This window comes from Hydrosulfovibrio ferrireducens (assembly GCF_046883345.1).
GTDB lineage: Bacteria > Desulfobacterota > Desulfobulbia > Desulfobulbales > Desulfurivibrionaceae > Thiovibrio > Thiovibrio ferrireducens.
In genome coordinates, this window is the sequence record NZ_JALKCW010000021.1 from 56,447 (window position 1) to 106,689 (window position 50,243).

Annotated in this window: 48 protein-coding genes, 1 tRNA gene and 1 pseudogene (1 of these 50 cut by a window edge); 31 read left to right on the forward strand and 19 right to left on the reverse strand. The window is 57.2% G+C overall.

Annotation, left to right across the window (positions count from 1 at the left end; genetic code table 11):
* From MWR57_RS09910 to MWR57_RS09955, 10 genes are all read left to right on the forward strand, one after another.
* On the forward strand, window positions 1–288 hold the end of the coding sequence (locus MWR57_RS09910) for an AAA domain-containing protein (RefSeq protein WP_423124656.1). 4,284 nt of this gene lie to the left of the window's left edge; 288 of the gene's 4,572 nt are visible here — the last part of the coding sequence; its start codon lies beyond the left edge, outside the window; it ends in the stop codon at window positions 286–288.
* A gap of 131 nt (window positions 289–419) precedes the next feature.
* Window positions 420–1,778 (forward strand): class I adenylate-forming enzyme family protein, encoded by a 1,359-nt coding sequence (locus tag MWR57_RS09915; protein ID WP_423124657.1) that lies wholly within the window; start codon window positions 420–422, stop codon window positions 1,776–1,778.
* 154 nt (window positions 1,779–1,932) lie between these two features.
* Window positions 1,933–3,642, forward strand: coding sequence for a DegV family protein (locus MWR57_RS09920; protein ID WP_423124658.1), 1,710 nt, complete (start codon window positions 1,933–1,935; stop codon window positions 3,640–3,642).
* Window positions 3,639–4,340 (forward strand): glycosyltransferase family 2 protein, encoded by a 702-nt coding sequence (locus MWR57_RS09925; RefSeq protein WP_423124659.1) that lies wholly within the window; start codon window positions 3,639–3,641, stop codon window positions 4,338–4,340. The genes MWR57_RS09920 and MWR57_RS09925 overlap by 4 nt, the downstream gene beginning before the upstream one ends.
* Window positions 4,337–5,206, forward strand: coding sequence for a lysophospholipid acyltransferase family protein (locus tag MWR57_RS09930; RefSeq protein WP_423124660.1), 870 nt, complete (start codon window positions 4,337–4,339; stop codon window positions 5,204–5,206). The genes MWR57_RS09925 and MWR57_RS09930 overlap by 4 nt, the downstream gene beginning before the upstream one ends.
* 352 nt (window positions 5,207–5,558) lie before the next feature.
* Window positions 5,559–5,816 (forward strand): acyl carrier protein, encoded by a 258-nt coding sequence (locus tag MWR57_RS09935; RefSeq protein ID WP_423124661.1) that lies wholly within the window; start codon window positions 5,559–5,561, stop codon window positions 5,814–5,816.
* 19 nt (window positions 5,817–5,835) lie between these two features.
* Window positions 5,836–7,086, forward strand: coding sequence for a beta-ketoacyl-[acyl-carrier-protein] synthase family protein (locus MWR57_RS09940; protein ID WP_423124662.1), 1,251 nt, complete (start codon window positions 5,836–5,838; stop codon window positions 7,084–7,086).
* Between the two features lie 12 nt (window positions 7,087–7,098).
* Entirely contained in the window at window positions 7,099–7,851 is a 753-nt protein-coding gene (locus MWR57_RS09945) for a lysophospholipid acyltransferase family protein (RefSeq protein WP_423124663.1), read from the forward strand.
* A complete protein-coding gene (locus MWR57_RS09950) occupies window positions 7,848–9,338 on the forward strand; it encodes a B12-binding domain-containing radical SAM protein (protein WP_423124664.1) in 1,491 nt (496 codons plus the stop codon). Before MWR57_RS09945 ends, MWR57_RS09950 begins: the two co-directional genes overlap by 4 nt.
* A 6-nt stretch (window positions 9,339–9,344) precedes the next feature.
* The gene (locus MWR57_RS09955) at window positions 9,345–10,385 is read left to right on the forward strand and encodes a radical SAM protein (protein ID WP_423124665.1); all 1,041 of its coding nucleotides are present in this window, start codon (window positions 9,345–9,347) and stop codon (window positions 10,383–10,385) included.
* Window positions 10,386–10,410: 25 nt separating this feature from the next.
* Here the strand turns inward: MWR57_RS09955 and MWR57_RS09960 are convergent, their stop codons facing one another.
* The 11 genes from MWR57_RS09960 to MWR57_RS10010 all read right to left on the reverse strand — a co-directional run bounded on the left by MWR57_RS09960 (window position 10,411) and on the right by MWR57_RS10010 (window position 21,493).
* Window positions 10,411–11,550 (reverse strand): beta-ketoacyl-ACP synthase III, encoded by a 1,140-nt coding sequence (locus tag MWR57_RS09960; RefSeq protein WP_423124666.1) that lies wholly within the window; start codon window positions 11,548–11,550, stop codon window positions 10,411–10,413.
* A gap of 157 nt (window positions 11,551–11,707) precedes the next feature.
* Entirely contained in the window at window positions 11,708–13,003 is a 1,296-nt protein-coding gene (locus MWR57_RS09965) for a B12-binding domain-containing radical SAM protein (protein WP_423124667.1), read from the reverse strand.
* A gap of 358 nt (window positions 13,004–13,361) precedes the next feature.
* Complete coding sequence (locus MWR57_RS09970; protein WP_423124668.1) at window positions 13,362–14,828, reverse strand: phytoene desaturase family protein; 1,467 nt, start codon at window positions 14,826–14,828, stop codon at window positions 13,362–13,364.
* A gap of 432 nt (window positions 14,829–15,260) precedes the next feature.
* The gene (locus MWR57_RS09975) at window positions 15,261–15,518 is read right to left on the reverse strand and encodes a phosphopantetheine-binding protein (RefSeq protein WP_423124669.1); all 258 of its coding nucleotides are present in this window, start codon (window positions 15,516–15,518) and stop codon (window positions 15,261–15,263) included.
* Window positions 15,519–15,561: 43 nt separating this feature from the next.
* Window positions 15,562–16,854 carry an ABC transporter permease gene (locus tag MWR57_RS09980; protein WP_423124670.1) on the reverse strand — a complete coding sequence of 431 codons (1,293 nt, stop codon included), beginning with the start codon at window positions 16,852–16,854 and terminating at the stop codon, window positions 15,562–15,564.
* A 40-nt stretch (window positions 16,855–16,894) separates the two neighbouring features.
* Entirely contained in the window at window positions 16,895–17,695 is an 801-nt protein-coding gene (locus MWR57_RS09985) for an ABC transporter ATP-binding protein (protein WP_423124671.1), read from the reverse strand.
* On the reverse strand, window positions 17,674–18,681 hold the full coding sequence (gene darH, locus MWR57_RS09990; RefSeq protein ID WP_423124672.1) for a BtrH-related acyltransferase DarH: 1,008 nt from the start codon (window positions 18,679–18,681) through the stop codon (window positions 17,674–17,676). The genes MWR57_RS09985 and darH overlap by 22 nt, the downstream gene beginning before the upstream one ends.
* 15 nt (window positions 18,682–18,696) lie before the next feature.
* Window positions 18,697–19,116: a DarG family dialkylresorcinol biosynthesis protein gene (locus MWR57_RS09995; RefSeq protein ID WP_423124673.1), complete on the reverse strand. Its 420-nt coding sequence runs from the start codon at window positions 19,114–19,116 to the stop codon at window positions 18,697–18,699.
* An 8-nt stretch (window positions 19,117–19,124) separates the two neighbouring features.
* The gene (locus MWR57_RS10000) at window positions 19,125–19,688 is read right to left on the reverse strand and encodes an acyloxyacyl hydrolase (protein WP_423124674.1); all 564 of its coding nucleotides are present in this window, start codon (window positions 19,686–19,688) and stop codon (window positions 19,125–19,127) included.
* Between the two features lie 333 nt (window positions 19,689–20,021).
* Entirely contained in the window at window positions 20,022–20,255 is a 234-nt protein-coding gene (locus tag MWR57_RS10005) for a VF530 family protein (protein ID WP_423124675.1), read from the reverse strand.
* On the reverse strand, window positions 20,252–21,493 hold the full coding sequence (locus MWR57_RS10010; protein WP_423124676.1) for a class I SAM-dependent methyltransferase: 1,242 nt from the start codon (window positions 21,491–21,493) through the stop codon (window positions 20,252–20,254). Before MWR57_RS10010 ends, MWR57_RS10005 begins: the two co-directional genes overlap by 4 nt.
* A gap of 400 nt (window positions 21,494–21,893) precedes the next feature.
* Here MWR57_RS10010 and MWR57_RS10015 point away from each other — a divergent pair, with 400 nt between their 5' ends.
* Entirely contained in the window at window positions 21,894–22,361 is a 468-nt protein-coding gene (locus tag MWR57_RS10015; RefSeq protein WP_423124677.1) for a DUF2058 domain-containing protein, read from the forward strand.
* Window positions 22,362–22,397: 36 nt separating this feature from the next.
* On the opposite strand, the gene MWR57_RS10020 is transcribed toward MWR57_RS10015, so the two are convergent.
* Window positions 22,398–22,472, reverse strand: a tRNA-Val gene (locus MWR57_RS10020).
* A 119-nt stretch (window positions 22,473–22,591) separates the two neighbouring features.
* Here MWR57_RS10020 and MWR57_RS10025 point away from each other — a divergent pair.
* The 8 genes from MWR57_RS10025 (at window position 22,592) to MWR57_RS10060 (ending at window position 30,812) form a co-directional block, all read left to right on the forward strand.
* Window positions 22,592–23,791, forward strand: a complete 1,200-nt coding sequence (locus MWR57_RS10025; RefSeq protein WP_423124678.1) for an amidohydrolase family protein — start codon at window positions 22,592–22,594, stop codon at window positions 23,789–23,791.
* 344 nt (window positions 23,792–24,135) lie between these two features.
* The gene (locus tag MWR57_RS10030) at window positions 24,136–25,020 is read left to right on the forward strand and encodes an Abi family protein (RefSeq protein ID WP_423124679.1); all 885 of its coding nucleotides are present in this window, start codon (window positions 24,136–24,138) and stop codon (window positions 25,018–25,020) included.
* 89 nt (window positions 25,021–25,109) lie between these two features.
* Window positions 25,110–25,541 carry a helix-turn-helix domain-containing protein gene (locus MWR57_RS10035; RefSeq protein ID WP_423124680.1) on the forward strand — a complete coding sequence of 144 codons (432 nt, stop codon included), beginning with the start codon at window positions 25,110–25,112 and terminating at the stop codon, window positions 25,539–25,541.
* Between the two features lie 207 nt (window positions 25,542–25,748).
* Entirely contained in the window at window positions 25,749–27,890 is a 2,142-nt protein-coding gene (locus MWR57_RS10040; protein WP_423124681.1) for a DEAD/DEAH box helicase, read from the forward strand.
* Window positions 27,887–28,552: a DUF2290 domain-containing protein gene (locus MWR57_RS10045; protein WP_423124682.1), complete on the forward strand. Its 666-nt coding sequence runs from the start codon at window positions 27,887–27,889 to the stop codon at window positions 28,550–28,552. The genes MWR57_RS10040 and MWR57_RS10045 overlap by 4 nt, the downstream gene beginning before the upstream one ends.
* A 7-nt stretch (window positions 28,553–28,559) precedes the next feature.
* Window positions 28,560–28,880, forward strand: coding sequence for a restriction endonuclease subunit S domain-containing protein (locus tag MWR57_RS10050; RefSeq protein ID WP_423124683.1), 321 nt, complete (start codon window positions 28,560–28,562; stop codon window positions 28,878–28,880).
* A gap of 10 nt (window positions 28,881–28,890) precedes the next feature.
* A complete protein-coding gene (locus MWR57_RS10055) occupies window positions 28,891–29,925 on the forward strand; it encodes a virulence RhuM family protein (protein ID WP_423124684.1) in 1,035 nt (344 codons plus the stop codon).
* Between the two features lie 83 nt (window positions 29,926–30,008).
* Window positions 30,009–30,812, forward strand: a complete 804-nt coding sequence (locus tag MWR57_RS10060) for a M90 family metallopeptidase (protein WP_423124685.1) — start codon at window positions 30,009–30,011, stop codon at window positions 30,810–30,812.
* 69 nt (window positions 30,813–30,881) lie between these two features.
* Here the strand turns inward: MWR57_RS10060 and MWR57_RS10065 are convergent, their stop codons facing one another.
* Complete coding sequence (locus MWR57_RS10065) at window positions 30,882–31,238, reverse strand: HesB/IscA family protein (protein ID WP_423124686.1); 357 nt, start codon at window positions 31,236–31,238, stop codon at window positions 30,882–30,884.
* A gap of 162 nt (window positions 31,239–31,400) precedes the next feature.
* Entirely contained in the window at window positions 31,401–32,963 is a 1,563-nt protein-coding gene (locus MWR57_RS10070) for a serine hydrolase (RefSeq protein ID WP_423124687.1), read from the reverse strand.
* Between the two features lie 273 nt (window positions 32,964–33,236).
* Here MWR57_RS10070 and MWR57_RS10075 point away from each other — a divergent pair.
* Window positions 33,237–33,533, forward strand: a pseudogene (locus MWR57_RS10075) (ArsC family (seleno)protein); the annotation flags it as partial.
* Between the two features lie 108 nt (window positions 33,534–33,641).
* On the opposite strand, the gene MWR57_RS10080 reads toward MWR57_RS10075, so the two are convergent.
* Complete coding sequence (locus MWR57_RS10080) at window positions 33,642–34,787, reverse strand: cytochrome c3 family protein (protein ID WP_423124688.1); 1,146 nt, start codon at window positions 34,785–34,787, stop codon at window positions 33,642–33,644.
* A gap of 305 nt (window positions 34,788–35,092) precedes the next feature.
* Here MWR57_RS10080 and MWR57_RS10085 point away from each other — a divergent pair, with 305 nt between their 5' ends.
* From MWR57_RS10085 to MWR57_RS10095, 3 genes are all read left to right on the forward strand, one after another.
* Window positions 35,093–36,004 (forward strand): DUF362 domain-containing protein, encoded by a 912-nt coding sequence (locus MWR57_RS10085; RefSeq protein ID WP_423124689.1) that lies wholly within the window; start codon window positions 35,093–35,095, stop codon window positions 36,002–36,004.
* 154 nt (window positions 36,005–36,158) lie between these two features.
* Window positions 36,159–37,742, forward strand: a complete 1,584-nt coding sequence (locus tag MWR57_RS10090) for a 4Fe-4S binding protein (RefSeq protein WP_423124690.1) — start codon at window positions 36,159–36,161, stop codon at window positions 37,740–37,742.
* Window positions 37,743–37,941: 199 nt separating this feature from the next.
* Window positions 37,942–38,853 (forward strand): putative RNA methyltransferase, encoded by a 912-nt coding sequence (locus tag MWR57_RS10095; RefSeq protein ID WP_423124691.1) that lies wholly within the window; start codon window positions 37,942–37,944, stop codon window positions 38,851–38,853.
* Window positions 38,854–38,929: 76 nt separating this feature from the next.
* On the opposite strand, the gene MWR57_RS10100 is transcribed toward MWR57_RS10095, so the two are convergent.
* The 3 genes from MWR57_RS10100 to cls form a co-directional block, all read right to left on the reverse strand.
* The gene (locus MWR57_RS10100) at window positions 38,930–39,205 is read right to left on the reverse strand and encodes a hypothetical protein (protein WP_423124692.1); all 276 of its coding nucleotides are present in this window, start codon (window positions 39,203–39,205) and stop codon (window positions 38,930–38,932) included.
* A 118-nt stretch (window positions 39,206–39,323) separates the two neighbouring features.
* Window positions 39,324–40,271, reverse strand: a complete 948-nt coding sequence (locus MWR57_RS10105; RefSeq protein ID WP_423124693.1) for a hypothetical protein — start codon at window positions 40,269–40,271, stop codon at window positions 39,324–39,326.
* A 33-nt stretch (window positions 40,272–40,304) separates the two neighbouring features.
* Complete coding sequence (cls, locus tag MWR57_RS10110) at window positions 40,305–41,705, reverse strand: cardiolipin synthase (RefSeq protein ID WP_423124694.1); 1,401 nt, start codon at window positions 41,703–41,705, stop codon at window positions 40,305–40,307.
* 218 nt (window positions 41,706–41,923) lie between these two features.
* Between cls and MWR57_RS10115 the strand changes: the two genes are divergently transcribed.
* Window positions 41,924–42,763: a hypothetical protein gene (locus MWR57_RS10115; protein ID WP_423124695.1), complete on the forward strand. Its 840-nt coding sequence runs from the start codon at window positions 41,924–41,926 to the stop codon at window positions 42,761–42,763.
* 71 nt (window positions 42,764–42,834) lie between these two features.
* Here MWR57_RS10115 and MWR57_RS10120 read toward each other — a convergent pair whose 3' ends face one another.
* The gene (locus MWR57_RS10120; RefSeq protein WP_423124696.1) at window positions 42,835–44,916 is read right to left on the reverse strand and encodes a DNA topoisomerase 3; all 2,082 of its coding nucleotides are present in this window, start codon (window positions 44,914–44,916) and stop codon (window positions 42,835–42,837) included.
* Between the two features lie 247 nt (window positions 44,917–45,163).
* Between MWR57_RS10120 and MWR57_RS10125 the strand changes: the two genes are divergently transcribed.
* From MWR57_RS10125 to MWR57_RS10155, 7 genes are all read left to right on the forward strand, one after another.
* Window positions 45,164–45,673 (forward strand): hypothetical protein, encoded by a 510-nt coding sequence (locus tag MWR57_RS10125; protein WP_423124697.1) that lies wholly within the window; start codon window positions 45,164–45,166, stop codon window positions 45,671–45,673.
* Window positions 45,674–45,707: 34 nt separating this feature from the next.
* A complete protein-coding gene (locus tag MWR57_RS10130; RefSeq protein ID WP_423124698.1) occupies window positions 45,708–45,935 on the forward strand; it encodes a triose-phosphate isomerase in 228 nt (75 codons plus the stop codon).
* A gap of 36 nt (window positions 45,936–45,971) precedes the next feature.
* A complete protein-coding gene (locus MWR57_RS10135; protein WP_423124699.1) occupies window positions 45,972–46,484 on the forward strand; it encodes a GNAT family N-acetyltransferase in 513 nt (170 codons plus the stop codon).
* Between the two features lie 39 nt (window positions 46,485–46,523).
* Window positions 46,524–47,021 carry a hypothetical protein gene (locus tag MWR57_RS10140; protein ID WP_423124700.1) on the forward strand — a complete coding sequence of 166 codons (498 nt, stop codon included), beginning with the start codon at window positions 46,524–46,526 and terminating at the stop codon, window positions 47,019–47,021.
* A 246-nt stretch (window positions 47,022–47,267) separates the two neighbouring features.
* Window positions 47,268–47,555 (forward strand): hypothetical protein, encoded by a 288-nt coding sequence (locus tag MWR57_RS10145; protein ID WP_423124701.1) that lies wholly within the window; start codon window positions 47,268–47,270, stop codon window positions 47,553–47,555.
* A 114-nt stretch (window positions 47,556–47,669) separates the two neighbouring features.
* Window positions 47,670–49,193: a type II secretion system protein GspD gene (locus tag MWR57_RS10150; protein ID WP_423124702.1), complete on the forward strand. Its 1,524-nt coding sequence runs from the start codon at window positions 47,670–47,672 to the stop codon at window positions 49,191–49,193.
* 17 nt (window positions 49,194–49,210) lie between these two features.
* Window positions 49,211–50,243, forward strand: a 1,033-nt coding sequence (locus MWR57_RS10155) for a hypothetical protein (RefSeq protein WP_423124703.1), incomplete at its 3' end; no start/stop codon positions are given.

The window sequence follows — 50,243 nt, forward strand, 5'->3', positions numbered from 1 at the left end:
GGCCCAGACCGATGGCAGCATGATATGAACCGTCAGCGTGTCTTGGAACGAGCTGGCTGGGTATTCTGGCGCTGCTTCGCTTCCACGTGGTCACTTCGCAAGGATGATGTTCTGCAAGAGCTACTGGCGCGCCTTACGGCTATGGGAATTGAACCGATGGGAGCCATAGAACATGCGCCAAGCTTGGTAGAAAAACGGACGTGGAAGTTCACGCCCGTGGAAGACGATGGACAGGTCGTTGATGAAACGCAAGGTGCGTTGGAACTAGCAATTTCAAGCGCAAAGTAGTTCCCATGAACGTTTTAACATGGCGTTCGAGAGGGACGCGCCAAAAGCGACGCACCCCTCAACTTTACGTTGAAATGAAGGATTGTTCTCGCGCGAAATCGCAGAGAAAAAATGTCATACAAGAACTATCCATGCTGAATAATATCCAAGACATACAAGCCCTGCTACAGGGGCCAAAATTTCCGGACCGGGAGTTTATCCGCTCCGGCGCCACCTTCGGCGAGGTGTATGCCATGGCGGCCGGGTTTCGTGCTGCCTTTTCCGGCCCGGAGTACGAGGGGGCATCCCTCTGTCTTGCCGTGGATGACCGGGCGGTCATGGCCGCTGTTCTGCTGGCCGCCCTGGCCGGCGGCCCGACCCTGCTTTTGCCCTACGCCTTTTCCGCCCAAGCCCTGGCCCGGATGCAGCAGCTCACCGGCTTTACCACGGCCATTGCCGATGGTGACCGGGCTCTGCCCCCAGGCACCACGATCATCCGTCCGCCAGCAAGGACCTCGGCTGCCCAGGCACCCTGCGCCCAGGTATCGCCGCAGGCTGAATTGCTCAGGATCTTCACCGGCGGCTCCACCGGCACGCCGCAGATCTGGTCAAAAACAGGGGGGAATCTGTTCGGTGAGGGATTTTCCCTGGCCCGCCACTTTGCGGTGACGGAAAAAGACTGCCTGGTCGCCACCGTGCCCCCCTATCATATCTACGGCCTGCTGTTCTCCGTTATCCTCCCCCTGGTTTCGGGGGCATCGGTCGTCATGGCCACCCCCTCGTTTCCCGGCGAGATCGGCGAGGTGATCTGGGAACAGGGGGCCACGCTTCTTGCCGGCATCCCCCCCCATTACCGGGCCCTGCGTGGGAAAACGGTGGCGGCCTCCTCCCTCAGGCTGGCCTTTTCCTCCGCTGGGATGCTGGACGCGGAAGACAACGAGGCCTTCTGCCAGCTTAACAAAGTGGGCATTGCCGAGGTGTACGGCTCCACGGAAACGGGCGGCATTGCCACCAGAAACAGACACCTGGGCGAGACATCATTCACCGCCTTCCCGGATGTTTCCTGGCAGATTAAAGATGAGCGCCTCTGCGTGCGATCCCCCTTTCTCTCCCCCGAGCTGCCCGTGGCCGACGATGGCTTTTTTACCACCGGCGACCGGGTGGAACGAAGCGGGACAAGCCAATTTATCCTGAAGGGCCGGGTGGACGGAGTGACCAAGGTGGGGGGCAAACGGGTGGATCTTGAAGAGGTTCGCGGTGTCATCAAGAAAGTGCCCAAGGTCAGCGACTGCGTGGTCATGGCCCTGCCCGATTCCGGGGGAAGGGAACACCGGATTGTGGCCCTGGTCCAGGGGGGTGAGGTGGACATGAAGCTGCTCCGGCAAACCCTGGCCGATTCCCTGGAATTTTATGCCCTGCCGCGAGTGCTCAAGATGATCAACCGGATTCCGCTGCAAGAAAACGGCAAGTACGATCGGGATGCCATTATCCAACTCCTGGAGAGTAACTGATCACGGGGTAGGCCCCAGAAGGGTGTACAACCTCGAAACAAGCGATCACAGGGTGCCGCAGATGCGCGGCAGAGGCCTGAGAGCAATACTTTTGTATGTGAACAGGCCGATAACAAAGCAGATGGGGTGCCCTGTGATCGCTTACCCTGGAGACATGAGCAGCATGCGCAACGCCTTTGCCAGCGGTTACGAAAACCTGTCGGCCTGGGCCGATCTCCTGGACCGGATCAACGTCTTTCCCGTGGCGGACGGTGACACCGGGGCCAACCTGCGCATCAGTCTGGCGCCCTTGCGTGACGGCACGGCCGATACAACACACACCCTGAACTTGCTGGCCCGTTGCGCCACGGGCAATTCCGGCAATATCGCCGCCGCTTTTTTTCAGGAATTTTGCCAGGCAGAGAGTTTTGCCGAGCTGGCCGAAAAAGCAGAGCGGGGCAGGGCCAAGGCCTGGCAGTCCCTGGCTCGGCCCCAGTCCGGCACCATGCTCAATGTCTTTGACTGCCTGGCCGCACACCTTGTCGGCACAACCGATCCGGTTTCGCTCTATCCCCTGCTCTGCAAGGAGCTGCAAGAGACGGTTCTTGCCACCTCCCATTTGCTGCCTGATCTCAGGCAGGCTGGAGTCGTGGACTCCGGGGCGCTCGGGATGTATGTCTTCTTTGAGGGATTTTTCCGAGAACTTGCCGGGCAGGCTACCCTCTCATCCCCGATCACCGAGATTTTTTTTGGCAGGCTGACGATCAGCAATGATTTTCAGGCCAGCCCCACGGACTGTTTTTGCGTGAATGCCCTCATTCACACCAGCGACAAGCAGGCTGCCGCCGGGGAAGCGCTGGCAAAATTGGGGCAAAGCGTGGTGGTGCTCCCGGCGGAATCCGGCTTCAAGGTGCATATCCATACCGCGGACCGGCAGCGGCTGCGCGCCCAGCTTTCCGCGCTGGGCGAGATCGTCGACTGGTCCGACGAGGCCATGGATGCAGGCAGCCTTGCCGGTGTTTCCGGTTCGAAGAAAAGGCAGGCCATCCACATCATGACCGATGGGGCCGGCTCCCTGACCAGGGAGATGGCGCAACGCCACGGCATCACCCTGCTGGACAGCTACATTCTGGCCCAGGGCCAGAGCAGGCCGGAAAGCCTGCATGCTCCAGCGAATATCTATGCCCTGATGCGAGAGGGAGTAAAGGTCACCACCGCCCAAGCCTCCACGTTCGAGCGGCATCAGCACTATCAGAGCGTCTGCCAGCAGTTCGGCCGCACCCTCTACCTTTGCGTCGGTTCCGCTTTCACCGGCAACCATGACACTGCCCAACGCTGGAAAGAAGAAAACGATCCGGACAACCTGTTGGAGGTTGTGGACAGCGGCGCCGCCTCCGGCAGACTCGGCCTCATGGCCCTGCTTGCCGCCCGCCATGCGGCACAGGCCACGGAGCCGGAAGAGGTTATCCGCTTTGTGCAAAAGGCCCTACTCGACTGCGAGGAGTATGTCTTTATTGATGAGCTGCGCTACCTTGTGGCCGGCGGAAGGATTTCCCGGACAGGGGGATTTTTAGCCGATCTCCTTCAGATGAAGCCCGTGATCAGCCCGACCAGCGACGGGGTGCGCAAGGTGGGCGTTGTCCGCAGCCGGGAGGCACAGCTCGCTTTTGCCCTGGAGAAGCTGCGGGCAAGGCAGGGTGGTGCTTCGGTGATCATGCTCCAGCACACCGACAATGAAGAATGGCTGCTGAAAACGGTGCAGCCGCAGGTGCAAAAACTGCTGCCGGACGCGGAGATTCTGCTGGTGCCCCTCTCGCTTACCTCCGGGGTTCACATGGGGCCGGGCACCTGGTCCCTGGCTCTGGCAGGAGGGCAGATGCGATGAACGCCGCAGTCATTATCCCGGTTTACAATCACGAGCAACGCATCGGTGAGGTGATCCGCCAGGCCCTGAAACTGGGCCTGCCCCTCTTTGTGATCGACGACGGCTCCACCGACACCACTCCCAAGATCATCAGCGACATCCCTGGAATTTCCGTGCTCCGTCATCCCGTCAATCTGGGGAAGGGCGCGGCCCTATGCACCGGTTTTGTTGCGGCAATGGAACAGGGCTGCGATTGGGCACTCACCATCGACGGCGACGGCCAGCATTTCCCGGAAGATGCCACGTCCCTGCTGCGGGCGGTGACTGACGACAGACGGATTATCGTGGTGGGCAGGCGGGAGGGAATGGTGGGGAAAAACGTGCCCTGGACCAGCAGGTTTGGTCGCGGCTTTTCCAACTTCTGGGTCTGGGCGGCCGGTGGACCGCGCATCACTGATTCCCAGTCCGGCTTCCGGCTTTACCCCCTGCCAGAGGTTTTGCATCTTGGGGTCAAGGCGACCCGCTACCAGTTCGAGGTGGAGGTGCTGGTTCGAGCAAAACAGAGGGGCATCAACACCGTGGAAGCGCCGGTCCGGGTTGTCTATCAGGCCAAGGGGGAGCGGGTCAGCCATTTTCAGCCGTGGCGTGATTTTTGGCGGAACTCCGAGACGTTCAGCAGATTGATCTGGGAACGAATCTTTGGAGCCTCCCGCTCATGAACGGGTTTTGGTACAAGTTGCTTCTCCGGATGGCCAGGCTCTGCGGCCCCTGGCTGCTGGCCGTGACCGCGCGGATCATCGCCGCAGGCTTTTTTCTCTTTTCCGGTAACGTGTCGGAAAGCCGCCGATTCTATGGGGCGCTTTTCCCGGAACGGGGCGGCCTTTATCACCTGTGGTGCGCCTTCAGGCAGTACCAGAATTTCACCACCATCCATCTTGATCGCTTCCTCGCAGATAGAAGCGACACCTCCACCTTCACCGCCCAAGGCTGGGAAAAACTGGAGGCTGTCATCAACAAACAGGGGGGGATTTTGCTCATGTCCCACCTGGGCAACTGGGAGATGGCGGCCAGACTGCTGCGGAAGCAGAAAGACGACCTGCAACTCCTGCTCTACATGGGGGTGAAGGAAAAGGAGGGGGTGGAACGGATGCAGAAGGAGGATCTGCGCCGGGCCGGGGTGACGATTATCGGGGTCGATCAGGAGGGGGGCTCGCCCTTTGCCGCAGTGGAGGGCATCCGTTTTCTGCAATCCGGTGGAATAGTCTCCATGACCGGGGATATTGTCTGGCGCAGCGATCAGCGCAAGGTCCGGGTTCGCTTCCTCGGCCATGACGCCTATCTCCCCGAGGCCCCCTATATCTTTGCCCTGCTCTCCGGGGCGCCGCTGTTTGTCTTTTTCGCATTCCGGGTCGGGAAAAACAGCTACCGCTTTACCTTGTCGGACCCCATTGCCATCAGGCCGCACGCGCGGGCGGACCGGGACCGGGCCATAGGCGAAGCAGCCCAGCAGTATGCGGATCTGCTGGAAAAGATGCTACGGGAACATCCCTTTGAATGGTATCATTTCGAGCGGTTTCTCCAGTGAGCGCCGTTGCGGACAGAGACTCTCCCGGGGTTCCTGCCGGGTTCGGGAAAATTTCCTTTTGAATTTCCGATTACCGTCCAACTTTAGTCAACATTCAAGACTGACAGGGCAACGGGTTGATAAATCAGGTTTTTTGGATTCTTCGTCTAACATAACCGCCGTCATTCCCGCGCAGGCGGGAATCCAGAAAATTAGCCAGATCGACTGGATTCCCGCCTGCGCGGGAATGACGTTAAAGAACTGGCTGAAGATTAGTGGTAATCATATTTGAATTTAAACGAAAAATAGAGTATCCAAGTTTCATCGATCCGATTATTTTTTGTCTTTTTAAGCCCTTGCCTGGACACCTGTCATGAACAGAGATGTTTTACAAAAGAAAATCCTGACCATCCTGACCGAGGATTTTGAGTTTGAACAGCCGGGTCTCAACGACAACCTCCGAGACGATCATGGCTTTGACAGTATCGACGCCATCGAGCTGCTGGGGAAAATCGAGCTGATCCTCGGCTTTTCCCTCACCTGGGAGGAAAAGGAAAAGGCCATGGGGATCAGGACCATCAACGATATCCTCGACTACATCGAAGTCATCGCCGCATCCCGTAAACCCTAATGCCCTCCGGCCAAAACCCATGAAGCGACGCGTCGTCATCACCGCCTGCTCGGCCATCACCCCCATCGGTTATGGGAAAGACGATATCGTCGCCAGCCTCCGGCAGGGCAGATCCGGGGTCAAGCCCCTGCGGGACGACGGGCTGCTGAACCGGCATATCCACTCCCAGGTCTTTGGCACCGTGGATTATGAAATAGACTACGGCTTCAAGCGGACGCACCGCAAGACCATGGGGCCGGTGGCCTATTATGCCTGCCAGGTGGCCAAGGACGTGCTGGAGCGCTCCGGCCTGGATCAGGAATTCATCACTTCCGGCCGTCTGGGCGTGGCCTTCGGCTCCACCCATGGCAGCCCCACGGTTCAGCGCGAAATCTACAAAACATTTTTCCAGGAGCTGGAAACGAAATTCGCCTCCATCGGGGCGGTGGATTATCTCCGCTCCATGGTCCATACCACGGCGGTGAATATCACCCGCATGTTCGGCATCACCGGCCGGGTCATTGCCTCGTCAACCGCCTGTACCACCAGCAGCCAGGCCATTGGTTTCGGCTATGAAATGGTCAAGTACGGGATGCAGGATGCCATGCTCTGCGGCGGCGCCGATGAGTACGACACCACCACGGTGGCGGTTTTCGACAACCTGCTGGCCTGTTCCACCGCCTATAACGAGACGCCGCACTGCACGCCGAGGCCCTTTGACAGCGGCCGCGACGGCCTGGTCGTGGGTGAGGGCGGCGGCGCGGTGCTCCTGGAGGAATACGAGTCCGCCAAACGGCGCGGGGCAACGATTTTAGGCGAGGTCATTGGTTTTGCCTGCAACAACAACGGCGGCGACCTCATCCTGCCCAACCTTGACGGCATCACCACCACCCTGCGCCTGGCCCTGAAAGATGCGGGGATCACCCCCGGAGAGGTGGACTTTGTCAGCGCCCATGCCACGGCGACCAAGATGGGCGATGTGATCGAATCCCAGGCCATTGCCGCGGTCTACGGGGACAACGGCCCCTTTGTCAGCGGCCTGAAGAGCTACATGGGCCATACCATGGGAACCTGCGGGGTGATTGAGACGATCCTGACCCTCTACATGATGGAGCAGGGATTTGTCGCCCCCACCCTGAACCTGGAAAATGTCGACGAACGCTGCAGCATGCTGCGCCATGTCCAGGAGATAACCCCGGCAACCATAGGAATCGGCGCCATCCAGAACTTTGCCTTCGGCGGGGTCAATACCTGTCTGCTCGTCAAGAACAGCACAGCCATGGGCAACTAGTCCCTTTGCCGCATGAAAGTTGATCGGTTCCTCGATTTTTTGGTCACCATCCTCTGCTGGGCCTGGTTCATTCTTGGTTTCTTTCTGTTCTTTTCCTGGTTGTATCTTGGCGTTGCCCTGTTTGCCAAAAACAAGGAAGCTGGCTTCCAGCGGTTGAACAGCCGTTTTTACCGGGTGTTCTTTTACCTGCTCCGCGTCACCGCTCCCAGGCACAAGTGGGTTATTGACCAGGAGGTGGCGGCAATCCGGTCGGCGGTGATCGTCTGCAATCACCTCTCCTACTTGGATCCCTTGCTGCTCATCGCCCTGTTTGCACGGCACCGCACCATTGTCAAAACGCGGTTTTTCTCGATGCCGGTTTTTGGCTGGATTATCCGCAAATCGGGCTATTTCCCAGCCAGCGGCGAGGGGCGCTTTACCAAAATGATGCTCGCGCAGATGCAGACCATGGAGGGGTTTTTCCAAGACGGCGGCAATCTCTTTGTCTTCCCGGAAGGCGCCCGGAGCCGTGATGGCCGGGTCGGCCACTTGAACAAAGGGGCCTTGAAGATTGCCAGGCTGTGCAAGGCGCCGATCTATGTGCTGCAACTGGCGCAGACGGACAAGCTGTTTCCCCCTGGCAGATTTCTTTTTCAATCCAGGCTAAAAAATAGTATCACTCTGAAGATCATTGATCGTATCGAACCTGATTATCAAGAGGATACGCCGTCTACAGCCATGCTGGAACAACGATTGAGGGACGCGTTTAGCGTGCGAGTGCCATGAAAGTAATTTTGATATCCATGCCCGACGTAACCCCGATCATCGTTCATGAGATGGCGCTCCATATGCCGAATCACGGCATTGCCTCGGTTGGCGGCAATATCGATACAGAGCACGAGGTCTACCTGATCGACCTTGTCCGCAAGCGTCGCTCCATCAAGAAATACCTGACCAAGGTGATCGGCACGATCAAGCCCGACCTGATCGGCCTTTCGGCCATGGCCTGGCAGTACGACACCTGTGTCAAGATCGCCCACCTGATCAAGGAGCTTCGCCCCGAAGTCAAAATCGTGATCGGCGGCTACCATGCCACCTTGATGCATGAAGAGATCGCTGCTTCCCAGGAGGCGAAGTGGATCGACTTCATGGTCCGGGGGGAAGGGGAAGAGGCCTGCCGCCGTCTGGTGAATGCCCTGGACGGCCGTGATGATCTGGCGGCGATTCCATCGCTTTCCTATAAAAAAGACGGTCTGTTCGTCCATAATCCCCGGGGTGAAAACCTTGATCTGAGTACCCTCAAGCTCCCGATCCGGGATAAACGGAGGCTGACCTGGGGCTATCACATCATGTACTCCAAGATCGAACTGGTGGAGACCTCCAGGGGCTGTACGCGGTCGTGTAACTTCTGTTCCATGCGGCACATGTACGGCCGCACCTTCCGGACCTATCCCATCAGCCGCGTCCTAGCCGATATCGATGATATTTACTACAAGCGCAAGACCCGGTGGATCTTCATCACCGACGACAATATGGTCCTGAATCCTTCCCGGGTCGTGGAGCTCTGCGACGCGATCATTGCCAGGAACTATAAGGGGCTCAACTTTGTGGTGCAGGCCGATTGCGTCTCCATGGCAACCCACGAACCGATGGTCGCCAAAATGGCCGCTGCCGGGTTTCGATCGGTGTTTTTGGGCATTGAGAACGGTTCGGTCAAGAACATGAGCAGCGCTGGCAAAGGCGATATCCCGGCCTATTCCAAGAAAGCCATTGAAAACTGCCATAAATACGGAATGATGGTTATCGGCGGGTTGATTTTCGGTTTTGCGGATGACGATGCGGCATCGATCAAGGAAAATTACGAATTTTTCAGGGAGATCGGCGCGGATGCCGCCTACTGCCAGATCCTGACCCCCTATCCCAAAACGGCCATGCGCCAGCAGATTATCGAGCAAGGGCTGTTGACCAATGCCACTGATTATAAAAAATACACCGGGTTGTGGGCCAATGTGCGGACCAAGCACCTTGACGCGGAAGAGCTCCAGTATCAGTTCTGGTACCAACGCCAGGTGGTGTTGGGCTGGTGGAATCCTCCCGCCTCGGCAAGAAAGCACGGCGTGGGCTGGACCTCTATCTGGCGCTTTCTTTTTAAGCCCTTTTTGAAGCTGCGCTACCGGTTAATCATGCGAAAGCACGGGTGGAGAGGGCGCTACGAAAAAGAAGTGGCCCGCTGGGAACAAATGAACCGCTTTACAGACCTCGAACCATACTGAGACGCCATGCAGATATATAATCTTGAATTTAGCGAACAGGAAATCCGTGAGGCGGTGGCCGCGGGCAAGCTGCTTTCCATGGAGATCGAATTCAGCCGCATCTGTAATTTCCGCTGCTCGTACTGTTATGTTCCGGACAGGAGCGAATGCAAAAATGAACTCTCCAGGGAGGAGATAAAAGATGTCATCCTCCAGGCCAAGGAGCTTGGCGCCCGCAAGATCATCATTTTGGGCGGCGAACCGAGCATCTATCCGCACCTTGTGGAAATGCTCCGCTTTCTTGGCCAACAAGGGCTTGAGATCGAGATGTTCACCAACGGTTCCGGCATTGATCCAGGTCTTGCCGCTGTCCTGGCCGAAGAAAAGGTCCGGGTGGTCCTCAAATTGAATTCCCGGGACGAGGCGATCCAGGACCGGTTGGCCGGGAAAAAAGGGGCATTCCAGATCATCAACCGGGCCTTGGCCACCTTGCGGGAGGCAGGATACCCGTCAGCGGAGCAATTCCTGGCGATCAGCACCGTGATCTGCCAGCAGAACATCAAGGAATTGCCGGCCATGTGGCAGTGGCTGCGGGAGGAGAGGATAGAGCCCTATTTCGAGGTCATCACCCCCCAGGCCAATGCCCTGGATAATATGTGGCTGGGCGTGGATTCCAGCGCCTTGAAGGAGTTGTTTGTCGGTCTTTCCGCCATTGATCGGGAGCTGTTCGGCCGCGACTGGGAGCCCCAGCCGCCGCTGGTGGGGAACAAGTGCATGCGCCACCAGGTTTCCTGCGTGGTCACCGCCACCGGCGATGTCATGCCCTGTGTCGGGGTAACCATTGCCCTCGATAATATCCGCGACAACAAGCTTGGCCATATCCTGAAACACAGCGAGGTGGTCAACAACCTAAAAAACTACCGGAACATGATCAAGGGGGCTTGCCGCACCTGCGAAAAGGCGGAAGAGTGCTACGGCTGCCGCGGGGCGGCCTACCAGATGACCGGTGATTACCTTGCCTCGGACCCTACCTGCTGGCGCAATAATGGGGATGGGGTCAAGGAGTGACGCGTAGCCCTCTGGTCCGCGCTGGTCAGACAACCGTCAGCAACACCCAACCCACCGAGAACCTGCCGCTTTCAGGGATAAAGCCCAAAATCCGCTCTCCTTTTTGCAGCTTGCCGGAAGAAAATAGCTCTTCCAGCATGATGTAGAAGGAGGCGGAACCGGTGTTGCCCTTGCTGGTCAAGTTGGTAAACCAGCGGTTCTCGGGGATTACAAAGTGTATATCCCGCAGTTGCTGGAGGAGCGGTTCCCGGAAGTATTGCGAGGAGTAGTGCGGCAGGAACCAGGCAATGTCCTCGGGGTTCAGGCCATGTTTTTTCGCAACGTCCGGCAGGCTTTCTCCGACCAGAGTCCGGATCACTTCCCTATTGAGCAACCGGGCATCTTGCTTGACCGTAAAAACACCCTGTCGGGCGGTCTCCCCCTCCACCGCATATTCCCGCCAGCCTTTGAGGCTTCCGTCTTCTTGCTTCACGGCGCCGGCATACATGCAGGTTTCCAGACAATGGGCATGGGAGATGATCTCTATCCAGTCAATCCTGAGGGAGAGACCATCTGTTGCCGGTTTGTTTTCGATCAATACCGCCCCGGCGCCATCGGAAAGCATCCAACGCAAGAATTCCGCCTCAAAGGAAAAGGCAGGATGATCCTCTTTCTTTCCCGGCTGGTCAGCCGTACCCTGCATGGCCTGGAAAAAAGAGGTACGCATAAAGGTGGAAGCCAGTTCAGAGCCGGTTGCAACCGCGTTCGTGCTCAACCCTTGGGCCACCGACATGGCGCCGTATTTTAAAGCGGTGATGCCGGTAAGACAGACCCCGGCGGTACTGATAACCTCACAGCGGTCGCCTCCCAACTCCCCATGCACCATGGAGGCATGCCCAGGCATGAGCTGATCGGGGGCGGAGGTGCCGCAGCAGAGGCATTCGATGGCGGGGCTGTCTGCCAAACGGCGTACGGCCTCGGCCGCCAGCAGAGCGTTGCTGTGCGTTGTGGCGCCGGTTTCCGGATCTATGGCATAGTGCCTGGTCTCGATGCCGTTGCCGGCAAGAATGATCTGCCTGGTCCTGGCCGCGAGCCTGTCCACCTTTCCCAGATACCTCTCCAGATCGTCATTGCTTACCGGTTGACCGGGAAGAAAGGCGGAAACCGCTGTGATAAAAGCATTCATGGTAGGTTAACCTAGTTGCGTTTTGTCGATAGAGATGTCTAGGCGAAAAGGTCCAAAGACGAGGCGCGCTGAATCCTGAGGAATGAGGCGTACCTGAGTACGCCGCAGTGACGAAGGATCCGGCGCAACGAAGTATTTGGGCCTTTGCGCGACGACATTACAACCGCGCGTTGTGGTGACTGTTGACAAGGAGCTCCGCATAACGGCTGTAAAACCGTTGTTCCTCAAGTTTGGTCGGGGTGACGGCATTGGTCAGGGTGTAATAATCCAGATTATGGTTGCTGATCCGGTGCTGCTCTTGCTTGTACAGGGCAGTGCCCGGCAGGGGGGTCATGACCGTGATCATGGGCAGATCGATCTGCCTTGATCCGAGATAGGTATCGAGCCGGTCAAAGTCGTCCTCCCCGTAGTCGGGGGAGATGATGAAATCACCCACAATGGTAATTCCCAGATCGTTGAGGATGGAAATGGCCTCGGCATTCATGGCTGCCTGGTTGGCCTTGTTCATGGCCGAGAGGCTGGCATCGTCAATCCCTTCAAAGCCGATGATCACTGCCCGTAGGCCGGCCTCCTTCCATTGTTGCAGCATTTCCGGGTGGCGGACAACCGTATCGGAGCGGATATCGGCCAGGTATTGTTTATTGAGACCCGAGGCGAGCAGGGCGTGGCCAAGGGCGGTGGCCCGTTTGACATCGCCGAAGGTGTTGGCATCCACGAGCCGGATGATCGGGATTTCGGGCAGCAGGGAGATATCCCGGATCACTGTTTCAATGGATTTTGTCAGATAGCCGCCGCCGGTCTGGCCTTGAATGGAGCAGAACAGGCAGTGGTGCGGGCAGCCGAAGGCCGAGGCGACAAAGCCCATGGTGATGCCCAGTTTTTCGAGAATGTAATGGGAGCGGTAGCGTTGTACCAAAGCATAAGCAGGGGGGCGCTCCATGACCAGATCGGCAAGACAGTTCCGCACTGCCGGCCATGTGACCTCCCGGCCCGGCGTGGTTCGAATCACCCCGGGCAGATCGGTGCGGTTCGTATCGCTCTCCAGGGCGCAGACAAGCTCGGCAAAGACCTTCTTGCCGATCCCGACCACGATATAATCCACTGTTGCCTGATTGAAGAACCCCGGATCATTGCTGGCATGAATCCCGCCCACCACAACGGTTGCCGGGCAGGATTCCTTGACCCTGGCGGCAAGCCGCAGCATGGTATTCGCCTCGCAGGTCACCCCGGTAATGCCGACCACATCCGGTTGAAATTCGCTCAGCTCCCTGTCCAGGCCATCGGGATCAGCCTTCAGGTCGAGGATCCGCACCGTATGTTCCAAAAGATTTCCGGCCAGCTCTTCGAGAGCCAGGGGTTCGCCGCGAAAAATCTGCTTGAGCGAAGTTATCCCATAGCGCTCTTCGGGAATGCTTCGCCCGCAATTCGGGGGATTAATAAGGAGTATATGCATTATGACCATAGCTGGAATTTTTTGGGGCGCCAGCCCTCTCTTCGCCCTGGAGACCGCGAATCAGCGCGAAAAATCGACCGGCAAAACATACCAACCGGAACAGCCCTTGGCGATTAAAAAAACGGTTTGCCGGAACGATTGCGGAAAACTGTCCGGACGCCCGGCAATTCAGGCAAATTTCTCAATTCGTAAAACCATCCGTCTCAATGCCGGGAATAACCTAAACCACCGAACCGGCAACTGTTCAGCAGCGCCGCTTCGCTGCTGCCGCAGATTGCGGCAAGCGGGACGGCGAAGCGTACATCAGGTACGTGAGCCGAACCGATCGTTGCAAGAGGTGGTACTGCTGGATGGTTCCCTAAATTCGTACCTCCCGTCGAAAGCGCTCTGGGCCGATGATAAACTGTACCGTGGCCAGCGAGCCGATAATCGTGCCCAGGATACCCGGGGCCATGACACTCTGCCCGGCCAGGAACAAACCCTGCAGCGAGGTGCGGTTCAGCAGGGCGCCGGAAAGCAGTTGCTCGGTCGAACGCATGACCCCATAGGCCGAGCCGTTGGGGCTGTTGACCCAATCCCGGATGGTCAGGGGGGTGGAGACATCGAGCAACTGGACGCCGCTGAGCGGGCCGGTGATCTTTTCCGCTTGGCCGAGCAGCCGGTGGGCAAAGTCCGTTTTGCTCTGGAGATATTCCTTCCCCCGCTTGCCGCTGACGGTATGCTGCCAGCGATCCCACAGGGCTTCATGGCCGGAGGTGATCAGGGAGAGCAGATTCTGGTCCGGCCGTTCGCTGGGGCGCAGTTGCACATAGATCAGATCGCTGGCATCGCCGGAGGCGTCGGTCTGGATGGCAAAGAGGTTGTGGGCGAAAGCCGGATGTCGGGCGGCCGGCACCAGGGCATGGACCGCGGTCATCCCGTGGGTATCCTGCAAACCCTCAATACGCCTGCGATACGAGGGCTTGACGCTCTCGGGCGGCAGCAGCCCCAGTGTTTCCTTGGGGTGGAGGGTGGAGATGACCAGATCGGTGTCAAGGGTTTCCCCGGAGGCCAGGGTGACCCCCTGCACACAGCCGTCCGCAGTGCGGATTCGGACGACGCCGTCGCCGGTGCGCACCCGGCCGCCGAGGGAGGCCAGGCGCTGGGCGCAGACATCGGCCATGTGCGCCCCGTTGCTGGTCAGGCGCCAGGCGGAGAAGAGATAGCTGGCCAGGGCCATGGTGTGATAAAATTGCGGGCACACTGCCGGGGGAACCCCGATCAGGACCGAGGGCAGGCCAAAGACCGCCCGCAACCCGGGACTGCAGCCGAGCCGCTCAAAAACCGCCCCCAGGGGCTCCATTTGTTCAAACCAGGAGAGGGGTGGCCTTTCCGAGTAGAGAAAATCCAGTTGCTCGAACTGAGAACCACTGCGGCGCAGCATCGCCATCAGGGCATCGATCTGCGGCTGTTGCGTGGGAAAAGCTGCCCGCAAATTACTCTCATAGGCCGCAAATCCCGCAGGGACATCAAACGATTCGATCCCCAGGCGCGCGTCGCTAAAGAGGTAGCGGTCAATGGGGCCGTCCGTTCCCATCCGCATGAGGGGCAAATCAGCGGTGATGCCCAGATGATCGAAGCAGCGGCGCAGCACCTGCCCTGCATCCAGGGCGCCCAGATAATGCAGGCCGACATTGCAATGCACCCCCTGGCGCACATAGCTGCGCATCATCCCGCCGGGCTGCCTGTTTTTTTCGACCACCGTGACCTCAAAACCGAGCCTGGCTAAAATGATGCCGGTGCTCAATCCGCCGATTCCGGAGCCGATGATAACGACCTTTGCCATGTCTGTCTAGTACCTTGTAACTCTTACTATTTTTGGAAAACGCCCCTCCCCATGCGGGAGGGGTTGGGGGTGGGGGTAGTTCCAACCTGCTGAGAAAATGGCAACTTCCCCCTCTCCCTAACCCTCCCCCGGAAGGGGAGGGAAGTAATGTGATGTCGATTAAAAAGTTGCAAGGTACTTGTGCCTTGCCTTGGTTGAAAAATTAAGGGGGAATTCATCGTCTCCCCCTTTGTTACAGGGAGAGGTGAAGAGTGCCGTCGCCTCGCGTGGTTTATTTAATTTTTTCCAAACCGGTGCTTCGACGGGCTCAGCACGAACGGAATATCAATACATTAAGATAACATCCGTTCATCCTGAGCCCTGTCGAAGGAGAGCTGTTACGCGTGTATCCATACCGGTTTGTTTGTTAAAAAAAGCGGCGGAAAAATCCCCCTATCTGTTCGCTCTGATATAGTCGGCAAGGTGGGTCACCGACTGCAAAACAACCCGGCTGGTGTTTTCCGAGTCCATTCTCACCCCGTATTCCTTCTGCACGGTCACTGCAATCTCCAGGGCATCCAGGGAGTCGGTGCCCAGGGGGGAATCCGGACCGATCAAGGGATCATCAGGGCCAATGCTGGCCAGGTCCACATCGTGGAGGTTGCAGGTGGTGCAGATCAGTTCGAGGAGCTCGTGCTGTAGTTGGTCCATGGTCGTTAAGGAGAATCTCTGGCATTGGTTGAAAGGGAGAGGGCTATTTCCGGATCCCGGCAAGCTTCCAGGATACAAAAACGGTTACCGCGAAAAAGAGCAGCAGGCGGCCCAGGTCATCGAGGATGGCCGACAGGGAGTAGCCGCGTAACAGCAGGTCCTGGAAGGCGGTCAGACCCCAGTTGAGCGGCGAGATGATGCTGAGTTGCTGCATTACCTGGGGCATGGCATAGACCGGCACCATTACCCCCCCGAGGGCCGCGGCTGCCACCACGGTGGTGGAGCCCAGGGTGGACGCCTGCTCGTAGGAGTTGCAGGTCAAGCCCAAAAAGATGCCATAGCCGCAGGCCGCGAGGCTTGAGAGCACCACGGTGAGCAGGATCGCGGTCGGATGCATGGAAACGGTAAAGGCAGGCAGCCCGAGAAAGGGAAAGAGAAAGGCCCCGATCAGGGCGATGAGCAGGAACTGGCAGAGGCAGACGCCCATATAGGCCAGGGCCTTGCCGGTAAAAAGCACCAGCGGGGAGACGGGAAGGGCGGTCAATCGGATCCAGATGCCGGAGTTCCGTTCCTGCAGGATTGAGCCGGCAATGGGGATGGCGGTGAAAAACATCCCAAACAGAGCCCAGGCTGGCACGTTTTGCTGCACCGGCTTATACTGGGAGGCGCCGATTGCCCCGGAGTCGCCCTGGTGTTCCTGCAGGTCGAGAAGGGGTTGCCGGAACAGGGCCGGGAGTTTGTCGCCGGCCAGGGGGCTCTGTTCCGGCTCCATCCCGGCCCTGGCCATGGTTTGCGCAAGCACCCCGCCGAGCTGGGCCAGCTTTGCTTCCAGGGCAATGGTGGTTAAGGCCATCTCAAGCTGGGCAATAACCCCCGAGCGCAATCCGGCCATGATGCCGGGATCAACAAAGAGCTGCACGGTAGTGGCGGCCATCTCCCGTGGCTTTCCGCTGCCTGTGCCTTGCTGAAAAAGACGGGCGGTCTCCTCAGTAAACCGGGCGGAGGCGCCCTTGGGAATCACCACTCCGACCTGATACCCGCCGCCTGTCACGGCGGCCTGAATGTCAGCGATATCTTTCTGCTTTTCATCCCAGAGCACAAGATCGAGAGTGGTTGTTGACAACTGCTTTTGCAGGGATCTGCCGAGATCCCCCTGGTCCAGGTCGAGAAACAGCACCTGGGTCTTTTTCTGGCCGGTGAGCTCCATGACATTTTCTTGCACCAGGGTGATCAACACCACCAGGATCGCGGGCATGAGAAAGAGGACAAGCAGGCCTGTCCGGTCCCGCCGCAGAAGCAGGAGTTCCTTGGCCGTGGCGGCAAAGATCTTCAGCATGGGAGCCCGTATGGGGGAAAAGATGGTTGAGTGATCTTCATCAGGTATCGCGGAGTTCCTTGCCGGTTAGATGGAGAAAGAGCTCTTCTAGGTTGCGTATCCCGCTTTGCTGGAGCAAGGCGGTGGGGCTGCCCTGTTCCTCCAGGCGGCCGTTGTCGATGATCCCGATCCGGCTGCAGAGTTCCTGGGCCTCTTCAATGTAGTGGGTGGTGTAGAGGATGGTGGTCCCTTGCCGGTTGATCTCTTGCAGTTGGTTATGGATCAGGTGCCGGGACTGGGCGTCAATCCCCACGCAGGGCTCATCAAGGACCAGCAACTGCGGCTTGTTTAACAGACCCACGGCCAGGTTCAGCCGCCGTTTCATCCCGGTCGAAAAGGTGGCCACTTGATGGCGCGCATGCTCGGTAAGCCGGGCAAACTCAAGACCCTGTTGGATCCGCTCCGCAAGTTTTTGGCCGCTGAGGCCGCAGAGTTTGCCGAAAAAGCTCAGGTTTTCCCGGGCGGTGAGTGTGTCATACAGGCCGATATCCTGGGGCACCAGGCCCAGAATCCGCTTGATTTCGTGCTCGTGGTCTTGAAAAGACATCCCCTTGATCCGGATACTGCCGCTATCCGCGGGAAACAGGCCGGTAAGAATGGAGATGGCCGTGGTTTTTCCAGCCCCATTGGGGCCCAGCAGGCCGAAGAATTCCCCCTCCCGCACCTCCAGGCTGAAATCATTCAGCGCCGGGCGGTCGCTGTTTTTGTATTGCTTGATTAGCGATCGGGCGGAAACCACGCAATCCGGCCCCGGCTCGGGCAAACATGGGTCGCCGGGTCTCATGGCTGCTGTTTGGCCCATTGGCTCAGTTCCGTGAAAACCTTTTCTTCCATGGCCCCACAGCGGTTGAGGCATTCCACCATGGCGGGATAGCTGTCTTCCGGTCGGCCGCGCTTCTTGCAGAGGCGGGCGGCCATGGCGGCAAACTCGCGCCAGGTGTCGCCTGCCTCGGTCAGGGAGGCGGCGCATTCCTGTAAGCGGGGTTCCTGCATGACCGCCGCACTTTCCTGGAGAAAGGCGGCGTACATGAAACGGAAGCCGCCGCCACCGGTGCCGATTTCCTCCTGCATGCGGACAACGTGGCCCAGATGCAGATCCGCGTTTTCCTGGCCCAACCGTTGCGGCCATTTGCCGAGCCGCTTTGCCAGAAAGCGGATGCCCTTGACCCCGATCAGGGGAAAGGGGCTGGCCAGCATCATCTTGCACACGAATCGAACCCCCCGGACGATATGGGGGGTAAGTTCCAGCGCTGCCGGCGCCTGGGTCAGGTAATACATTTTCCCCTTGGGAGCAAGGGCGCCGGCGGCAAACCTGGCCCGGGCCAGATCCTCGGCCGGGCAACGGACCGGGCTGGGGAAAACAGGATCGCTGATCAGATACTCGTTTCCTTCCTTCCCATAGACGACCAGGTTGTGGGCGTTGAAGTGAAAGCGCAGCGCCTTGGGGAAATAGGGGAGCCAGAAAACCCCGGTCTGCAGCCCCACCGGGATGGAAGCGGCCAGGGCTTGGTCCAGCTCCGCCATGGCCGCATCCCGGTTCCGGAATTTCTTTTCCACCATGCAGACACCGGGAATTGAAGCAATCTGCCGGAGGATATTTCCGGCTGCGGCCCGGTAGGTGACAAGGGGCAGTCCATTGATTCGGATAAAGGGGAGATAGCCGAAAAAAAGCCCTCCTCCCAGGCCAAAGGCCATGGCCTCGGAAATCTTGAGGCCATGATGGGTCAGCAGGTTGGCGGCCACGCCGCTTTCACAGTGGGCGGACTGGGTGTGGGGGAAATCAGGCAAAAGATGCGCTCCAGGCTATTGGTGATTGTGGATAAGCGGCTGGAGTCTGCCTTGGGTCAGATCATCCGGGGAAATTTTATACAACTCGGCGTACTTTTGCAGGGTTTTTGCAGACAGCCGGTTAAAGATACAGGGGAGCAGATGCAGGCACACCTTCCAGCGCGGCTGACCGGTATACTGGGCCAGCAGGGAGGTGTCCATTTGGTTGGCAATCATGTAGTAGTGGAGGCAGCTTACCCGGCCGGCGGCAATTTTATCTTTGGAGGCGGCAATATTTTTTTCAATTTCCTGCCAGGCCTGATGATTGACGACATTCACCGGCTGCCAGACAAAATCCGGGATCAGCTCATATTCACCCTTGCTGTTCACGGCATAGCTCACGATTTTCAGGCCGTCGGTTATATCTTCCTCGGAAGAATGATCGGGCAGCTCCATGGCGTCTGCTAAAAAGTGAGGCCGAAAAGCGCTTTGACGGAGTTCAGAGGCTCATTGGGCTCCTCGCTGCCGCCATTGGAGATATGATGGTAGCGCAATTCAAACAGAAAATCGTGGTCCGGGTTTATCCCGTAACTGAGACCCAAGCCGAACTGATAATTGCCGTTCAACTCCGAGCCCATTCCGGGAACATCGGCAAAACTGTAAACAGGGCCGCCGCCGCCGAACAGGTAGGGCCGGATATCCTGGTTGGCGGTAAAGGTGTAACAGGCCAGAAAATTCATCCCAACCATGCTGGAGACATCGGGACTGACGACAAAATGCACGGGCAGTTCCAGAAGAATGGAGTGATAGCCGCGATACCATCCCGAACCGAGGTTGTCAAAGATGCGGTGATTGTAGCGCAAGACAAGGTCAATGGTTTCGACCCGTTGGGTGGTATCTCCCCAGCCGGGAATGCTTTGGCCATAACCGCCCAAAACGCCCCAACTGTCTTGCGAGGTGTCAAAGACGGCTGCTTCGGCGGAATCGGTATGGGGAAAAGTGCACAATACCAGGAAGAATAACAACAAGAAGGCGGCATGTTTGCCAACAGGAATTCTTTTCCACACAGATTGATATGTGATCATACGTCTTCCCCCCCCCTGGCAGACAGCGCGGAGCCGTCCATTGGAAAATTGGGCAAAAAGCCTGGTTAGGCTGCTGTTAAGCTCATTGATGACCGCAAACCGAACAGGTCGAGCGGGTTGAAATCTTCATGGTCACTATTTCTTGATATTGGCCAGAAGATCCAATCAGGGAACAAAATAGTACGCTCAACTATCTATCAAATGCCCCACAAAAGTCAATACCAATACAATATCGTACACATGTCCCCATGTGTTTTCCCCCGCATGCTGTCTCGGCTAGAGAATCTCCTTGCGGAGCCGGGTATGCAGATAGAGGCTTTCCAGCTTCGCTCTGGCCCATGGGGTTTTGCGCAGGAATTTGAGGCTCGACTTGATGCTGGGGTCCTTGGTAAAGCAGTTGATCGCGATCTTCTCCCCCAGTTTTTCCCAGCCGTAATGCTCCACCAGGCGGGTGAGGATCAGCTCCAGGGTGATGCCGTGCAGCGGGTTGCTTTCCTGGCTTGTGCTCATGGTGTGTCCTTCACTTGTTCGTTTTGTCCCATGCCGTCCGCCTGCAGCAAGGATTCAAGGCAATGCTCCCGGATTTTGTAAAACTCCTTGATCTCCCGGATCTGGGCCAGCAGTTCCGCCTGTTTGCCGGAGCCGTTCCCCTTCACCCCAAGGATCATCTTGTTTTTGCTCGTGTGTTCCAGGGAGACGAATTCAAAGATCTGGGTCTCGTAGCCGGAAGCCTCAAGGAGTAGCCCGCGCAGGGAGTCGGTGACCATCTCCGCCTCCTGGCCCAGATGGATGCCGTGCTTGAGCATGGGGTGCAGCAGCGTGGGGATTTGCATCTGGGGCCTGATTTGCTTGTGGCAGCAGGGCGCGCACATGATGATCGCGGCGCCCGAGCGGATGCCCAGGTGGATGGCGTAGTCCGTTGCCATGTCGCAGGCGTGCAGGGCGATCATGATATCGATACTCTCCGGCGGGAAGCTGCGGATATCGCCCTGCATGAAAGAGAGCCCGTCAAGGTTCAGCTTGCGGGCCGCCTTGCTGCAGAGGTTGACCAGATCCTCCCGCAATTCCACCCCGGTTACCTGGGGTTTGAGACCCAGGCCGCCGCGCAGGTATTCCTCCATGGCAAAGGTCAGGTATCCCTTGCCCGAGCCGAAATCAACCACCCGCACCCGCTCTTTCTCTTTCAGCTTCGAGGCGCCAATGGCATGGTCCAGCACCTCGATGAACTTGTTGATCTGCTTCCACTTGCGCGACATGGCGGGGATGAGCTGCTGCTGCGCGTTGGTGACCCCCAGCTCCTTGAGAAAGGGCGCGGCAAGATCGAGAAAGCGCTCTTTTTCGCGGTCATGCTCCTGGGGGGAGACGCTCCGGCCTGCTGCCTTGCCCCGTTGCAGCGTGTATTTCCCCTTTTTGTTGATCGAGAGCTGGATATCCTCGGTCAGGGTCTGCAGGTGCAGATTGTTGAACGAGGTGGCAAACATATCGCGGAGGGAAGCAATCCCCGCCGCAATGGGCAGGTTCTTGGTCACGTCCCTGGTCTGGTAGCGATAGAGAAAAGAGAGGCTTTCTCCCTCCTTCAGGGTAAGCCGCCGGACAAAGACGCGGCCCAGCCCCGGTTCCGGACCATGGTATTTTCCCAACACGAGGTTGATAAAGGTGTTGCGGGCCAGGCAATCCTCCAGCAGGCTGAAGAAAAGCCCGCTGGGGTTTGCCGGATCGTGCGGCGCTGGTTTCGTTTCACTCATCATCTCGTACCGTCTGGATGCGTTGCAGGTGTGGGCGCATGGTTGCTTTTGTATTCATATTTTAGCCGTAGCGCCAATTGTTTTTTGCGGTACCCTGAATTGACGATCTCGCAAAAGGCCCCTTCGACAGGCTCAGGGTGAACGGATTATTCTTTAACATGTTGAAATTACGTTGCTCAGCCCGCATTTTCCGAATCGAATTTCCGTTTGTGCTGAGCCCTGTAGAAGCACCTGTTATGCAACAATTTCGAGTTGCGCCGTGCCCATCATATCACTTTGCATCCCATGCCGAATATGGTCAAATACCGTGCAGCGATTCACTTTTTGGGAAGCCGAGAAAAGAGCGGCAACGCGGATAAGGCCGGACGCCGGCGCCGCTGAATCATATCGCAAGGAAAAGCGCATGGGAAACCCGTTGCAGGAACAGCTTCTCAAGGCCGGGCTGGCCAGTAAAAAACAGGCCAAAAAGGCCGAGCACGAAAAACGGATCAGCCGCAAGCAAAACGACGGCAAAAGCCCCGATGTTGCCAACAAGGCGCGGGAGGAGCAGGCGGCCAAGGAGCAGCGCAACCGGGAGCTCAACCGGGAGCGCGCCGAGGAGACCCGGCTGCGGGAGCAGAAGGCCCAGGTGAAACAGCTCATCGAGACCAACCGGTTGCCCAAGGATGACCGGGGCGAGCCGTACAACTTTGTCGAACAGAACAAGATCAAGCGGATCTTTGTCTCCGAAGAGGTGACCGACCAGCTCAGCCGCGGCCAGTTGGCCATCGTCAAGCTCGGCGCCAACTACGAGGTGGTCCCGGCCAAGGTTGCCCACCAGATAGCGAGCCGCGACCAGGAGGCGGTGGTGGTCTTTCATAAAAAGGCATAAGAGGAAACCGCGAGCGAATGCTCCCGTTGTGTGCAATGGTGGGCGATACTGGGATCGAACCAGTGACCCCTGCCGTGTGAAGGCAGTGCTCTCCCGCTGAGCTAATCGCCCTGATGGTTTATTGAATAATAGAACATTCCGTTGCCGTCAACAACCGAACTTTACTGCGGCAAAAAAAGTGGGGAGCGGCCCCGGAATTCTGCGACCGCAGAGATAAGGAAACACACAGCATGGGCGCAACTCGATACATCGTGGCGGGAAGCTTTATCGACGGCAGCGGCGGTGCGGTGCGCAGGGATGTCTTTCTGCAAATCACGGACACCATTATTACCGCCATCGGCTCCGCCGCAGACCTTCCCCGCCATGACGGGGAGGCAATCGACGACTTTTCGCACTGTATCATTGTGCCCCCGCTGGTTGATTGCAGCGTTTCCCTGTCGCGCTCGCCCTCCGTGGACAGCAGGGTGCGGCTAGCCGCCGAGGAGGCGGGTCTTACGGAAAAGAGTGCCATGCTGGAGCGGCATATCCGCTACTGCCATGCCTACGGAGTGCTGGGCGTGGCCGACAGCGACGATCTCAGCGGCCTGGTGGCCCAGTATCGAGAGAGGACGGCGCCGGGGAGCAGCATCGACATCCGCACCTCCGGCCCTCTCTGCCGAAGCAGCCAGAATTGCGCAGCCACCAACCCGGTATCCACCGATTTTCTCAAGATAGGCTATTCCCCCAATATCGAAGACCAGGAAGCCCCCTCTCCCCGGCTTACCCAGGAAGAGCTGGGCCGGATTCTCCAGCACCGAGGCGGCAGAAAGGCGGTGGTGGTGGCCAATGGCGTGCAACAGGTAGCCGAGGCGCTGGCGGCGGGGTGCGATGCCATCGAACAGGGATACGGCATGGGCGAGGACAATCTCCGGAAGATGGCGGAGCAGGATGTGCTGTGGATTCCCAGCGTGCTGCGGGCCAAGAATGGGTTGGACGGGGCAAGCTCCGGCGGCGAGGTGGCGTGCCGTTTCTCCATTCGTTATGTGGCACCGGGAAAGCCGATCCCGGGTGCGGAGGCTTTTTGGCAGAAGACGCTCGCCGAACAACTCGCGCAACTGCGTTTGGCCAAAAAATTGGGCGTGAAAACGGCGGTGGGAACCGGGGCCGGCAGTGTCGGCATCCTCCATGGCGAGTCCATGGCCGAAGAGATGAAATTGTTCCTCAAGGCCGGCTATAGACTTGAGGAGACCATCCGGTGCGGATCGGAAAACGGCGCCGAATTCTTCGGCATGGAGAAGCTGGGAAGGCTGACGGTCGGGCGAAAAGCAACCTTCCTCATTGCCAGGGGCACGGTGCAGCAGTTGGCAAGAAAACTCTCCTACCTGGAAGGCATCTATATTGATGGCGCACCCAGCATCACCTATCGCAAAAATCCTGTCAAGACGGCGTGACAGGCGCGCTTTGCCCTCTGCAAAGAAACTGGGGGGAGTGCCCCTACTTTCCCTAATTTTCCCCAAGGCAACGATGCAATATCACTATGAATTCGATGGTGAATATGGTCAAATACTCAGGCAATATTCAGTTAGGCTTTCTGCCGCCATCCGCTTGGTGTCCCTCCATGCAGCCACCGGCGACTTTCATGGAGCTATTGGCCAGTGATACAAAGAAAAAAGCTTGCGCCCTTTGCCCGGATCAGATACTTTATGCTCAATTATTACTTAATTTTGAACAACACCCCCAACGCATCTCGTAAGATCTGCGCACCATTGGGGGTTTCTTTTTATGGGGGCTGGTAATGCAATTTACCAAGCCCCCTAAATCTTTTGATGAACAGATCGACCTGCTCATCGAACGCGGCATGGCCATCACAGACCGCGACCGGGCCAAACGCTATCTCGGCCACCTCAATTACTATCGCCTGGCTGCTTACTGGCTCCCCTTCGAGCAGGACCATCCCACCCATCAGTTTAAGCCCGGCACAGACTTCAATCTGATCTTGGAGCACTATATATTTGACCGTGAATTGCGGCTATTGATCATGGATGCCCTCGAACGAGTTGAAGTTTCCCTGCGCACCCGTTGGGCCTATCACCTCGCCCATGCCTATGGGCCGCACGCCCACCTGCAAGAAAATCTATTCAAGGAAAACTGGAACCACCCTGAAAATATCAACGCTCTCAAGGAAACGGTAGGGAGAAGTTCTGAGATTTTCATCAGGCACTTCAGCAAATACGATGAAGAACTCCCGCCCCTCTGGGTTGTCTGCGAAGTCATGACCCTGGGGCAACTCTCAAAGTGGTACGCCAACCTAAGACATGGCAGCGACCGCAATGCCATTGCCCATGCCTATGATTTAGACGAGGTGAATCTCACCTCCTTTCTCCATCATCTCAGTATCGTGCGGAACCATTGCGCCCATCATGCCCGGCTCTGGAATCGATTATTCCCCTTTGCCTGGAAACTGCCCCGGAAAAGGCCTGCTGATCTACAGGCAAATTTCAACCAAATGGATGGGAAACATCTTTACAATACCCTGGTGATGCTGGCATATCTCATGGACAGCATCAACCAAAACACCTGGAAACAACGATTGGCCAACCTTTTTGTCAAGCATCCGCAAGTGCGGGCACAGGCCATGGGCTTTCCGAATGATTGGCAAGCGCGACCGATTTGGAGGTAGGCAGGAATTAAGTATATATCCCCGGAATTCTTGTTGTTCACCCATCCCGAGTATGACCGCTGGTGCAAACAGAACAGGAGTAAAGGAAAATGATCCCCGCAGGCCATGCCATTGATCCGGCTGTAATCGCTCCGGCGTGGCGCTCGTTGCAAGAAGCGCTGCCGGTCCGCCTTACGCCCATCCGCACCGAGGCACAATTTGAAGAGGTGGTTGCATTGCTGCACAGCCTCATCGATGCAGTCGGCGACGACGAAGACCATGAGCTGGCTGATTTTCTCGATCTGGTCGGACAACTGGTCGAGGATTACGAGACACAACATCATCCCGTTCCGGAGGCGGAACCACGAGCCGTTCTCCGGTTCCTCATGGAGCAGCACGGGCTCAAGCAGACCGATCTGTCCGAGGAGATCGGCGGGCAATCCGTGGTAAGCGAGATACTGACGGGCAAACGCGAAATCAACGCCAGACAGGCCAAGGCCTTGGCGGCACGCTTCGGGGTTTCCCCTGCGGTTTTTATTTGAGCAAATTCAAAAACAAAAATATGGGGAGATGTTTCTGTTTCCCCCTGATTTCCCGTTGGCTAAAAAGATTTTTCTCGACTAGATTGGTTTAGCTCATAAATTCAGGGACATTTTGGTCTGGCTGACAGTAATTAAGTAAGGTGTCCCCTGAATTTCCCGCAACTTCTGAGTGACACTCTCAAATCAACAATCAAACCGGACTACGCCATGATTAACACCGTATGGGGCAGCACAGACAAGCCTGTTTCGAGCACGCGGCTCGCCGAACTTCTCAGCGAGGAACCCGACCTTGAAGGCACCCTCTATATTGGTTACCCAATCATCGGCACGCCAGAAGGCTCTTTTCCGATAGATGCGTTACTTGTGTCGCCGACCAAAGGCTTGGTCTTGTTTAGTGTTGTTGAAGGAAGAACCCTCCCAGACTACGCCGAGGCGCAAGACGAGGGGTTCAATAAGATGCAGGCAAAACTGCTCCAGCATCAGACCTTAATTCGCAAACGAAAGCTTCTTGTCGGCATTCACACGGTCACGTTTGCGCCTGCCATCGCAAAACTTGATGCCGATGAGGAGTACCTCCTCTGCAATGCCGACAACTTGGTGTCGGCTATCGAAGAATTGGAGGATTTCGACCCAGCGGTTTTCCCATCGCTGGTTTCGGTTATTCAGGCGATTTCCACTCTGCGTAGGGGCCGTAAGAAGCGCGACCTCCGTGACCAGAATTCGCGAGGCACCAAGATCAAAACGCTGGAGGATTCGATTGCCAATCTCGACAGCCAGCAGAGCGCTGCTGTTGTTGAAACCTATGAAGGCGTTCAGCGCATTCGCGGACTTGCCGGATGTGGCAAGACTATCGTTCTGGCTTTGAAGGTTGCCTATTTGCACGCACGTCATCCTGACTGGTTCATCGCGGTCACGTTCAACACCCGGTCACTTAAGAAGCAGTTCGAGAACCTCATCACCACTTTTGTACTGGAACAAGCAAACGAAGAGCCAGACTGGGACAAAATCAGAATCTTGAATGCTTGGGGTGCTCCCGGAGGGTCAAACCGCACAGGCATCTACTACGAGTTCTGCCGTGACCATGGTGTCGAATATTTGGATTTTGGAACGGCCAAAAATCGCTTTGGCTCCGACAAGGCATTTGAGGAGGCATGTGATATTGCCCTTCAAGGCGCAAAACAATTCGTACCTAAATACGATGCGGTCCTGGTTGATGAGGCACAGGATTTTGCACCAAATTTTTTATTGCTCTGTTACGAATACCTCAAGGACCCAAAGCGCCTAGTCTACGCATACGACGAGTTGCAGAACCTCGGGAACAGATCACTCCCCCCCGTTGAAGAAATCTTTGGGAAGAACACAGATGGAACAGCCCGTGTCGTTATTCACCCCCCTGAGCCAGGAAAACCCAAGCAAGACATCATTCTCGACACTTGCTATCGCAACTCCCGTCCTGTCTTGTCCACGGCTCATGCCCTTGGGTTTGGGGTTTATCGCGCCGAAGGCCTTGTTCAAATCTTTGAGAACAAGAACCTCTGGTTCGACATCGGTTATCAAGAGGACAATGGGGAAATCGAGGACGGCGAAATCGTCACGCTCACTCGCACACCAAAATCCAGCCCGGAATTCCTGGAGAAGCACTCGCCAGTGGAAGACTTGATTCAGTTCGAAGTTTTCGACACGCCCGAAGCACAAACTGCGTGGCTGGTTGCTGAGATTAAACGAAATCTGACCGAAGATGAGCTGATACCAGACGACATCGTTGTCATAAACCCAGATCCATTGAAGACGAAGGATGCAGTCGGTGAGGCCAGACGGACGCTGATGCAGATGGGAATCAACTCAAATCTTGCTGGCGTGACGACAATCGCCGATGTATTCACCGAGCCTGGAACTGTGACCTTTACTGGTATCTTCCGCGCAAAAGGCAATGAGGCAGCCATGGTCTATGTGATCAATGCACAGGACTGTTTTGGGGCTTTATCGCCACGGCATGTCGCACGCGTCCGTAACCGTCTTTTTACCGCAATCACGCGCTCAAAAGCATGGGTTCGGGTCCTCGGAGTTGGAAAATCTATGTCTGCCCTTAAAGCAGAATTTGAAAAGGTCAAGACAGAAAATTTCGCGCTTCACTTTCGCTATCCGACCGAAAATGAGCGAAAGACAATGACGACCGTAAATCGTGATATGTCGAAAGCGGAGCAAGATCGGAGTGCCAAACGAAGAAACAACTTCGCCGACATTATTGCGTCACTCGACTCGGGTGATAGTTTCATCGAAGACTATCCCGCCAGCCTCGTAAAAAAGCTCCTGGCCCACGCGAAGAAACCCAAACGGCGGCAGAAATGACACCACAGCAAACACTCAAGCAGATAAAAAAACTCACGGAAGCACTCGTCGGCCTGAGCCTTTCGAACGAGCAGAATTTTCCAGCCACACACGGCAAAATCAATGCGGCGTTCGAAATTACTGTGAGCACCGCCGCACGCATGAGCGTGGCATTAAAGAATGTTGCTTACCGCGACATCTATGGCGAGTTGGAGAAAGCCAGGTGCTTCAACATTAAGATGCTGGATGGTGCTTTGATTTCACTCCGCTACCGGTTTAGGGACAAAGTCATCTGTGAACATTCCCTTTCATATTTCCCGTCCCCAGACCTTGAGCATTTTCAGAATGAGCCAGAAATTTATCTTGAGGATGAGATTTATGCCGATGTTATTGATAGAAATATCGTTCCTTTCCCCATCCGTTTCGACTTCAGCGATGACCCGGAAAAATTCGTAGATATTCATCACCCATATTCCCACCTAACGCTAGGTCAGTATGAGAATTGCCGCATACCTGTCTGTTCTCCCATTGGGCCACTCGCGTTCGGAGGTTTCATTTTGAGAAACTTCTACAACACAGCTTTTCGCAAATACTCCGACAAAATTCCAATGACTACGTTGGCCTTCCCCAACACAATTACGGCAAACGAACGGAAGATTCCACATGTTGTGTGTGGCGTGTGAATGAAAGATGAGCCTCGGCAATTCCGGAACAAATGGGGACGGAACCCAATATTTTCGCTCCTCGTCCTTCATTTACTACACTGTAAAAAATTCTTTGAAGGCTATCACTCAGGATGCTTCCGGCTCGACCTTCAAGGAGGTTTCCGGAACGGTGCTGAAGACAGTAAAAATCTGCCTGCCTGCGTCTGACGTTGTGGAACAATTTACAAACAAGGTCGATTCCATATTCAAGCGCCAGGATGTTCTTGGGCAGGAAAACCAACAACTCACCCAACTCCGCGACTGGCTCCTGCCCATACTGATGAACGGCCAGGTCACGGTGGTGTAAGAGGGATTCGATGAACAACTCTGAACTGCTCATCTATCAGGATTCCGATGGCAAGGTCAAAATTGATGTCCGCCTGGAGGAGGAAACGGTCTGGCTGACGCAGGAGCATATGGCGCAGCTTTTCGGCAAGAGCAAGAAAACCATTTCCGAGCATATCCGCAACATCTTCAAGGAGGGCGAACTGGACGAAAATGTGGTTATCCGGAAATTCCGGACAACCACTCGGCATGGTGCCATAGAAGGAAAAACCCAGTCCAAAGAGGTCCAGTTCTACAACCTGGATGTGATTATCTCCGTCGGCTACCGGGTGAAATCCCACCAGGGCACCCAGTTCCGTATCTGGGCCACCCAGCGTCTCAAGGAGTATATCGTCAAGGGTTTCGCCCTGAACGACGAGCGGTTCAAGAGCGGCAATTCCATGAACTATTTCACGGAATTGCAGGAGCGCATTCGGGAAATCCGGCTCTCCGAGCGTTTTTTCTACCAAAAGATCAAGGACATTTACGCCACCAGCATTGACTACGACCACAAGGCCGAAAAGACCACCGAGTTTTTCAGGGTGGTGCAGAACAAGCTGCTCTGGGCCATCAGCCAGCAGACGGCGGCGGAACTGGTGTACCGCCGGGCGGATGCCGCCCTGCCGCTGATGGGTATGCAGTCATACGACAAGAAGGGCAACCCGGCAGCGATACGCAAAAGCGATGTCAGCGTGGCCAAGAATTATCTTGCCGAGGATGAAATGAAGCTGCTCGGCCTGCTGGTGGAACAGTATCTCGCCTTTGCCGAAACCATGGCCCAGCAACGGACGCCCATGTACATGAGAGATTGGCTTGAGCGGCTTGACGCGATCATTCGACTCAACGGCCGGGAATTGTTGACCCACGCCGGAAACATCAGTCACCAGCTGGCCCTGGAAAAATCGGCGCTGGAGTATGATAAATACCGGGAAGCGTGGAAACAGATGCAGCATGAAGAAAGTCTGAGGGAGTTAGAACAGGACATTCAACAGCTCAAGCCGCATCAGGCCAAGAGGAAGACTGATTAAAGCCAGTCTTCGCTGGAAAGGCTGAAGCCGTCCCGAGGTATAAATTCCGGGGAAAGCATCGTTAATTAAGGAGGGCGTTGCCCATGTTTCACTGGCTCCGCGATCATCGCCGTGCCGAGGCGCGAAACCGCCTGTTCCCTCCTGCGTGGGAAGCCTTTATGCGTGCGAACGTGGCCCACTACTGCGTGCTCGATGACGCCGAGCGCGCTGAGTTGCGCGCGATGATTCAGGTATTTCTGGAGGAGAAAGACTGGGAAGGATGCGGCGGCCTTGACCTCACCGATGAGATTCGTGTCACCATTGCGGCCCAGGCATGCCTCCTGCAACTGGGACTTCCCCACGACTACTATCGCAACGTGGAGTCGATTCTCGTCTACCCCTCCACCGTTGTGCCCCCCGCGCATCACCCCGGTTTCTTCGAGCGCGTGGATGGCCCGGTGGAGGACTCGGTTCCTCTTTTGGGTCAGGCCTTCAACCAGCAGGGCCCGGTGATCCTGGTGTGGGATACCGTTCTGCACGACGCGCGCCACCCCGAGCAGGGTCATAACGTCGTCTACCACGAGTTTGCCCACAAACTCGACATGCTCAGCGGCTCCGCCAACGGCACCCCGCCCCTCGTCGACCGCGACCAGTTGGCCCAATGGGTGACCGTGTGCTCCCACGAATTCCTGCGGCTGCGCCGCCTGGCCGAAAAGGGCCACAAAACTTTCCTCAATGCCTACGGGGCGACGAACGAGGCCGAGTTCTTCGCCGTAGCCACGGAAGCATTCTTCGACCGGCCTCTCGCCCTCCAGAAGCACGCCCCAGACCTCTACGGTGTCCTCGGTGCCTACTATCGCCAGAATCCGGCAGGGCGCGTGCATCGCACTTGCCCCGTGGAAACGTGAGAGAGAGGCATTCCCTCTATTTTCACGCCGGTCAGACGGTGCGGGTGCGCTGGTATCGGACAAGCTGCTTCAGGTCTTGCACTTGCCGCCTTCGATCTTCGGGAAACCTTGCAGATTGAAGCTCTGGCCGCAACCGCAGGTGGTTTTCGTATTGGAATTGGTGAACTGCAACCCGCCGTTGATCAGCTCGTCGGAGTAGTCCACGACCAGACCGTCGAGAAATTTCCCGCTCGCTTCATCCGTCACAATCCGGATCGCTCCCGCTGTATGGACCACGCTCTCCCCGCCCTTCATCTCGCCGGCGATTTCCGCGCCGTAGGTCAGGCCGGCGCAGCCGCCTTCCTTGACAAAGACCCGCAGGAACTGGCCCGGGGTCAGCTTGCTGTTCAGCATCGCTTCTGCTTTTTCTTTAATGGTGATATTCATAAAAGCCTCCTCAGCTCATGGTAACTCATCATAGTGTTACTATCGGCAGGCCACAGGGGGATGTCAAGGGGTGATCCAGCAAGAGCGGCGGTACAGGGTGTTCAACAACAGTGTCGGTCAGACCTTAAAAAAAAAATCAGCTTTTTTGCTGCGAAGAATCTCTCAGCGCAGGTTGTAGCTGGTCTTCATCTTTTGATAGATCATGGAGGAAATCCGGCGGATCACGTTGCCCCGGGTCATTGCCCAGTGTCCGTAGTTGCCGGCCTTGCTCCGCTTTTCAATGATCCCCACCACCACATAGGGATAGCGGCGGCCGTTCTGCCCCTTGGGGGCCAGGATGCCCATATCCCCGCAGAGCCTGGCGGTGGTGCCGGTCTTGTTGTAGACCAGGGTTCCCTGGGGGATCTGGGTGCCGGAGTAGAGCCGGTCGCGACCGGGCAGGGACATCAACCGGCGAATCTCCTGGGCGTGGGGGAGTTGTTTGCGCCAGAGGGCGACCAGGAACCGGCCGTAATCCTTGGCCGAGGCCTTGTTCCGGTAGGTTCTTCCGCCGCTGGGGATGTATTCGACAAGGCTGGTTTCACAGAGCAGGTGGCCGTAATGTTGGCGCAGGATCTTTTGCGCCGTCTTGGGGCCGCCGACCTGTTTTAAAACCCAATTGGTGGCGTTGTTGTTGCTGTATTGAATCATCGCCTCCATTTTGCGCCGGGCCGTGGGGGTGTAAGTCAGCTTTCCCTCTTTGAGCCGGTGGAAATAGGCCAGGGCGACGAGCGGCTTGATCATGCTCGCTGCCTGGTAGGGGTTATCGACGTTGATGTCGACAATGGTTTCCCCCTTGTTCAGGTCGATGACCAGCCAGCCGGTTTTCTCATCCTTGGCGAGAAGCCCCTTGCACCGCAACTGATTGATATACTCCTCCAGCTCTTTTTCCAGGTTGTTGTTGGTGGCGACGGTTTCGGCGACGCTTTTCTTCTTGTTGCCGGTGAGCAGGAGAAGCGCTTCGGCTGGTGTTTTTTTGGTGTCGGCCAGGAAGGGGACGGGCGCAGGGTCGGGGTCCGTATCCTTTTCTTCGTGGTCGAGCAGGCTGGACTCGCCGAAAACCACCTCGTTATTTTCCTCCCGGGTGATGGAGGCGGAGATGCCGGATTTGGTCAGCAGTTTGCCGTGGTAACGGGCCACCCCCATGGTCGACTGCTTATCCGCCTGTCTTCTGTAAACCAGGGTGTATTTGCCGTCTCCGCTCTTTTCGATGAAAAGATCCTTGCCCACCTCGGCGCCGAGCTGGCGGTAGATCGTTTGATACTGCTCGGTCAGGGCTGCGAGGTTCGGGCCGTGGCCGTAGCAAACATTGTAGAGTTCGTGGTAGTCTTCATCCTTGATGGCCCGGGCGTCGCCCAGCCCGGCCTTGCCGAGGACAACGCTGTGGCGGATTGCCAGCTTTGCCGAGGAGAGGGCGGTGGTGTTGCAGTCGTAAATGATCCCGTACTGGTCGTTGCGCTGAATAATGTGCAATGCCTTGCCGACCTCGGGGCCGAGCTGGGTTTCCAGCTCCGCCTTATAATCCTGGAGGTTGCGCAGGTCGGGGTCCCAGATATAGAGCACGTCGTAGCGGCTGTTGTTCTGGGCCGCGTTTGCCGCGCCCCCGGCAGGCAGAAGGAGCAGGGCGATAAGGAAGAGGGTGACTGCGTTTTGCCGGAAGCGGGGGCGGATGTTTTTGCTCGACATGGGTACCATGTGACGGCCGCGAAAGGTTGTTTTTCTTGATGGGAGCGATGTTCTGGAATGATTATCTCATATGAAACCCGACTCCGGCAGGAATTGCAACGTTCCGCAACGATATTTTTTGCCCTGCGACGAAATTGCCTTGCCATCAAGTGCTGTTTTAAGCGATCTTCAGGCAAGAAGCTTGCTGCGACAGGGATGATTCACATCCAAAAAAGGAGGAAGAGGATGGAAATTGATTGGGCCTATCTGCGTAAGGGGTGAACCTCCTGCCGGAATGCGCAGGAGGTTCTTGCGCAGGAAAAGGCGGTGATCCGCGAGGTGGTTGACGCCCGCACGGTGCGGATGGATGGCGCGGCCGCCTGGGAGATGCTGGGCAAGGCGGCGAAAATCACCGTTGTCAAGGGCAAGACGGTCTCTTCCCTGAAACCAAAGCAGGACGGGAAGGAAGCGATACTCAAGCAGGTGATGGGGCCGAGCGGCAACCTCCGCGCTCCCGCCTTGCGGGTCGGCGATGAATGTGTGGTCGGCTTTCATGCTGATTTCTACAAACAATGGCTGCAGGGGAAATGACCCTCTGCCGAAAGTCGCGATCTGCCCCACCGGACGGCCAGACGAGCCCTGTGTGGGCAGATTACGGCACCGCGGTTCCGGCGCAGGTCACACCGCTCGTGTTGTGGCTCAATTATCCTTGGTGGTGTGGCAGGTAAAGCAACCCGTATTGACATCGCCGCTCTGGTGCGCATTCATCTGGCTGTAATCCCAGCGCAGCATGTCCGGATACGGGCTGGCATGGGCCATATGGCAGGAGAGGCAGGTAACGACATCGGCGCCGGGGGCCACAACGCTGCTGGCGGAGGCCGGTACCGCGGTGCGCCCGATGGGAGCCTGGACACTGTAGGTTGTATAATTCTGATATTCCTTGGAGGCCGGAAGCACGATATCGTTGGGGTGCCGGATGAATGGCGAGGTTATGTCCGGGCCGATGCCGTCGCTGGCGCCTGCCGAGAGGGTATGGAAATTGCCGTGGCAGGTGCCGCAGAATCCGCTGATCGTGTGGTTGGGCGGGGATACGCCGTTGCTGCCATGGCAACTGGTGGCGCCGCAGCCCAAAGTCATGGGCGTGGTGGCGCCGTAATATTCGTTGTGGCTTGTGGCGCTGGCATTCTGCCATTTGTCGGTCTGGTTTTCATAGCCTTTAACTCCAACCAGAAAGCGATAGCTGTTTGCGGCGGTGTCGGCCACGGCCAATTGGCCGTCCACGTTGTTATGATGCGCGCCCTTGAGCGCGACGATATCGGTGGGCGAGCCGCTGGCGTATCTGTAGCCATGGCAGCCGTTGAGCCCGGCGCAGGTCAGGTTTGAGGCGTTGACGATATAGCCGTCGTGGAAGGATTGCCTGATTCCGCCGGGCAGGTTGGTTATTAAGGTCTCTTTAAATTCCGCGCCCAGGGCAATGACATTATGGCCATGGCTGTTGGCGGCGGTGCCCTTGATGCCGGTAATATACCCGAAATTGCCGGCGGCAAGATCCCCGCTGGGATCGGAATGCATGACCTGGGGAATCAGGCTGCCGTTTATGTTGACGATCTTCTGGGCAGTGGCCTGACCATGACAGCCGAGGCAGTCTCCCCGCAGCAGGTTTCGTTCCACCTTGGCGGAATTGTTGAACTGCATGCTGGCGCCTTGCTGGCTGTTGTGCATGGTGTGGCAATTGTCGCACTCGCCGGTGATTTTCGCGCCGGCGGAACCCGCCACAAGAAGGGGAATGACAAACGCTGTCCGGACACAACATCTCTTCACTTGATGCGTTCGTCTGCGTATCATAACGATCTTCCCCTCCTGTGTTTAGGTGCGGCATTTTGTCGCATAAATTAACCGTGCCATACTTCTCTTGCCCTTGGCAACAAAAAAAAGTTAGGAAAACAAATTACAGAGTTTCAACCTCTTACAGAAAGATGGCAAACCCGGGCCTCGGGCTAAAAAAAAATGACCGGGAACTATTTACCCCGTTGCAGATTCCGGCATCCGCTGCTCCCTTTCTTGGGGTTTGCTTTGACATAACACTGTTGCGGAGCCATAATTGACTGAGTGGAAAAACCGAGACAAACCATTACGGGAGAGGTGTCGGCATGGACAGGAGAGAATTTCTCAGGCAGGTGGCCCTGTGGTCGGCAGGGCTCAGTGTGGGTGTTCCCCATTTCACGATAGGCGAGGCCCTGGCAGCGGATGATCGCCTGCCCCTGCTTGCCCATGCAACCGGAAAGAATTACCGGGATCTGGTTGACCGGGTTCTTTCCCCCCTGGGCGGGATGGAAAAATTCGTCCGCCCCAGCGACAAGGTGGTGGTCAAGCCGAATATCGGCTGGGACCGCAATCCTGCCCAGGCTGCCAATACCCATCCGCAGGTGGTCAGGGTTTTGGTTGAGCGGGCTCTGGATGCCGGGGCCGGGGAGGTTCTGGTCTTTGACCGGACCTGTAATGAGGAGCGGCGGTGCTATGTCAACAGCGGCATCCAGGAGGTCCTGGCCGGGATCAAGGACAAGCGGTTGAAGTTTTTCCACCCGGACGAGCGCAAATATGTCCCGGTTGATATTGCGCGGGGCAAGGCGGTCAGGCGTTTGGATATTTATCGCGACGCCCTGGAGGCGGACAGCTACATCAACGTGCCGGTGGCCAAGCACCACGGGCTCAGCCGGTTGACCCTGGGCCTCAAGAACAGCATGGGGGTTCTGGGCGGCACCCGGGGGGCGATGCACCACAACCTTGGCCAGAAGCTGGCAGACCTGGCCACGGTGATCCGGCCGAAACTCACCGTGATCGACGCCACCCGCATCCTTCTTGCCAATGGCCCGCAAGGCGGCAATCTCAACGACGTCAAGGTGCTGGACACGGTTGTCGCCTCGGTCGATCCGGTGGCAGCCGATGCCTATGCCACCACCCTGTTCGGCCTGAGGCCCGAGGAGATCGAATCCACTGTCGCCGCCCATGCCTTGGGGCTGGGAGAGATAGACCTGAAAAAGATCAAGGTGATTACAGCCTGATCTTTTTTTTAACGAATGAGAACTCGTCGAAATTGGCGATTCATGCCTGAATCGCACGCAGGGCATCGAAAAACGAGTTTTTCAACACCCTGCTAAAACCCGCGGGTCAGCTTGGCTCGCTTCAACCGATCCCGCACCGGGGCAATGAATTTCCATGAAAACCACACGCAAAATCCCCTTGTATTACTGGCGGCGCCTGAGCCAGTTGGCCTGTCTGGCGCTCTTTTTCTTTTTGTTCATCAGGACCGATTATTCGGGCTCCGATACCATCGAGTACGCGGTGAACATTCTCTTCCGGATCGATCCCCTGCTGGCCCTGTCCGCTTCCGTGGCCGCGGGTTTTTTTATTCTCCTGATGCTGCCGGCCGTTGGCACCGTGCTTTTGACCCTGATCCTGGGCCGCTTTTTCTGCGGCTGGATCTGCCCCATGGGAACCCTGCTGGACGGTTGCCGCAACGTGACGCCGAACACGCAGACCGGGAAAAAAAGAACATACCGGCCGCTCAAGTTCTATCTCCTGGGTTTTCTGCTGGTGGGAGCCTGGTTCGGGCTGCCCATGGCCGGGTATGTCGATCCTTTCTCGATCTTGGTCCGGGGTTTGGCCCTGGCGGTGGACCCGGCCTTAAACGCCCTGTCCGCAACCTTTTTCACCTACACCTATCAAGAGGCCCCGGCTTGGGTCAACGCTGTAACCGAACCGGTGTACGCCTTTCTCAAGGCGTCCGTCCTGCCCTTTAATCAGAAATATTATGACCTGGCACTGCTTTCGCTGGGGATTCTTCTGCTGATTTTCTTTCTGGAAAAACTGGAACGCCGGTTTTTCTGCCGCAATATCTGCCCGCTGGGCGCATTGTTTGCGGTGACCGCCCGCTTTTCCCTCCTGCGGGGGAAAGCGGGCAGCACATGCGGTACATGCCGAAACTGCCGGGAGGTCTGCCGGATGGGGGCCATCGACGAGGACCGCACTATCTCGATGCTGGACTGCAATCTCTGTTTGGATTGTATCCATCATTGCCCGGGCAACAAAATATCATTTCGCTTTGGCGGGCAATCTCGGACAAAGCCGTTTTTTGCGCTTTCCCGCCGTACTTTTGTCGGTTCCCTGGCTGTGGGGGCGCTGCTGCCTTTTTTTCTCAAGAGCCGAACCCTGGCCCGGCAGTCCGACGAACTCCTGATCCGCCCGCCCGGGGCCTTGCCGGAAGAAGAGTTTGTCGGCCGTTGCGTCCGCTGCGGAGAGTGCATGAAGGTCTGCATCGGCAATGGTCTGCAGCCTGCTTTTCTCCAGGCCGGCCTGGAGGGGATGTTTTCCCCGATCCTCAAAGCCCGCACCGGCTACTGTGAATACAACTGCACCCTCTGCGGCCAGGTCTGCCCCAGCGGGGCGATCGCAAAGCTATCCGTCCCGGAAAAGAAAAAGGTGAAAATCGGCAATGTTGTTTTTGACAAGAACCGCTGCCTGCCCTATGCCAAGGGTATCCCCTGCATCGTCTGCGAAGAGCATTGCCCCACCCCGGACAAGGCGATCAAGTTCCGGGAAGCTACCGTTGAAAACAGCCGGGGCGAGAAGGTGACGGTCAAACAGCCGTACCTGATTGATGATCTCTGCGTCGGCTGCGGGATATGCGAAACCAAGTGCCCCTTGCCCGGGGCCTCGGCGGTCATGGTGACCAGCGCGGGGGAGAGCCGCAACCCGGCAAAGGCGCTGCCTGATACGGGCAGCGCCTGGCAAGTGATTTGACTTCTCCTCGCCTGTACGGTAACTTTTTTCGTGGCCTGCGGACCAAATACATCCTTGCTCCGCACCTGCCTGCCGAAGTCGAACAGGTGGCAGATTCTTTGCCTGTCGAGATGTATAACCGGACTCCCCCCGTCAATCCCTCTGAAATCCCGGCTCACCTGCGCACATGAGATCGGACCCCAATGGTAAGGATGCGCACATGAGTTCCATTCTCCAATGCCCGGTTTGCCGGCAACCGCTGCTTGCAACGCCTTCCGGCTACCAATGCGCGGCAAAGCACAGCTTCGACGCCGCCCGCCAGGGCTATGTCAATCTGGTGCTTGCCCACAAAAAACATTCCAAGGAACCGGGGGACGACCCGGACATGGTCCTGAGCCGGAGACGGTTCCTGGACTTGGGGTATTACAACCCGATCTCAGACGCGATCAACGAGACTATCCGCACCGTACTTTCGCGATTGGCAAGCGTCGGCGGCGGCAGCGTGCTCGATGCCGGCTGCGGCGAAGGCTTTTATCTTGCGCGCCTCAAGGAGGCCCTGGCTGGCAACAGCGCACCGCATCTTGCAGCGCATTCGGCCATTGAGTACCACGGGGTCGATGTCTCCAAGTTTGCGGTGCGCCAAGCCACCCAGCGCGACCGGACCGTGGGGTGGTTCGTGGCCAGCATCAACGATCTGCCCTTTTTGGATGAATCCCTGGATCTCGTGCTCAGTGTCTTTTCCCCGGCGAACATCCCGGAATTTGCTCGCATCCTCAAGGAGAGCGGCAGCCTCGTCTTTGTCAGCCCAGGGCCTAGACACCTTAACGGGTTGCGAAAAATCATCTATCCGGTCACCAGAGAGCATGACGCGCCCGCGATCACCGAAAAGGCCAAGGAGCTATTCTTCCCCGCCGCCGTGCAGCGGATCACCTATCCGCTCGAACTGACCAGCAACCAGACGATCATGGACCTGCTGGCCATGACCCCCTATTACTGGAACATCGACCGGGAGACCAAGGGGAAGGTGGCGGCCCTGGACCGGTTGCAAATGGATGTGGATGTGGAGATCCGGGTTTTCAGGAAAAAAAGCGGGGATAAAACAGGCGAGCTGGAATCAGGTCTTGAAAAGTAGCATTGGCGGGCAAGGGGCAGTCTCCACGTGCTGGCTCGAAGCACCTGGCTGGGCAGCAGAGAAACCCGGAGCAGAACTATTTACTTCCCTTGTCCTGCTCAAACTTCTTCATCTTGTCCCCGATCCGGGCAGCCTTTTCGCACTGGGCTCCCTGTTTGGGGTTGCAGTCGATGAGTATACTCATCACCTTGTCGGCGGTTTTATAGCAGTGGGCATCTTCCAGCCTGCCTAGAACGTCGGACATCAACTTGTTGAATTCCACGCATTTTTCGTAATCGGAAGAGGCGCGCTGGTGCAGGCTGGCGGCCTTTTCCAGGTCTTTTTTGATATCGGGCGGGATTGTTTCAGCCATATATTCAGATCCTTTGGGAGAAAATATCCGTTTTCTTCCCCTGCTGCCGGTGCTTGGCCCGGGGTGGAGAGGATGAGCCTCCACGCCTGAGCAACATGGGGTTGGGGCAGCCGTGCACTCACTGAAAATCCGTCGTAAGCCGGTTCTGGAGCATCACCTGATTCTTCTGCTCCATCGTCTTGAAGGCGAGGTACTCCTCCTTTTCCAGTTCGAAGAGCTGCCGCCGGTAACGGTTCGTAAGATCGTACCACTCGTTGATTCGCATGCGGAAACGATGTTCTTCTGGGTAGCGCACGGTATTCATAAAAGACTGGATCGCGAAATAGTACCGGACAGCATTGCGCTCAATGGCGCCGCGAGGCCCGCCGATATAGACGGGCGTGCCGTTTTTCCCGGTGCCGGTCTGGGTGAACCCCACCTTGCTCCGGCCGAGGGTCGCGAAATATACCTTTTCCGCGAGGCGAAGCGCAACACTGTCGTTGTATGCATAACTGACGTGGACAAAAGTTTTTCCCCCCTCAAGGGGCAGGGCCTCGAATCGCATCCGGTGGTTATTGGTGCCGAAAGGGCCGTCCTCGGCGCTGAGGGTGACATCCAGATATCCCTGCTGCTGAGCAACTTCCCGGTACTGGTACAGGACCTGCCGCGTGTCTGCCGGAGGTTGATAGACCTTGCGGCCGATGTAAAAAGTCAGCAGCCAGACGTCCGGCAGTTCCCTGTAGGTGCACGCCTTGACATTGGGGTGGAGGGAGACGATATCGCACCAGTTGGCAGGGACCTTGAGCACCTTGGCCACGCTGCTGAAGGGATACGCAAAGACCCCGTAGACATCCACCTGCACCCTGTCGTCTCGCGCAAAAGACTCCAGAAGGAGCGGAAAGCCGAAGCTGTTTTGCTCCAAGCGGCCCATGTTCCGGCGATAGGTGTCGCGCAGGATCTCGGCACCCAGCCCAGGCTTTTCGGCAGCGGCAGCACCGTTGGCTGAAAAGAGCAACGCAACGGCGAGCAAAAACAGGAATACTCCCCCCTGGTTTCTGATGGTCTCCCCCTTATTCATCTGATCCATTTTTGCGGGAATACACCCATCCTTAACGAACGGCTACAGCCAGCGGCCGAATAAATTGACAAACCACTCCCTGAACCTGGGCAACAACGGTCTTTTTTTCCATTCCTCCCAGTGAATCTGCTTGGAATCCTCCAGGTCCCTGGCAAACATCTTTTCCATTTCCCCGGCAAACTCCTGACTCAGGATAACCGCATTTACCTCGTCGTTGTTTAATAAGCTCAAGAAATCCATGTTGGTCGAGCCGACCGTGGACCAGACCTTGTCAATCACCGCGGTTTTCGCGTGCAACAGGGAAGTATTGTGCTCGTACAATTTTACTCCCGCTTGCAAGAGCCCGGTATAATGATACCGCTGCGCATATAAGGCCAACCGGGAATCGCTGATCCCCGGGAGGATGATCTTTACGTCAACCCCGCGCGCAGCCGCATCGGTAAGGCCCTGGATTATCTGCTCGTCGGGGATGAAATAGGAATTGGTCATGTGGATCGAATGCTCGGCAAAATTGATGGCCGACACATACACAATAAAAGGGATTCTATTGGTTTCTCCCGGGGTGCTGCCGATCACGCGCACCAGGGCATTGCCCTCTGCCTTCAGGGCAGGAAAATGGTTCCCTCCGGAAAGTTCCGCGCCATTCTGACCCTGCCAGGTGTCCAGAAAGAGCTTCTGGATTTCAGCCACGGCCGGGCCTTCAATTTGCACGTCTGTGTCACGCCAATGAATTGGCCCTTTTTCGTTTTGTTCCCGCTTGAAAGGACGACTCGAATACACCTCGCTGATGTTGATGCCCCCGAGAATGGCGACCTTGCCGTCGATTATCAAAATCTTGCGGTGATCCCGGTGGGTCAGGGTCAAGCCCCAGTTCACCTGGGCCTTCAGGGGATTGAGCGGATTGAATTCAACCACCTGAATTCCGCCCTCGGCCAAGCGCTGGAAAAAAGCCGCGGGGGTGTTCATACTGCCCACGCTGTCATAAATAACATTTACCTGGACGCCTGCCGCCTGTTTTTCCAGTAACAGATCGGCAAATTTGCGGCCTGTCTCATCATCTTCAATAATATAGGTTTCAAGGTTGACATGGTCCTTGGCCTTCTGGATTGCCTTGAACATTGCGGCATAGGCGGCCTGACCATCGGCGAGCAGGGTGATCTTGTTCCCCCTAGTCAGCGGGCTTTCGGTGACCGATTCCACCACGGCGATGTGGCGTTCCAGAATGTCGGTCGGATCGACCGATCGCTTCAGCCGCGCCATGATGGCCTTGCTTTTCTGGGGAGACAGCACCCGTCCCTTGGCCGCCACGATTTGCCGCGGATGCTGTGTGGCCGGGGCCTCCTCAATCACCTCGGAGACGTTCGGCAAGGTAGCGCAGCCGGTGCCGAGGCACAAGAAGGCTCCAACTAAGAAAAACAAAAAGGATGGCTTGATGGTTTTCATGAAATTATTTTATCACAGAAAAAATATTTCCCCTTGAATCCTGATATTTTCCCGTAAAACCCAGTGGTCCGGCAAGCAGGAAAATCCAGAAGGTATTTTACTTATCTCCGGACAATTCAGTATAATGAACCATAGGTTCCGGGACGAAACCAGCGTGCCGACGTCATTTTCCGCCGACAAGCAAACCTCGCGACCTGCTTATCCAACAGGAGGACAGAATGAAGAGAATACGCTACGGATTCATTGTGCTGACGATGCTGTTGTGCTCGGTGACTTCCGCCGAGGCAGAGGTGAGCGTCTTTATAGGGGCTCCCCACGTAAGCATCGGAATCAACCTGCCGGTGTACCCGCAACTCGTCGCGGTGCCGGGCTACCCGGTCTACTATGCGCCCCGGTTGAATGCCAACTATTTCTTTTACGATGGCATGTACTGGGTCTATCAGGACGACAACTGGTACGCGAGTTCCTGGTACAACGGCCCCTGGGGGTTTGTGGAGCCGTATTATGTGCCGCTGTTCGTCTTGCGTGTCCCCGTGCGCTACTACCGGCAGCCGCCGGTGTACTTTCGCGGCTGGCCTCAGCATGCGCCGCCCCGCTGGGGTCATCACTGGGGCCCGGAATGGGAGCAGCAGCGAAGGGGCTGGGACCAGTGGCAACGGGGCTCTGTGCCGAAGCGGGCGCCGCTGCCTACCTACCAGCGGCAGTATTCGGGAGAAAAATATCCCCGGGTGGAGGAGCAGCACGAGATCCGCAGCAAGCAATACCGTTACCAGCCGCGCGAAAAGGCGGTGCGCGAACACTTTCAGCAGTTAGAGCAAAGAGCGCCCGCCCCTGCGCAGCGGGAAAGAGAGGAAGAGCCTCGGCGGACAAGCCCTAGGCAGCAGGACGATCGGAATGGCGTCCGTTCGCAGCCCCAGCAGCGAGGCCCGGTAATCCAGGAGCAGCCCCAGCAGCCGGATGCTGTCCAGCGCGAGCAGAAGGGACCACGATCAAAAGAGCAGGAGAGGGAAGAGGAACAGGAAAGGCGGGATAAGGAACGGGGCCGGGGGCGCAATTAGTAACCCGTTTTTGCCCATTTTTCATAGGTGTTTCCCAGAATCAGGATCGGCCTTACGCAGCAATTGCTTGCTCAAGGCCGATCTGTTTTTTCCACCTTTTTCTGCCGCTCGGCAGCGGGCAGCCCCAGGTCCATGACCATGCCCTGGGTGGAGAGAATGAGCATGCGCGGCTCGTCCTCGATCCGCACCGGCTGGGGCAGAATGCGCTGCTGGAGCAGCACCTGGATCTGCTTGGCCGTAAGCGCTATTCCCTTGCACTCCGGCTCGAGGACGAATTCGCAGCCATCCTTCCAGCCCGAGCAGCCGTAGGCTCGCTTCCCCTTGACCACCTCCTTGCCGCAGAGGGGGCAACTGCCCCAGCGTCCGGGGTCCAGCCTCTCCGCAGTGCCGTTTTTAATCAGGGTGCGGATGTAGCCGGAGATCCCTCCCATGAACTCGCCGGGATCGAGCTGGCTGCGCTCGATTTGTTTCAGTTTTTCCTCCCATTCCCCGGTCATCTCCGGGGATTTCAGCAAGGGGTCCCGGATAAGGGCGATCAGGCAGCGGCCCATGTCGGTGCAGCGGAGCTGTTTCTTGTCGCGCTGGATATAGTTGCGGCTGAGCAAGGTTTCGATGATGGCCGCCCGGGTGGCCGGAGTGCCGATGCCGCGCTCCTTGAGCGCTTCGCGTAAGCTGTCGTCCTCCACCAGTTTGCCCGCCGCCTCCATGGCCCCGAGCAGCGAATTTTCCGTAAAATGCTTGGGTGGGCTGGTTTTTCCTTCGCGCAGGGAGGGCTCATGCGGGCCGGTTTCATCGTGAGTAAACACCGGCAGGGTTTGCTCCTCGGCGGCGTCCTGGGCCTGTTTTTTGTTGGCAAAAAGCGCGGTCCAGCCCGGCTCGACGACCTGGGTCCCCTTGGCCTCAAACGGTACCCCATTGCTGACCCCGTTCACCGTGGTGATATTCTTGAGGCAGACGGGATAGAAAGCCGCGATGAACTGGGTGGTGATCGCCTCGTAGACGAGTTGTTCGTGGGCGCTGAGGCCGCGCGGCGCAACGCCGGTGGGGATGATGGCGTGGTGGTCGCTCACCTTGGTATCGTCGATGATTCGCTTGCTGAAGGGCAATTTTGCCAGGTTGAGCACCGCGATCTCTTCCGGCCGCAAGGTTTTGAGCTGGGAGAGGATCTGGGGAATGCGCGGTTGCAGGTCCTTGCTCAGATAGCGCGAGTCGGTACGCGGATAGGTGACGAACTTTTTCTCGTAGAGATTCTGGGTGGCGGCCAGGGTATCGGCGGCCGAGAGCCCGTGCAGCTTGTTGATTTCCCGCTGCAGGGTGGTGAGATCGAAGAGCTGGGGCGGCTGCTCCTTTTTCTCCTTGGCAACGATCCCGGTGATGGCAAAGGGCTGATCAGTGATTTTTTCCAGCAGCACCTGGGCCTTTTCCGGCTTTTCAAAGCGCTTGCCCGTGTATTTGAACACCACCTCGCGGTAGCGGGTGGTAAGCTCCCAAAAGAGCTGAGGCCGGAACTGGAGGATGGCGTCGTCGCGCTCCACGATCATGGCCAGAACCGGGGTTTGCACCCTGCCGATGCTCCAGAGCACCCGGTCGCCGGAGCCGCCGATCCGCCCATGGCGCACGGTGTAGTAGCGGGTGGCGTTGAGGCCGACAATCCAGTCGGACTCGCTGCGGCAGCGGGCCGCGGCATAGAGCGCGTCGTAGTCGTGGCCGTCCTTGAGATCCTTGAACGCCTCCTGGATCGCATCGGGGGTGAGCGAATTGAGCCAGAGGCGGCGGATCGGCTTGTCCTCGCAGTTGCACAGGGCCAGGATGTAGCGGAAGATCAGCTCGCCTTCCCGTCCGGCATCCGTGGCGCAGATAATCTCGTCGGCTTGCTGGCACAGGGTCTCGATAACCTTGAATTGCTCGTCCACCCCGCGGTTTTTGATCAGGGTGAGCTTGAAGGTCTCCGGCACGAAGGGGAGGGTCTCCAGCGACCAGCGCTTGAGGGCGGGATCGTATTCCCCAGGCTCCTGCAGGGTCACGAGATGGCCGAAGGCCCAGGTGATCGCGCAGCCGCGCCCCTCGATGTACCCCTTCTTCTTGCTCTTGATATCAAGAACCTCGGCAATATCGCGGGCCACGGAAGGCTTCTCGGCAATAACAACTTTCATTCTACGATTTTCTCGCGGTCATTATTTTCTTCTGTTACAAAGGAGCTGCATGCCCCTCTTGGCTACACACCCGGCGTTGCACCCTAAACCGAATTATCCGAGGACGCAAGCCGGGAAGCGCCTCGATCCGGCCGGCGGAAAAATGCAGCAAAGGATGTAATCCCTTTCCCTGAGCATGCTACAATGGACCAGAACAAAAAACATGCGGTGCTGATCCGCCTTGCTTCATTCCTGTAACGGAGGGCCCATGCACATCTACAATATAATCGCCGGCGTTATGTTGCTTCTCTTCGGGCGCAAGCTTTTCTGGCTTTTTCTTGGGATTGCCGGATTTCTGATCGGCATGGAAATAGCGCCGATGTTTTTCGGCGATGAACCCCGGTGGATACAACTCGCCATTGCCGTGGCCACGGGCTGTCTCGGGGCGATTGTGGCAATCCTTGCCCAGCGCCTTGCCTTTGCCCTCGGCGGTTTTTTCGCCGGGATGTACCTGGCCCTCGGGGTGGGGCATTTTTTTGCCCTGACCGAGGCCAACACCATGCTTTTCATTGCTCTTGGCGGGGGCATCATCGGCGCGATAATCGCCACCCTGATCATGGATACCGCCATAACCATTCTCGTTTGCCTGGTCGGGGCAGGGGCAATTGTCGGCGAATTCCATTTTAGCCAGGCCATGCAAATCCTTATTTTTCTCCTTTTGGCCGGGGCAGGCTTTATTTTTCAGGAAAAACTCTGGCCCGCAGTGCGCAAAGAGTGATTGCTGCGCCAGAGGTTTGCACACGCCAAGATCCATGAACGAGGGCGATGTAGGCGCAGCTATCTTTTGCTCAATATGCCTCGCCATCCGGGCCATGGCCCCTGATACCCCGATTCTCAACGGCGGTTGGCTCAATACGAAAAACACCGGCGAGTACCGCACCTTGGCTGGGATCAGCGGCTTGATGGTCGGCGTTGTCGGCCTGGAGCCGGAGGAATTTACCGCCATAGGCCGAGCCCGCTCTCGGCAGAGAAACCACTAACTTCATGCGAAACATAACATTGCGAGTGCAAAAACTGTGAAGATACGCCCACTCACCCCGGACAATTATCCCAAGGTTTCCGCCCTGTTGCGGCAGGCATTCCCTGGCAGCACGTATGAGGTGCAGTTGGTGGAAAACCTCCACCAAAATGGCAAGCCGATGCATGAATGGGTCTGTATCCATGTCAATGCGGTTGTCGCCTATATCGCCTTTACCAGGGCTTACAACGGCAAGGCGTTGTGCGGCCTGCATCTGGCGCCCCTGGCGGTGAAGCCCGAGTTTCAAAAGCAGGGAATCGGTTCGGAGCTGCTGCGTTTTGCCCTGCGGCAGGAGGTGGTCAAGACGAATACCATCTATGTTTTGGGCGCCCCCCGCTTGTATCGAAAATTCGGCTTTGCTCCCTGCGTGATGCCGATCTGCCCCTTTGATACGAACAACGCTCATTTCCTGAGCCTGCGCAACCCCACCGTCAGCCAGTTCACGGTGGGGTACGAGCCGGAGTTTGCCCTCGGGGCAGGCAAGCCCAAGGCCCCCGGCAAGAAGCGCTGAACGTCCCGTTACAAAAAAAACAAGACAGGGAGGTGCCCCATGAAGCGAAAATGTTTCATCGCCGTGGTTGTGCTGCTGATGGGGGTTGGCGGTTGGCTTCTCTATTATTTGAGCGATCAACAGGTGATCAAGCGCACATTCACCGCCCTTGCGGTCTCGCTTTCCAAGGATGGGGAGGAAACCCCGGTGATGATCGCCCTCAAGATGAAGCCGGTGAAGGATTTCATTGCCCCGGCCTGCGAAGTTACAGTGCCTGAGCGCAACTACCACGAGATGTTGGAGCCCGGCCTGATCACCCACTACCTCATTGCCTATCGCTCCCGCCAGGCCAACCTGCACGTGGCCATGGAGGAAATCCTGGTGAAAATTCCGAGCAAAGGGAGGGGTGAGGTCAGCGCTCTGGTCCATGTCACCGCAAACTACAACCAGCCCGATTTTTTTGAGGAAACCCACCGGGTGATGTTTTCCTTGCAAAAACAGGAAAAAAATTGGCTGCTCCACAAGGCAACCCTGCCCGACGCCCTGGTGCGCAGATAACAGCCTGCCCGCGGCATCTGCTTGTCTTCCCATGCTGCGAATTTGCGTATCGGAAAGAGTTCTTCTGGTGCGTATTATTATCTTCTCGTTTAAAGAGGCAACATGCTAAATTGTTTGTGCAAAGTTGCACAACAGAATGAAAATTTTCTCTACTGTGGGGTATTGACAGCAATGCGTATGGCATCTTTTGGTCTATCGGCGGCTATTGTGTTTGCACTGGCGGGTTGCGCGGGGATGCAGCCTTCAATGCGGAGCGAGGCGGAATCGCCAATTCAGGTCGGCACGGAAAAGGGTATCGACTTGCTCACCGCCGGCAAGGCGAAGAAGGCAAACGCGGAGTTCAATCGGGCCTTGGCCCTTGCCCCCTCCGATGCTAATCTGCATTTTCTCAATGGCTTGGCGTATCGCGAGATGGCCCGGACAAAAGGTCAAGCCGTTGCGGAGCTGGCTGAAACAGGATACCGGCTGGCCCTGGAATTCGACTCGAATCACTGGCTGGCTGCCTGGCATCTCGGTTTGCTGCAGGTCGAGTAACGCCAATACGATGCGGCCCGGAAATCGTTTGCCATTGCAGCCCGGCTGCGGCCGCGCAACCCCGACATCCAGCTTGCCCTGGCCGGGTCGGCCTATCAGGCAAGCGATGCTCCGGTGGCCCTCTGGGCAGCCAACAACACGCTGACCTTGCGCCCGAACGATCCGGAGGCCCTGCGGATCGCGTCTCTTTCCAGCGCCGCGCTCGGAATGGAATCCAGCGCCCTTGAGTTTAGGGACCGTTTTCAGCAGGCGAACCCCTCGGAGGATGTGCACATTCTTAACGACAGGATCCGGGCGTGGAAACGGGTGCATGCGCAAGCCGATATTTCCGGCAACGCCGCTGTCCCAGCCAAGGAGCCGAAACCTGGGGATTCAGCTCCTGACACTGCTGCGGAGCCTGTCCCGCCGGCGGAATCCACCCCGGGGAATCTCCCGCCAGCCACGCAAGCGTCCCCTTCCGGGGCACCGGGCGGGACTGGCAGCGCGGGCGAAATCATCGGCGAGCAGGGGCAGGGACCGCTTGCGCCCTCTTGGAGTGACTGTGTGCAGTCGTCGAACAGCCAATCCTCCAGCAGCAGCAGTTGGGGGGGAGGAAACAGCAGTAGCTGGGGGAGCAGCACCAGCAGCGATGCGACCGAAAAGTTGACTGCCCTGCCTTCGCCTTGCAAGGGCATAGCCTTGCCGCGCATGGCCGTGGTGGATGTTACCATTGTCCGCACGCAGGAAACCACCGGATACACCAATGGCGTCAATCTGCTCGACGGGCTGAAAATAGTCCTAAACGGCAGTTGGGAGAGAAAGAGTACGTCCAACAGCGATCCGAACGACGATATTCGCAGCACGACCGTTATGCGCAGCCTGGGTCTCCCCGCAGCGGGGATCAGTTATTCGCTCAATATCTTCAACGCCGGAGATACGGTGGCGGACGTGATTGCCCGGCCGAGCCTGCTGGCCCTTGACCGGACACCCGCCACCTTTTTTTCCGGCTCGACGATTTCCGTTGCCCTGGAGGGGGAATACGGCGGTTCCCTGTCCGACAAGAACATCGGTGTAAGCCTCTCGGTCACGCCCACCTTCATCGACGACGACCGCCTGCTCCTGGCGGTGAAGGGCGCACGCTCCTTCATTGAGCCGGCCCAATTCGAAGGGTTTCAGGAGGCGCTTACCTCGGCCAACAACATCGTCTCCACCAACGTCATCATGCGCTTCGGGGAAACGCTTATCCTTTCCGGCCTGCGCGAGCGCGAATTCATCAACGGAAAGCATGGCGTACCCTTGCTGCGCGACGTGCCCGTGGTCCAATACCTCTTCTCGACCAATGAGGAATATGACTACTCGCACCACGTTTTGATCCTGCTTACTCCCCGAAAACCGGCGTCATATTCGGAAACCCTTCGCGCTGCCAACACCTATGCCTATTCGCCGGAGTTCCAGAAGGAGCCCATCGACACGGCCGCTTCCGAAGCCAATGACGCGCTGCGTCCCCAGCGTCCGCATCTGGAAGCCATCATGGCGAAGCTTCGGCTGAATCGTTATCAGCATGAGTTTCGCACCGGCGATCTTTCGTACCGGCGCTTTGCCCCGCGCCCTTCGCTGGAGCGTGTGCTCCAGGACGTCAAACAGATGATCTATTTCTGAGTCGGGATGGAGGAGGAATGGGAACTTCAATCAAGGCAGTGGCGATATTCCTGGCGCTTATGCTCGGTGTTTCAAGCGCACCGGCACAAGCAGCAACCCTGCCTCCCAATTTCGACACCTCCGTCCTGACGGACCTCCACAATGAGCTGAATGGTTTTGGCACCGATCCTGCCAAGCAGATATCCAATGTGCTCCTCGATAAGGCCGGGGTGGAGCAAGACGGAAATGCCTACACGAAAAAAGTGACCCTGTTCGGGAAAGAGACCACGATCTTCTTCATGTACGGGCATAAGAAGAATGCCCAGAATGTGGCGGTGTCCGTAGTTGCGGTCATGGTTCCCATTGAGATCACCTCAAAGGCTCTTTTCGGCGATTCCGTACCGGGCATTGGTTTGAAGAATCCCGTGGTGTGTTATGCCAAGGAGGATTGCGACCTTTTGACCGTTGACATGCCGGCCAGGACGCAACCGTCCCTGAAAAGCATCATGCCGAGCCAGGTAATCGCCGCCAAGGGTTTGAATTTCTTCGGCACCCTGACCAGCAGCATCGAGGGCTTCCCCTATGCGCTTCCCAGCGAGATGTTCGCCGGCTTTGCCATGGGTAAGACCGAAAAGGGCCAGAAAAAATACACCATCAACGCCGCGATCATCAAGCCGTGGAACAACCCTTTGGGGCTGCAGAACACCACGATGAAGGGCGGGATGTTGAGTCTCCGGAAGGAGGGGGAAGTCAAAACCACCGAGGTCTTGGGTACGGCGAGCGTCGGCTCCCCCAAGGAATACACCGTGTACTACAAGCAGGAAGGCGCTTTGCAGCAGAGTCTTGGTTTCGACACCAGGGACGCTTCATTAAAGGACTTTTTTTCGATCCTCGACGCACTCGGGATGCCGTTTGAGTCTGCCAAAAAGAATCTCCCTCTGACCATCGTGCAACTCTCCAATCCCAACTATCAGCCCAAGACAGATGCCAGCGCGCCGCCGGATTTCACGAAGATGCTGTTCAAGGCCACGCGGACTGCCACCGGTGTTTTTACTGAGCTGATCGCCAATG

Coding starts and splice junctions, on each gene's coding strand:
- MWR57_RS09915 (WP_423124657.1), top strand. CDS start 420: ATGCTGAATAATATCCAAGACATACAAGCCCTGCTACAGGGGCCAAAA.
- MWR57_RS09920 (WP_423124658.1), top strand. CDS start 1,933: ATGAGCAGCATGCGCAACGCCTTTGCCAGCGGTTACGAAAACCTGTCG.
- MWR57_RS09925 (WP_423124659.1), top strand. CDS start 3,639: ATGAACGCCGCAGTCATTATCCCGGTTTACAATCACGAGCAACGCATC.
- MWR57_RS09930 (WP_423124660.1), top strand. CDS start 4,337: ATGAACGGGTTTTGGTACAAGTTGCTTCTCCGGATGGCCAGGCTCTGC.
- MWR57_RS09935 (WP_423124661.1), top strand. CDS start 5,559: ATGAACAGAGATGTTTTACAAAAGAAAATCCTGACCATCCTGACCGAG.
- MWR57_RS09940 (WP_423124662.1), top strand. CDS start 5,836: ATGAAGCGACGCGTCGTCATCACCGCCTGCTCGGCCATCACCCCCATC.
- MWR57_RS09945 (WP_423124663.1), top strand. CDS start 7,099: ATGAAAGTTGATCGGTTCCTCGATTTTTTGGTCACCATCCTCTGCTGG.
- MWR57_RS09950 (WP_423124664.1), top strand. CDS start 7,848: ATGAAAGTAATTTTGATATCCATGCCCGACGTAACCCCGATCATCGTT.
- MWR57_RS09955 (WP_423124665.1), top strand. CDS start 9,345: ATGCAGATATATAATCTTGAATTTAGCGAACAGGAAATCCGTGAGGCG.
- MWR57_RS09960 (WP_423124666.1), bottom strand. CDS start 11,550: ATGAATGCTTTTATCACAGCGGTTTCCGCCTTTCTTCCCGGTCAACCG.
- MWR57_RS09965 (WP_423124667.1), bottom strand. CDS start 13,003: ATGCATATACTCCTTATTAATCCCCCGAATTGCGGGCGAAGCATTCCC.
- MWR57_RS09970 (WP_423124668.1), bottom strand. CDS start 14,828: ATGGCAAAGGTCGTTATCATCGGCTCCGGAATCGGCGGATTGAGCACC.
- MWR57_RS09975 (WP_423124669.1), bottom strand. CDS start 15,518: ATGGACCAACTACAGCACGAGCTCCTCGAACTGATCTGCACCACCTGC.
- MWR57_RS09980 (WP_423124670.1), bottom strand. CDS start 16,854: ATGCTGAAGATCTTTGCCGCCACGGCCAAGGAACTCCTGCTTCTGCGG.
- MWR57_RS09985 (WP_423124671.1), bottom strand. CDS start 17,695: ATGGGCCAAACAGCAGCCATGAGACCCGGCGACCCATGTTTGCCCGAG.
- MWR57_RS09995 (WP_423124673.1), bottom strand. CDS start 19,116: ATGGAGCTGCCCGATCATTCTTCCGAGGAAGATATAACCGACGGCCTG.
- MWR57_RS10005 (WP_423124675.1), bottom strand. CDS start 20,255: ATGAGCACAAGCCAGGAAAGCAACCCGCTGCACGGCATCACCCTGGAG.
- MWR57_RS10010 (WP_423124676.1), bottom strand. CDS start 21,493: ATGATGAGTGAAACGAAACCAGCGCCGCACGATCCGGCAAACCCCAGC.
- MWR57_RS10015 (WP_423124677.1), top strand. CDS start 21,894: ATGGGAAACCCGTTGCAGGAACAGCTTCTCAAGGCCGGGCTGGCCAGT.
- MWR57_RS10025 (WP_423124678.1), top strand. CDS start 22,592: ATGGGCGCAACTCGATACATCGTGGCGGGAAGCTTTATCGACGGCAGC.
- MWR57_RS10030 (WP_423124679.1), top strand. CDS start 24,136: ATGCAATTTACCAAGCCCCCTAAATCTTTTGATGAACAGATCGACCTG.
- MWR57_RS10035 (WP_423124680.1), top strand. CDS start 25,110: ATGATCCCCGCAGGCCATGCCATTGATCCGGCTGTAATCGCTCCGGCG.
- MWR57_RS10040 (WP_423124681.1), top strand. CDS start 25,749: ATGATTAACACCGTATGGGGCAGCACAGACAAGCCTGTTTCGAGCACG.
- MWR57_RS10045 (WP_423124682.1), top strand. CDS start 27,887: ATGACACCACAGCAAACACTCAAGCAGATAAAAAAACTCACGGAAGCA.
- MWR57_RS10050 (WP_423124683.1), top strand. CDS start 28,560: ATGAGCCTCGGCAATTCCGGAACAAATGGGGACGGAACCCAATATTTT.
- MWR57_RS10055 (WP_423124684.1), top strand. CDS start 28,891: ATGAACAACTCTGAACTGCTCATCTATCAGGATTCCGATGGCAAGGTC.
- MWR57_RS10060 (WP_423124685.1), top strand. CDS start 30,009: ATGTTTCACTGGCTCCGCGATCATCGCCGTGCCGAGGCGCGAAACCGC.
- MWR57_RS10065 (WP_423124686.1), bottom strand. CDS start 31,238: ATGAATATCACCATTAAAGAAAAAGCAGAAGCGATGCTGAACAGCAAG.
- MWR57_RS10070 (WP_423124687.1), bottom strand. CDS start 32,963: ATGTCGAGCAAAAACATCCGCCCCCGCTTCCGGCAAAACGCAGTCACC.
- MWR57_RS10080 (WP_423124688.1), bottom strand. CDS start 34,787: ATGATACGCAGACGAACGCATCAAGTGAAGAGATGTTGTGTCCGGACA.
- MWR57_RS10085 (WP_423124689.1), top strand. CDS start 35,093: ATGGACAGGAGAGAATTTCTCAGGCAGGTGGCCCTGTGGTCGGCAGGG.
- MWR57_RS10090 (WP_423124690.1), top strand. CDS start 36,159: ATGAAAACCACACGCAAAATCCCCTTGTATTACTGGCGGCGCCTGAGC.
- MWR57_RS10095 (WP_423124691.1), top strand. CDS start 37,942: ATGAGTTCCATTCTCCAATGCCCGGTTTGCCGGCAACCGCTGCTTGCA.
- MWR57_RS10100 (WP_423124692.1), bottom strand. CDS start 39,205: ATGGCTGAAACAATCCCGCCCGATATCAAAAAAGACCTGGAAAAGGCC.
- MWR57_RS10105 (WP_423124693.1), bottom strand. CDS start 40,271: ATGGATCAGATGAATAAGGGGGAGACCATCAGAAACCAGGGGGGAGTA.
- cls (WP_423124694.1), bottom strand. CDS start 41,705: ATGAAAACCATCAAGCCATCCTTTTTGTTTTTCTTAGTTGGAGCCTTC.
- MWR57_RS10115 (WP_423124695.1), top strand. CDS start 41,924: ATGAAGAGAATACGCTACGGATTCATTGTGCTGACGATGCTGTTGTGC.
- MWR57_RS10120 (WP_423124696.1), bottom strand. CDS start 44,916: ATGAAAGTTGTTATTGCCGAGAAGCCTTCCGTGGCCCGCGATATTGCC.
- MWR57_RS10125 (WP_423124697.1), top strand. CDS start 45,164: ATGCACATCTACAATATAATCGCCGGCGTTATGTTGCTTCTCTTCGGG.
- MWR57_RS10130 (WP_423124698.1), top strand. CDS start 45,708: ATGAACGAGGGCGATGTAGGCGCAGCTATCTTTTGCTCAATATGCCTC.
- MWR57_RS10140 (WP_423124700.1), top strand. CDS start 46,524: ATGAAGCGAAAATGTTTCATCGCCGTGGTTGTGCTGCTGATGGGGGTT.
- MWR57_RS10145 (WP_423124701.1), top strand. CDS start 47,268: ATGCGGAGCGAGGCGGAATCGCCAATTCAGGTCGGCACGGAAAAGGGT.